A 55,557-nucleotide genomic window follows, 5' to 3' on the forward strand; every position below is an offset into this window, starting at 1 on the left:
CGGCAGCCGGAACTCCGGCTGCGCCGCCCCAGGCCGGCGGTCTCCCGCCCCGGCCCGCGGCACCCGCCGGCGCTGCAGCTCCGACTGTCGTCCCCGGCTCGGCCGCCGCAGCGCCACCGCCGAACAGGCCGCAATACGCGCAGCCGACGGTCGCGCCCGCTTTCCGCGCCGCGCCGACGGTCGCTGCACCCTTGCCGCCTCCGCCCCGTCCGCCGCAGCGTGATCTCACGCCGCTGGCGATCGGCGCGGGCGTGGTGGCCGGCGCCGTGATCGGCGCAACCATCGCCGACATGCACAGGGAGCGGCGCGAGGTCGTCGAAGGCGGCCGCACCGTCTACACCGAGCCGGACCGCATCATCATCCGCGATCCCGGCGGGCAGGCCTATGTCCGCGGCAACGATCTCTATCGTTTCCGTTACGGCGCCCGCGATATCCGCACCGACACTGTCGGCGGCGAAACCCGCACCGTCGTGATCCGTCCCGATGGCAGCGAGGTGATCACCGTGGTCGGTCCGGACGGTTCGCTGCTGCGGCGAATCCGCAGGGATCCCGGCGGGCGCGAGATCGTCATCATCGACAACAGCTACCGCGATCCGCGCTCGGTCGGCGGCTTCTATGTCGACGTGCCGCCGCCGGTCGTGAACATTCCCTACGATCGCTACATCGTCGACGCGCAGGAGGCGTCGCCGGACGTGATCTACGCGACCATGCAGGCACCGCCGGTGCAGCGGATCGATCGGCGTTACTCGCTCGACGAGATCCGCTACAGCCCCAATGTTCGCATGCAGATGCCGAGCATCGACGTCAACACGATCAACTTCGAGACGGGATCGTGGACCATCCCGCCGGACCAGGCGGCCCGGCTGCAGGTGATCGCCGACGGCCTCAACCAGGCGATCCAGCGCAACCCGCGCGAGGTGTTCCTGATCGAGGGCCACACCGACGCGGTCGGCAACGAGGTCGACAATCTGTCGCTCTCGGACCGCCGTGCGCAGTCCGCGGCCGAATTGCTGACGCAGCAGTTCAATGTGCCGGCGGAGAACCTGACGTCGCAGGGCTACGGCGAGCAGTACCTGAAGGAGCAGACGCAGGGACCGAGCCTGATCAACCGGCGCGTCACGGTCCGCCGCATCACGCCGCTGCTCAACGGCGGGCAGGCCTCGCTGCCGCCGCCCCCGCCCGGCACCGCGCCGCCGCGGTAAGGCTTACACAAATGCAAATGGCCGGGAGCGATCCCGGCCATTTTTGTTTCTCTTGTAGGGTGGGTTAGCCGAAGGCGTAACCCACCACTGCTCTTATCCGCGGGGGACAGAAGTGGTGGGTTACGCCGTGCGACTGCGCTTCGCGCAGTCCGCACCGCTAACCCACCCTACGGCACTAGCCCTTGTCGCTTTCGAGCTTGAAGATCTGCGAGCCTTCGCTGCCCGAAAGCAAACCGGTCTTCGAATAGAGACCGAGCTTCGTCCGCGTGTCGGCGATGTCGAGATTGCGCATGGTGAGCTGGCCGATGCGGTCGGCCGGCGTGAAGGCGGCGTCCTCGACCTTCTCCATGCTGAGCCGCTCGGGCGCATAGGTGAGGTTCGGGCTCTCGGTGTTGAGGATCGAGTAGTCGTTGCCGCGGCGCAGCTCCAGCGTGACCTCGCCGGTGACGGCGCGCGCGACCCAGCGCTGCGCGGTCTCGCGCAGCATCAAGGCCTGCGAGTCGAACCAGCGACCCTGATAGAGCAGGCGTCCAAGACGCATGCCGCTGATGCGGTACTGCTCGATGGTGTCCTCGTTGTGGATGCCGGTGACGAGGCGCTCATAGGCGATGTGCAAGAGCGCCATGCCGGGCGCCTCGTAGATGCCGCGGCTCTTGGCCTCGATGATGCGGTTCTCGATCTGGTCGCTCATGCCGAGACCGTGACGGCCGCCGATCGCGTTGGCTTCGAGGAACAGCGCGACGGGATCGGAGAAGGTCTGGCCGTTCAGCGCGACCGGCTGGCCTTCCTCGAAACGCACCACGACCTTCTCGGCCTTGACGGCGCAATCGTCGCGCCAGAACGGCACGCCCATGATCGGGTTGACGATCTTGATGCCGCTGTCGAGGCTTTCGAGATCCTTTGCTTCATGCGTGGCGCCGAGCAAATTGCTGTCGGTCGAGTACGCCTTCTCGGCGCTCATCTTGTAGGCGAAGCCCTGCGCGGTCATGAACGCCGACATCTCGGCGCGACCGCCGAGCTCGTCGATGAACTGCTGGTCGAGCCAGGGCTTGTAGATCTTCAGGCCGGGATTGGTGAGCAGGCCGTAGCGGTAGAAGCGCTCGATGTCGTTGCCCTTGAAGGTCGAGCCGTCGCCCCAGATGTTGACGCCGTCCTCCTTCATGGCCGCGACCAGCATCGTGCCGGTGACGGCGCGCCCGAGCGGCGTGGTGTTGAAATAGGTGATGCCGCCGGTGGAGATGTGGAAGGCGCCGGACTGGATCGCGGCGATGCCTTCATGGACGAGCTGCGTGCGGCAATCGACGAGGCGCGCTTTCTCGGCGCCGAACTCCATCGCCTTGCGCGGGATCTCGTTGTAGTCGGCCTCATCCGGCTGGCCGAGATTGGCGGTGTAGGCGTAGCAGCGCGCGCCCTTCTGCTTCATCCAGAGCAGCGCCGCGCTGGTGTCGAGACCGCCCGAAAACGCGATGCCGACTTTCTCACCCTTGGGCAGGCTTTTCAGGATCGTGGTCATGGCGCTTCCAATCGGGTCTCAAGGGGCTGATGAAGGTGCGAACTTGACCGCGCGAATATCAAATTTCGCAGGGCTCGGCACGCATTTAATGGCTCAAATCGACCGGGGCGGGGCCGGTCTTGCGGCCGAACAGGCGCTGGCGGAGCCGGTAGGCGGGCATGTTCAGCCGGGTCAGGGCAGCATCCACCGCCTCGTCCGAAAACCGGGTCCGCGGCCAGCGGTAGATCATCGCGTAGGCGAACCAGATCACGACGAAGCTGACGAGGCCGGCGATCGAGACATCGGTAAAGAAATGCCCGCCGAAGGCCATGCGCAGCCCTGACGTCACGGCACCGAAGATGACGGCGCCGGCATAAGCAAGCGGCCGCCATGCCGGCGGGGCCAGCGCGGCAGGGGCCAGCGTCCAGAACGCGGTCGCGCCCTCGCCCGAGAAGAACGAGCAATTGCGCGCGCAGCCGCCGCGCGGATCCCACCACGGCACGAATTGCTGGTCGCCGGCAAACTCCGTCACCACCACCGGACGCGGCCGGCCCCAATAGGTCTTGAAGGTGAGATTGGTGAGGATGCCGGCGGACAGGATGATCGTGACCAGCAGGAACACGATGGCGCGCCCCGACACCAGCAGCGGACGGTGCGGCCGGATCATCTTGACCACAAGCGCCACCAGCGAGGGCAGCACGAATGCCCAGGCGATCCACATCGCCGCGTCGCGCGCAAAGCCGGCCCACTCATTCAACTTGAGCGGAAAGGTTTTGGTTTCGGGATCGAAGAACAGCGATGCGAGCTTGAGATCGAGCTCGGGATAGAGGCCGAAAACGACGCCGATCACGAGCCACAGCGCCAGGGCGATGAAGAGTCCAGTCCGGTTCATGGCGCGCGGTTTAGCGGAGTGGGGCGGGGATGGAAACCCCACGAGAGGTAGCCATCCTCCCCTGGAGGGGGAGGATCGATCGCGCGAAGCGCGAGCGAGGTGGGGTGAAGCCGCACAAATGGTCTCTCGATCATCTGCAAACTTGAGCCACTCGACACCGCCGATGCGGATAGTCTGTCACCCCACCCCGGATCGCATCGATGATGCGATCCGACCCTCCCCCTCCAGGGGAGGGTAAGCAAGTCACCGCGCCTCCGGCCGCGAATTCGCCGGCAATGGCGGAGGCGGCTTGCGCGGGGGCGGCGGTTCGCGCCAGGCGCCGGCATTGCGGCCGGCGATCAGCCAGTAGACGACGCCGGCGACGATACCAGCCCCCGTCATGATTTCGAGGTGACGCCGGACGATGCCTTCGAACTGCAGCGTGTCGGAATGGAAAGGGACGAGGCCGAGATAGCAGGCGAGCCCGACGAGGCCGCCGCCGACGGCATAAGCAAGCGCGCTGCGGATGTAGAGCGCTTCGGTGATGGCAACGATCACCGCCGCCGGCACCAGCGCGAAGCCCGAGACGAAGATGAAGCCGAAGCCGAGCAGGATATCGATCGCGCCCTGATCGACGGGGCCGGCGCCGAGATCGGCGAATTCCGGAAACAGCAGCGCGACGACGACAATCATGCCGCCGACGAAGCAGGCGGCGAGGAAGCCGATGAAGATGACGACGAGGCGGCCGATCAGGGACATCTGAGGGACCTGTTAAGTATCGCCGTCATTCCGGAGCGGTGCGCAGCACCGAATCCGGAATCTCGAGATTCCGGGTTCGCGCTTTGCGCGCCCCGGAATGACAGCTCATAAACGCAGATGGCCGGGTCAAGCCCGGCCATGACGAGAGTGCACGAGGCACACATTCATCAATCCGTCATCGCCATGGCGCGGAGCGCCTGGCGTTCGCGCGCCGAGAGCTTTTCGGTCTCCGACTTGAGCTGGCCGCAGGCGGCGAGGATGTCGCGGCCGCGCGGGGTGCGCACCGGGGAGGAATAGCCGGCGTTGAAGATGTATTCGGAGAACTTTTCGATCTGGTCCCAGTCCGAGCATTCATAGGCAGTGCCGGGCCAAGGATTGAACGGGATCAGGTTGATCTTGGCGTGAATGCCCTTGAGCAGCTTCACCAGCAACTTGGCATCGTCGAGCGAATCGTTGACGCCCTTGAGCATCACATATTCGAAGGTGATGCGGCGCGCGTTCGAGGCGCCGGGATAGTCGCGGCAGGCCTGCAAGAGCTCCTTGATCGGATATTTGCGGTTGAGCGGCACCAGCTCGTTGCGCAGCTCGTCGCGCACCGCATGCAGCGAGATCGCGAGCATGACGCCGATCTCCTCGCCGGCGCGCACGATGTTCGGCACCACGCCCGAGGTCGACAGCGTGATACGGCGGCGGGAGATACCGATGCCTTCATTGTCGCCGACAATCAGCAGCGCATCGCGCACCGCGTCGAAATTGTAGAGCGGCTCGCCCATGCCCATCATCACGATGTTGGTGACGCGGCGCGTGCCGTCCTCGCGATCGGCCCAGTCATTGAGGCGATCGCGCGCAACCATGATCTGGCCGACGATCTCGCCGGCGGTGAGGTTGCGCACCAGGCGCTGCGTGCCGGTGTGGCAGAACGAGCAGTTCAGCGTGCAGCCGACCTGCGAGGAGACGCAGAGCGTGCCGCGGTCGGTCTCGGGGATATAGACGCACTCGACTTCATGCGCCTTCTCGACATTGTCGCCGCTCGGCAGCCGCAGCAGCCATTTGCGGGTGCCGTCGTTGGAGATCTGCTCGGCCACGACTTCGGGGCGATCGACGGTGAAATGCTGCGCGAGGTCGGCGCGGATGCCCTTCGAGATCGAGGTCATGTCGTCGAAGCTCTGGGCGCCGCGGAAATAGAGCCAGTGCCACAGTTGTTGCACGCGCATCTTGCGCTGCGCCGGTGCGACGCCGATCTCGCCGAGGCGGTCGGCGAGCTCGGTGCGCGACAGGCCGATCAGCGACGGTCTTGCCGGCGGCACATAGGTTTCGAGTGGGGTCTTCTCCACCAAGATTGCGTTGTGCGGCTCGGTCGTCGGTTGCATCGAATGGACCTAATGGCTTGGTCGTTCCGGGGCAGCTCGAAGAGCTGAACCCGGAACCTCGAGATTCCGGGTCTGGTCCTTCGGACCATCCCGGAATGACGGAAAAACTTGGAACCGCTCCTATATAGCAACCGGAACACCCGATTGCGACCTTATCGCCCTCAGCCTTAACGACTAGGCGTTACCGCCTACAATCCTGGGCGATCTTGTCGAGCGCCTGGGCGAGGCCCTTCAGCGAGAACGTGTCGGTCGTCTCCGTGCCCTTGGCCGAGACGCCCTTGACCACGAGATCGGCGGATTTGCGCATGGCCTCGACCATCCGCTCCTCCTCGGCCGCATTCTTGATCCAGAGGCCGTCGCCCTGCGTATACATCGCAAAGGCGGCGCCGCCGACCTCGACCGTCGATTCCGACCCCGGCTTCAGGGCGTAGCCGATCATGACCGAGACTTCGTTGTTCACCTTTTCCGCCGGCCGGGTCGAGACGAAGGCATAGGCGGGATCGCGCGGCCGATTCGGCGGGTTGGTCTTCGACGACGACGGCTTGGCCAGCGCGAAGCAGACCTTCTTGCCGTTCGGTGTCGCCGAATAGGCGCCCCAGGTGCCGAACTGGCCGATCAGGGTCGGCTCGGCGCCACCGGCAACCGCCGCGGCCGGGCCCACCGGTTTGCTCTCGGGCTTGGCAGCGGTCTTTGCGGCCGTATTGGCCGCCGGCGCAGCCGCTTTCGGTGCAGCCTCTTTGGGTGCAGCCTTGGGCGCCGGTTGCGCCGTCTGCGCGCGCGCGAGATCGGCGATCCCGCACGTCGTCATGCCGACCATCAAAACGAAAGATAGCACCCGCCACATGCTGGAGTGGTTCCCTCAATATTGTGACTGGAAGATGGCCCGGCCGCGCTTTGTCCCCGCAGCAGGGATAGCGGGGAAAGTTCAATTTGGGAAGGCAGTTAGCGGAAGTGGCGACGATCAGGTCCTGGATCGCGCGGCACGCTGGGCGGCCCATTGCGCATCGGTCCAGCCGAGCAGGTCCTCGGCACCGGAACTGCGCAAATGCGCGCCGCCGTCGATCACCACCATCTCGCCATTGATGTAGGCGGCACGGTCGGAGACGAGGAAGCTGGCGAGGTCGGCGAGCTCGCCGTGCTCCCCGGTGCGGCCAAGCGGGTTGGGGGCGGTCCAGCCTTCGTCGCGGCCCTCAGGGCGAAGCTGCCCCGATGCGCCGGCGGTCGGGAACGGCCCCGGCGCGATCGCGACGGTGCGGATGCCCTTCGGGCCCCATTCGACCGCGAGACTTTTGGTCATGGCCAGCACCGCCGATTTCGCCATCGCCGACGGCACGGTGTAGGCGCGCCCCGTGATGGTGGAGGTCGAGAGGATCGAGAGAACGACACCCCCGTGACTGCCCTCGATCCAGCGCCTGCCGGCGGCGAGCGTGCAATACATCGCGCCATGCAGCGTCGGCGCCAGGATCGCGTCCGCGGCGCGGAAGGAGAGATGCTCGCTCTGCGCGATGAAGGTGGCGGCGGCATTGTTGACGAGGATGTCGAGCGGCGCCTCGCGCCAGATCGCATCCATCATGCTGTCGACGGCCGCGCCGTCGCGGATATCGCAGGCAATCGTCGTGACCTTGCCGCCGGTCTCTTCGCGCATCTCGCGCGCCGTTGCGTCCAGCCGGTCGAGCTTGCGGCCACAGATCACGAGCTCGGCGCCGAGCGCGAGGAAGCGACGTCCCATCGCGGCGCCAAGGCCCGAGCCGCCGCCGGTGACGAGGATGCGCTTGTTCCTGAGCAGACCCGTTTCAAACATCGTTTGAATCCTCGCTGTTTCCACACACCGCGTCATTGCGAACGCAGCGAAGCAATCCAGAATCCGTCCTGCGGAAATAGTCTGGATTGCTTCGCTGCGCTCGCAATGACGGGAGGATAGGTCCTGTGCATCGCTTTGGGCAAAGAATCCGGATTGTCGCCCGTGCCTAAATCCGGCAGAAACGACCCAACTATAATTCCACTCGAAACGCCCCAAGGTGCTGCCATGAAAGCCATCCTCTGCTCGCAATATTGCCAGCCCGACGATCTCGTTCTGGCCGAGGTGCCGGATCCGGTGGCGGGTCCCGGCGAAGCCGTGATCGCGATCAAGGCGGCGGCGCTGAACTTCTTCGACATCCTGATGATCCAGGGCAAGTACCAGATCAAGCCGCCGTTCCCGTTCTCGCCCGCCGCGGAAGTCGCCGGCGTAATCGAGAGCATCGGCCCCGGCGTCACGGACCTGAAGGTCGGCGACCGCGTCGTCGCGTCCTGCGGCCACAACGGCGCACGCGAGAAGATCGCACTGCCGGCGGCGTCGATCGTCAAGATCCCCGACAATCTCGACTATGACCGCGCGGCCGGCATCATCATTATCTACGGCACCGCGCTGCATGCGCTGGAAGATCGCGCCAGCCCGAAGCCGGGTGAGACGCTCGCAGTGCTGGGCGCTGCCGGCGGCACCGGTCTTGCCGCCTGCGAGCTCGGCAAGCTGATGGGGTTGAAGGTGATCGCCTGCGCCTCGTCGGACGAGAAGCTCGCGTTCGCAAAAGCGCATGGCGCCGAGCTGACGCTGAACTATGGCAAGGAAGATCTGAAGGAAGGCCTGCGCAAGCTCACGGGCGGCAAGGGCGTCGACATCATCTTCGATCCCGTGGGTGGTGCGTATGCCGAGCAGGCGCTGCGCTCGATCGCCTGGGAAGGCCGCTTCCTCGTGATCGGCTTCGCCGCCGGCGACATTCCGAAGATGCCGCTGAACCTCGCGCTGTTGAAGGGCTGCGATATCCGCGGCGTGTTCTGGGGCGCCTGGACGCGGCTCAACCCGGCGAAGAACCGCGCCAATCTCGAGAAGCTCGTGAAGTGGACCGCGGAAGGAAAGATTTCATCGCATGTCGACCGCACCTTCCCGCTGGCGCAGACCGCCGACGCGCTGAAGGTGCTGGCGGGACGCCAAGCGATGGGCAAGGTGATCCTGCATCCGTGATCGCGATGTCATCGCGACGCTGTTTCAGCACACACAACTGTCATCGCCCGGCTCGACCGGGCGATCCCAGCATTCCAGAGACGCCGGTGATCTAGCCGAGAAGCCGCGGCGTACTGGATGCCCCGCCCCCGTGCGCAATTGCGCACAAGGCGGGGCATGACAGTGGCGGACAGCGTGGACAACCGCGACATCGCAAGGTTGCGCACACCGCCGCGCCCGGAAAAAAATCCCTCAACCATCGCGGGCAAAATTGCGGTGCATGTCGCCGCGCCGCCGCAATCAAACCCAAATATCTCCAGATTCGCGCAAACGGCCGTCGTTTTTTGGGCTGAATCGGACGGCGATTTACCGGTTCCAGTTTGCGGGGCACTTCTGGACAATAACAAGAAGACTGAAACCGGGAGTGCCCCTGCGTTGCGTCAGTAATGGGGAGCATCACACCATGGAGACGACGGCCTACCGTCCGTCGAAGGAGTCGCACGCGCTCGACTCCGATCGACCTGCATCACATTCGTCCACCGCGGACTACATCCGTGCGCGCGCCAGACGCGCCGAACTTCCACAGGACGATCCGATTCCGCTGTTTCTGTCCGATCCGCGCGGAGCACCAGACCCACAGGAATATACGCCGCCGGCGCTGCGGCCCAGAACCAGGGTCGCGCCGCTTGTCGCTGCCGGGCTTGCGATATCCGCCGCGGCGATCGCGGCCGTGCTGTTTCAGTCCGAGCTGCGTAGTCTCCTCGCCGACTATGCCGGCAGCGCAACAGGCGCTGCTCAGGCCAGTCCGCCGGCCATACGCCAGGTCTCGCTCAAGGATCCGACTCGCGTGACCAACTCGATGCTGGCGAGCGCCGACAAGCAGGATCTTCCTGCACCGTCAGTGCCAAGCCGCGAAGCGATTGCGACCGCCTACCAGACTGCGCTGCAAGCCCAAGGCCAGGTCCAAAGCCAGGTCCAAAGCCAAGTCGAAGCACCAGCTCCGGCGCCGGTCGCGGCGCAGCCTGCGCCGCCCGAGCCTGCCAGGACGCTCGACGCCGACACACTGGCGGGACTGATGACGCGCGCGAAGCGCCTGATCGGCGTCGGCGACATCGCCGCCGCACGTCTGCTGCTCGAGCGCGCAGCCAACGCGAAGGACGCAACGGCCGCGCTGCTGCTGGCGCAAACCTACGATCCGGCAGTGCTCGGCACCAGCGATGCGCGAAGCGTCATAGCCGACGCGGCAGCCGCACGCGACTGGTACCAGCGCGCCGCCAGCCTCGGATCGGCGGAAGCGCGCCAGCGCCTCACCCGGCTCTCGAACTAGACCACTCCAGGGGACATCATGCGTAACGTTTTGAAAATGGCGCTTGCCGCCATCACGACCATCTGTGCCTTCGCGGCCCACGCCGAGCAGGGCGAATACGATCCGGCCAAGGTCTCCGACAGCCTCAAGGCCATCTTCCAGTTCGGCTCGAACTCGACCAAGCAGTCGCTGAACGCCAACACGGTCACGCTGATCACGGGCACGATCGGCGGCACCTATGTGCAGTTCGGTGCCGATCTCGCCTCCGTGCTCGACGACGGCAACAAGATCCGCGTGCTGCCGATCGTCGGCCGCGGCTCGGTGCAGAGCGTTGCGGACATTCTGTTCCTGCAAGGCGTCGATCTCGGCGTCGTGCGGGCCGACACGCTCGACTATCTCGAGCGCAAGGGCTTTGCCAAGGACATCAAGAAACAGTTCACTTACGTGACCAAGCTCTACAATGAAGAGATGCAGGTCATCGCGCCGAAGTCGATCGCGACGCTGAAGGACCTCGAGGGCAAGAAGGTCAGCGTCGACCTGCCCAATGGCGGGACCTTCGTCACCGCGCTGACGGTTTTCGAGCGGCTCGGGATCAAGGCGAACTTCGTCTATGTCGAGCAACGCATCGCGCTGGAAAAACTGAAGTCCGGCGAGATCGACGCCGTCATCGTGGTCGGCGGCAAGCCGTACAAATCGGTCTCGACCTTCGGCAATGACGGCCGCTTCCATCTCGCCAAGGTGGACTATGCCAAGCCGCTGCAGAGCGACTATCTGCCGGCGACGCTGACGGCGAAGGACTATCCGAACCTGATCAAGGAGGGCGAGAGCGTCGACACGATCGCGGTGCCGGCGGTGCTCGCGGCCTATAATTGGGCGCCCAACACCGAGCGCTATCGCAAGCTCGCGCTGTTCGTCGACGCGTTCTTCACGAAATTCCCGGCGCTGCAGAACCCGCCCTTCCATCCCAAGTGGAAGGAGGTCTCGCTCGCCGCGCCGCTATCCGGCTGGAACAGATTGCCGGTGGCGCAGCAATGGCTCGACAAGCACGGCATCGAACCGGTGACGCGCCAGCGCTTCGAGGCGTTCCTGAAGCAGAGCCCTACCGCCGCGAACGTGTCCGATGCGGACAGGGAGAAGCTGTTCAAGCAATTCCAGGCATGGGACGCGGAGAAGGCGCGGGCGGAGGCAGGGAAGAAGTAACGAGCGGCGTTGCGGCGACGGTATCGCAAGCGCTGTCTACACACTCACTGTCATCGCCCGGCTTGACCGGGCGATCCAGTCGAGAAGCCGCGGCGTACTGGATTCCCCGCTTTCGCGGGGAATGACAGCAGTGGGTGTGGCAACGGTGCGCTTCCAACAACGGCTACCGCGCGACGTCCTCCTCCACGCCGCGCTTCAGCGCGGCGCGGGCGGCTTCGCGGTGCTCGGTCGTGATGTGGCTGGCGACCATGCGGATGGCGGTGGCGAGCACGGCGGCGTCATCGGCGAAGCCGAGGACCGGCATCACGTCGGCGACGAAGTCGAATGGCAGGATGAAATAGGCGATCGCGCCCAGCAGCGACGCCTGGACATGACGCGGCGTCCGCCCGTCGAACGCGCAGTAATAGGCCGCAAGGAGATCCTCGGCGAACGGTAGTTGCGCGGCGACGCGCTTCAGCTTGCGCCAGAAGCGGCGGCGAACGCTCTCACGATCTTCCGCGAGCCGATCGGCCGGCTCGAAGCCGACGCTGTGCTCGGCAGCCATGCTCCAACTCCCCGTTCAGCGAGGGGCGGCGGATCGCCGCATGCCCTGCTGATCACAAGATGGGGATGCGGCCGGGCGCTGCAAGATGTCAGCCCTGTGTCAGCTAAGCCGTCGGCTTGGCGATGGCGTTCATCGCCTTGGCGAGCTCGATGTCGCGCGCCGTGACGCCGCCGGCATCATGGGTCGACAGCACCACCTCCACGGTCTTGTAGACGTTGCGCCATTCGGGGTGATGGTCCATTTTCTCGGCGACCAGCGCCGCGCGGGTCATGAAGCCGAAGGCCTCGTTGAAATCCTTGAAGACAAAGGTTTTCGCGATCGCGTCGCGACCCCCGACCTCGCTCCAGCCGGGGATACCGCCCAGTGCCTGCTTGCGTGCTTCCGCCGCCAGCCGTTCTGCCATGATCGTCTCCATGCTTCAGGGGAACTTTACCCTAACACGGTGCTTACGGTCCGGGTTCACGGTGGAATTTCCTCCTTCCGCTAACCATGACGGAGTTGTAACCCCGCCGGGCAAGAAATTTGCTACAATTGCGGGCCTAAATCGCCGGCCGAGATGAAGCTGAGCCTGAAACGCCTGTTTGGGAGATCGATGACCGGGGGTCTGGACCTGGCCGAAGCGCCCACTCCGCCTTCGCCGCGATCAGCGGCGCGGAAGACGGCGCTCGTGTCGCTCGCGCTGGTGCTTGCGATCATCGGCGCGCTCGTCGGCGGCTATTATTTTGCGATGCGTCCGGTGACGCTGAAGGTTGCGGTTGGCCCCGCCAACAGCGACGACGTCAAGGTCGTGCAGGCGCTGACGCAGGCTTTCTCGCAGAACAAGAGTTACGTGCGGCTGCGCCCGATCCAGACCGACGGCGCCACTGCCAGCGCCGAGGCGCTCGCGGAAGGCAAGGTCGATCTTGCCATCGTGCGCGGCGACGTCGACGTGCCGAAGAACGCGCAGGCGGTCGCGACCCTGCGCAAGAACGTCGTGGTGCTGTGGTCGGTCCAGGGCAAGGGCAAGAAGAAGGGCGCCAAGATCACCAAGATCGCGCAGCTCGCCGGCCATCGCGTCGGCGTGGTCGGCCGCACCCAGGCCAACGTCAATCTGCTCAAGGTGATCCTGCAGCAATACGGCGTCGATCCCGCCAAGGTCGAGATCATCCAGTTCCCGGCCAACGAAGCCGCCGAGGCGATCAAGTCCCAGAAGGCCGATGCCTATCTCGCCGCCGGCCCCGTCAACAGCAAGATCACGGCGGACGCCATCGCCGCCTCCACCAAGGATTTCGGCACACCGACCTTCCTCGCGATCGATTCCGCCGACGCGATCGCGCAGAATCATCCGGTCTATGAAGCCTCCGAGATTCCCGCCGGCACCTATGGCGGCTCGCCCGATCGTCCCGACGACGAGGTCAAGACCATCAGCTTCTCGCACCATATCGTGGCGCGCAAAGCCGTATCCGAAACCACCATCGCGGCGTTCACGCGCCAGCTGTTCGCCGTGCGGCAGCAGCTGGTGACGGAATTCCCGCTGGCGGCCAAGATCGAGACGCCCGACACCGACAAGGACGCGGTGATCCCCGTGCATCCGGGCGCCGCCGCCTTCGTCGACGGCGAGGAGAAGAGCTTCCTCGACAAATACAGCGACTACATCTGGTGGAGCCTGATGGCGCTCTCCGCCATGGGCTCGATCGGTGCGTGGTTTGCGGGCTACCTCAAGAAAGACGAGCGCGACAACAACAGCCATCTGCGCGAACGCCTGCTCGACATGATCGCCGCGGCCCGCAAGAGCGAGACGACGGAAGAGCTCGACCAGATGCAGACCGAGGCCGACGAGATCCTGCGCGACACGCTGCGCTGCTTCGATCACGGCGCCATCGAGGAAGGCGGGCTCACGGCCTTCAACATCGCGCTCGACCAGTTCCACGCCGCCATCGCCGACCGCAAGGCGGTGCTGATGAGCCTGCCGCAAAACCTGCAACGCGCGGGCGCGCAGTTCAGGGCCGCCGGCAACGCGTAAAAGCTTGCCCGCGTTATTGCTGCGTCACATTGTCTCAATATAGCGTCTGACTTGACCGGTGGCCGCCTCGCGGCCGTCGCACGCGATATCCGGGCTGTCCCATGAACATCAAATTCTCCCGCCGCCGCTTCCTCACCACCGGCGCCGGCGCGCTCGGCGCCGTCGCGATGCCCTATCTGTCGCGCGCGGCCGACCGACCGGCAGTCACCCACGGTGTGCAGTCGGGTGACGTCACCGTCGACGGCGGCGTGGTGTGGGCGCGTGCCGACCGTCCAGCGCAGATGCTGGTCGAGGTGGCGACGACCGAATCTTTCAAGGACGCCCGCGCGCTGCCGCCGATCGCGGCGCTGCCCGAGAGCGACTTCACCGCAAAGATGCTGATCGAGAACCTGCCGGGCGGACAGGACATCTTCTACCGCGTCCGCTTCCGCGATCTCTCCCATGCCGCGATCGAGGGCGAGCCGGTGACCGGTCGCTTCCGCACCGCGCCGGCCGACCGCCGCGACGTCAGCTTCGTCTGGGGCGGCGATGTCGCAGGCCAGGGCTGGGGCATCAATCCTGACGACGGCGGCATGTTCACCTTCTCCGCGATGCGCAAGCACCGTCCGGATTTCTTCCTGCATTCCGGCGACACGATCTACGCCGACGGGCCCATTGCATCCGAAGTAAAACTCGCCGACGGCAAGATCTGGAAGAACGTCACGATTCCCGAAAAGGCCAAGGTCGCCGAGACGCTGGACGAGTACCGCGCCGCGCACAAATACAATCTCACCGACGACAATCTCCGCGCCTTCAATGCCGAGGTGCCGATCTTCGTGCAGTGGGACGACCATGAGGTGACCAACAACTGGTCGCTGTCGAAAGAGCTGCCGGCTGCCTACAAGGTGCGCGACATCGAGCTGCTCGCGGCCCGCGCGGGCCGTGCCTTCCATGAGATGTACCCGATGCGGGAAAGCATCACCGAGCCCGGCCGCGTCTATCGCCAGATCTCCTACGGCCCGCATCTCGACGTGTTCGTGCTCGACGAGCGCAGCTATCGCGGCCCGAACGGCGCCAATCTCGAGACCGCCTACGGCCCGGCGAGTTACTTCCTCGGCCCGGATCAGATCGCCTGGCTCAAGCGCGGCCTTTTGAATTCGCGCGCGACATGGAAGGTGATCGCATCGGACATGCCGATCAGCCTGATCGTCTCGGACACGCCGAAGGGCGGCTCGGAAGCCATTGCGCAGGGCGACGGCCCGGTGCGTGGCCGCGAGTTCGAGATCGCCGACATCCTCCGTTTCATCAAGATGGCGCCGATCAGCAACACGGTGTGGCTGACGGCGGACGTGCACTACGCCGCCGCGCATTATTACGATCCGAACAAGGCGCAATTCCAGGAGTTCGAGCCGTTCTGGGAATTCGTCTCGGGCCCGCTGCACGCCGGCACTTTCGGGCCCAACGCGCTCGACAACACGTTTGGACCCGAGGTGCGCTTCGTCAAGGCGCCGGGCAAGGACAATCAGAACCTGCCGCCGTCGGCGGGCATGCAGTTCTTCGGTCACGTCAAGATCGACGGCGCCTCGGGCCAGATGACGGTGACCTTGCGCGACCGCGCCGACGTCGCACTGTGGTCGACTACGCTCGATCCCAGGCAGGCCTGATCGCTATTCCACGGCACCTACCTGAAGCGCTGCTTCCAGCGCGTCGCTCGAGCACGGCTTCTGCAAGCGCGGCTGGCCAGCCAACTCGGGCGGTATCCGCGCGTCGGCACCGTAGCCGGTGACGAAGACGAAGGGGATCTTGAGCGCAGCCAGCCGCTCGGCGATCGCAAAGCTCGTCTCGCGGATCAGCTCGACATCGAGCAGCGCAAAGTCGGGAGCACGCTTTGCGATTGCCTCAAGCGCCTGCGTCACCGAGCCGACGGTCCGCACGCTGGTCACACCGAATCCGACGAGACGATCCTCGAAATCGATCGCAATGATCGGATCGTCCTCGACGATCAGAACGTCAGTGGGCCGGCCTGAGCCATTGGAGAATGCGGGTGCCATGATCACAGCTTCTGCGTGAGGTTTTTTCGGATCAGGACTGCCGCGACACGATGCCTGCGCCCAGCGCATCGGAGGGTTCCCGGAACGAAACCCACCACATCGCAGTTCTCCCGTCTGTCCACTTGTGCACACAGGGAATGGACGGAACTCGCTAATGTGGGAGGAGGACAGGGGATTCACGATGGATGCGCGAATCGACAAGACCAGCGAGGTCGAGAGCCGGCCGGCCAACAATCTGCTGCGGCGCTTGAGCCAGGCGGACTATGCGCTGCTCGCGCCATACGTGACCGTCGAAGATACCGCCGCGAACCAGTTGCTCTACAATCCCGGCGACGACGTGCAGGTCGTCCACTTCCCCTGCGGACCGGCGCTTGCGACCTTTCTGGTGCCCAATGAGGACGGCCGCGACGTCGAGACCATTCTGGTCGGCCGCGAGGGCGCGGTGGGCGGCATCGTCAGTGAAGGATTCCTGCCGGCCTATACCCGCATCTGCGTGAAATTCGCCGGTCCGTTTGCGCGCATTCATGTCGCCAAGCTCGAGGCAGCCAAGCTGCGCTCGGCGTCGCTGCGCAACATTTTCGTCCGCTACGCCGACTGCATGCTGGCGCAGATCTTTCAGTCCACCGCCTGCAACGCCATCCACTCCATCGAGCAGCGCACGGCGAAATGGATATTGGCGGCGATGGAGCGAACCGGCGACGCGAGCAGCGTGCCGCTGACGCATGAGCAGCTCGCGACGCTGCTCGGGGTCGGGCGCAGCTATGCGAGCCGCGTGCTGCAGTCGTTCAAGGCCGAAGGCGTGCTGGATACGCGGCGCGGATCGATCCTGGTCCGCAACCGCGACGGCCTGAAGCTGCGCGCCTGCCTGTGCAATGACGCCGTGAAGATGCATTTCGAGGAGGTGCTGCGCGGAGTGTATCCGACGGAGGAGCGGGAGGCGGAGTAGCGACACTGCTCCCCCCTCGCGGTGTGCTATTGGCTCCGCTTCGACCTGCGCTAGTATACCCGCATGAGCGGGGCACTCCTTCACACGATCTTCGACATTGCGGCATGGCTGGCGGCGGCGGCCGCGCTCTCCTGGCTGTCGCGACGGGGCCTGCAGTTTCCGGCGCAATCCTTCGAGCTGCCCTATATCGCCGCGCTGGTGTTCGGCGCCGGCGTTGGCGCCTATCTGTTCGGGTCCGCCAATCTGTGGCTGTCGGGGCAGAGCGGCGTTGCGCGCTCGGTCGAGGGCGCGCTGGCCGGCGGCATCGTGGCGATCGAGCTCTACAAATGGTCCGCGGGGATCAGGTTACGAACCGGCGCGCGCTTTGCGCTGCCGCTGGCCCTCGGCATCGCGATCGGCCGGCTCGGCTGCTACTTCGCGGGCCTCGACGATTTCACCTATGGCACGCCGACGGCGCTGCCCTTCGGCCATGATTTCGGCGACGGCGTTCTCCGCCACCCCGTGCAGCTCTACGAGAGCGCGGCGATGGGCTTGTTTGCGCTTGGCTATGTGCTGGCCGTGTTGAACCGGAATGCGTTCGCGATCACCAATGGATTCTACCTGGTTCTCGCCTGTTATGGAGCACAACGCTTCCTGTGGGAATTCCTCAAGCCCTATGGCACTCTGATCGGACCTTTCACGCTGTTTCACCTGCTGTCGCTGTCCATCCTGCTCTACGCCGCATTCATGCTGGCGACGGCGCCCAAAGCGAGATCCGTGCATGAACGCGCCGTTGCGTAAGTCGCGTCCCTACATCTTCTGGGGCCAGACCCAATCCCTCTGCGAGACCTGCCTGAAGCTGGTGCCGACCAAGATCCAGATCCAGGGCAACGAGGTCTGGTACGAAAAGCGGTGCAAGGAGCATGGCGTTCAGTCGACGCTGGTGTCGACGGATGCCGCCTATTGGCGCCTGTGCAAGGATTTCATCAAGCCGGGCGACCGGCCGCTGCAATTCCAGCATCGCACCGAATTCGGCTGTCCCTATGATTGCGGCCTCTGCGCCGACCACGAGCAGCACTCCTGCCTGGCGCTGATCGAGATCACCGAGCATTGCAATCTCACCTGCCCGGTCTGCTTCGCCGAATCTTCACCCGCACGAACGAAACTCACGCCGCTCGCGACGGTGGAGAGGATGCTCGACGCGCTGGTCGCGAGCGAAGGCGAGCCCGATCTCGTGCAGATTTCCGGCGGCGAGCCGACGCTGCATCCGGATTTCTTCGAGATCCTGGACGCCGTGCGCGCCCGCCCGATCCGCCACGTCATGATCAACACCAACGGCCTGCGCATCGCCCGCGAAAAGGATTTCGTGGCGCGGCTCGCCGAGAACAGGCGGGGGCTGGAGGTCTATCTCCAGTTCGATTCGCTTCAGCGCGATGCGCTGATCAATCTGCGCGGCGCGGACCTTCGAAAGATTCGCCAGCAGGCATTGGAAAATCTCGAGCATTTTGGCATCTCGACCACGCTGGTCGCGACCATCAAGCGCGGCGTCAACGATGCCGAGATCGGCGACATCGTGCGCCATGCATTGACCTGGAAGTGCGTTCGCGGCGTCACCTTGCAGCCGGTGCAGGACGCCGGCCGCAACGAGAACTTCGACAAGAATACCGACCGCATCATGCTGTCGGAGATTCGCAAGCACGTCGTCGAGACCGGCGTGTTCGGCGACAAGGACATGGTCCCGCTGCCCTGCAACCCCGAAAGCATCTCAATCGGCTATGGCCTGCGCAACGGCGAGAAGGTGCTGCCGCTGACCTCGCTGATCCCGCAGGAGCAGCTGGTTGCGGTGATGCCCAACACCATTAGCCCGGAAAAATATCCGATGCTGCGGGAAAAATTCGTCGATCTGTTCTCGCTGTCGTCAGGGCCATTGAACACAAGCGAGCGGGTCTGCGAATTGCTGTGCTGCCTGCCGAGCTTCCAGGTGCCGGAAGGGCTCTCCTACGAGAACGTCTTCCGCGTCACCATCGTGCAATTCCTCGACCGCTTCAATTTCTGCGTCGGCAACGTCAAGCGAAGCTGCATCCATTTCGTGACCGAGCAGGGCGCGATCATTCCGTTCGACACCTACAATCTGTTCTACCGGAACGGAAAGATCGACGGCATCCGCGCTGATCTGGCTGGTCAGACCTATCGCGAGGCACGCCAAGGCGAGGAGGTGCCGAGATGAGCGACACCGGCGCGCCTCCGCCGACGCCGGAGCCGCCGCCTCAGGAGGACGCGTCTGCGATGGCTCCGCCACGACGCAGCGGTTGCCTGACCGCTTTCATGGTGATCGCCGGCGTGGCGCTGCTTTTCCCCGGCCTGTGCTTCCTGGCATTCGCCGGCCAAGCCGACGCATTTGTCCCGATTGGATTGGTCCTGATCGGAATTGCGATCTTCCTCTTCATCCGCGTGGCGACCCCGCCTAAACCCCGGCAGTAGCGTCGCATCCTCATGAGCAACATCGAGCCCCCACCCCCGCCCCCGGCCGCTCCGACGCAGCGCAGCGGCTGCCTCACCGCGCTCATGGTGATTTCGGGGGTGATCCTGCTGCTGCCGGGCCTCTGTGCGCTGCTGTTCGGCGGGGCCTCGGTGATCGACGGCGGCAAGATCGATTCCGACATCGCACCGCTGGTCTTCCTGGGGCTGACCGTCGGCATCGGGGGCGTCGTCCTGATCTGGGCGGCGATCAAGGGGCGGAAGGCCCCCACCCATCCCGGAACCCAGCCCTAAGCCCCGGGAATTCCCGGACAAAATTCAGTCAACCAACTGGCAAAGAACGCATTGTTTTTTGGCGGTTTTTGCATATATTGCGCCGCAAACGCGTAGGGTGCCCGGTCTGATATGGCCGGGTTTCCTTTTTGGGCGAAGCAGGCCCCGTTTTCCACGTTTCCAGCGTTGTCCGTGAAGAGGTCCCGGTCCGACCGGCGAGATCGCGCTTAACCCATTGTCCGACCGCAAAGAAGCTCACCCATGAACCTTCGCAACATCGCCATCATCGCCCACGTCGACCACGGCAAGACCACATTGGTCGACAAGCTGCTGCAGCAGTCCGGTACCTATCGCGACAACCAGAAAGTCGCCGAGCGGGCCATGGACTCCAACGATCTGGAGCGCGAGCGCGGCATCACCATTCTCGCCAAGTGCACCTCGGTGACTTGGGAAGACACCCAGATCAACATCGTCGACACCCCCGGCCACGCCGATTTCGGCGGCGAGGTCGAGCGCATCCTGTCGATGGTCGACGGTGTGATCGTGCTGGTCGACGCCGCCGAAGGCCCAATGCCGCAGACCAAATTCGTGGTCGGCAAGGCGCTCAAGCTCGGCCTCAAGCCGATCGTCGCCATCAACAAGGTCGACCGTCCCGACGCGCGCATCTCCGAGGTCGTCAACGAGGTGTTCGACCTGTTCGCGGCGCTCGACGCCACCGACGAGCAGCTCGACTTCCCGATCCTCTACGGCTCGGGCAAGAACGGCTGGATGGCGAACTCGCCCGACGCATCCCACGATGTCGGCATGAAGCCGCTGTTCGAGCTGGTGATCAAGCACGTCGCGCCGCCGGTGGTCGAGGAAGGCCCGTTCCGCCTGCTCGGCACCATCATCGAGGCCAACCCCTATCTCGGTCGCATCATCACCGGCCGCATCGCGTCGGGTTCGGTGAAGCCGAACCAGGCCGTAAAGGTGCTGTCGCGTGAAGGCAAGCTGATCGAGAACGGCCGCATCACCAAGATCCTGGCCTTTCGCGGCCTCGAGCGCCAGCCGGTCGAGTTCGCCGAAGCCGGCGACATCGTCGCCATCGCGGGCCTGACCAAGGGCACCGTGGCCGACACGTTCTGCGATCCCGCCGTCGAGAGCCCGCTGCAGGCGCAGCCGATCGATCCGCCGACCGTTTCGATGACCTTCATCGTCAACAACTCGCCGCTCGCCGGCACCGAAGGCGATAAGGTCACCAGCCGCCTGATCCGCGACCGCCTGCTGCGCGAGGCCGAGGGCAATGTCGCGCTGCGCGTCGTCGAATCCCAGGACAAGGACGCGATGGAAGTGTCCGGCCGCGGCGAATTGCAGCTGGCGATCCTGATCGAGACCATGCGCCGCGAGGGCTTTGAGCTCTCGGTGTCGCGTCCGCGCGTCGTGTTCCAGAAGGACGAAGCCACCGGCGGCGCCATGGAGCCGATCGAGGAAGTCGTGGTCGACGTCGACGAGGAGCATTCCGGCGTCGTCGTGCAGAAGATGAGCGAACGCAAGTCCGAGCTGATCGAGATGCGGCCCTCCGGCGGCAACCGCCTGCGCCTGGTGTTCTACGCGCCGACCCGCGGCCTGATCGGCTATCAGGGCGAGCTGATGACCGACACCAAGGGCACGGCGATCATGAACCGCCTGTTCCACGACTACCTGCCGTATAAGGGCCCGATCCAGGGTCGCCGCAACGGCGTGCTGATCTCCAACGACCAGGGCGAGGCGGTGGCCTATGCCATGTTCAAGCTGGAAGACCGCGGCCCGATGATGATCGAGCCAGGCTGGAAGGTCTACAAGGGCATGATCGTCGGCGAGCACACCCGCGACAACGATCTCGAGATCAACGTGCTCAAGGGCAAGCAGCTCACCAACATCCGCACGACCTCGAAGGACGAAGCGGTGCGCCTGACCCCGCCGATCCGCATGACCCTCGAAAAGGCGCTGGCCTATATCGAGGACGATGAGCTCGTCGAGATCACCCCGAAGTCGATCCGCCTGCGCAAGAAGCACCTCGACCCGAACGAGCGCAAGCGCGCGGAAAAGGCCAAGGAAGCGGTGGCGTAGGCCGCCGCGTCTCGGTGCCGTAGGGTGGGCAAAGCGCAAGCGTGCCCACCACGCGACAATGGTGGGCACGGCGCAAGAGCGCCTTTGCCCACCCTACAGAACCGTTCCTGGAATATTTGACCACCTGCTCCGAAGCGCTATCGCGCGCAAGGGCGGGTGATGACGGCTATGCGCGCGGTGGCTTCTGGCTCTCCGGCGAACGTGCTAGAGCCCGCTCATGACCTCCCTGCCCTCCTCCGTGGACGTCGCGATCATCGGCGCCGGTGCCGCCGGCCTTGGCGCTGCGCACGCGCTGGCGGGCTCCGGCCTCTCCGTAATCGTGCTGGAGGCGCGTAACAGGCTCGGCGGCCGGGCCTGGACCGTGCAGGCCTCGCCCGAGGTGACGTTCGACGTCGGCTGCGGCTGGCTGCATTCGGCCGACAAGAATTCCTTCGCTACAATCGCAAAGCAGCTCGGTTTCGAGCTCAACAAGGACCTGCCGCCCTGGCGCGAGCGCGCCTACGGCAACGCCTTTCCGCAAAGCGAGCGCGACGATTTCATGCGCGCGATGGACGCGTTCTATGAACGCCTCTGGCAGGTCGCGCAGACAGGCAAGGACGAGCCCGCGAGCCTGAGCCTGGAGTTGGGCAATCGCTGGAATCCGATGATCGATGCGATCTCGACCTATATCAACGGCTGCGAATTGAAGGACATGTCCACGCTGGACTGGGACGCCTATGAGGACACGGGCCTCAACTGGCGCGTCCGTCGCGGCTATGGCGCGCTTGTTGCGGCCTATGGCGCGCCCTGCCCGGTGGCGCTGAACTGCAACGTGACGCTGATCGATCATGCGGGCAAACGCATCTGCATCGAGACGTCGCGGGGCACGCTGGATGCCGGCAAGGTGATCGTCACCGTGCCGACCAATTTGATCGCGGACGAAGCCATCCGCTTCTCGCCGCCACTCCCGGCCAAGGTCGATGCCGCCGCCGGCCTGCCGCTCGGCGTCGACGACAAGGTGACGCTGGCGCTCGGCGACGCCGAGGCCTTCCCCAAGGAGGGCAATTTGCGCGGCGCCACCATGCGCACGGAGATGGGCACCTACCACATCCGCCCATTCGGCCAGCCCTGTATCGAAGGTTTTTTCGGCGGCAGCTTCGCCCGCACGCTGGAAGACGCCGGCGAAGGCGCCATCGCCGCGCACAGCATCGACGAGATCGCGGGTTTTCTCGGCAACGATATCAGGCGCAAGCTGAAGCCGCTGTACGAATCGCGCTGGGCCCGCGATCCCTTCGCGCGAGGATCCTATTCGCATGCGCTGCCCGGCCATGCTGGGGATCGCGCGGTGCTGGCGGCGCCAGTGGACGAACGGTTGTTCTTCGCCGGAGAAGCGACGTCGCCGGAGTTTTTTACGACCGCACATGGAGCGCGGGACAGCGGGGAGCGGGCGGCGAAGGAAGTGTTGGCGGCAACATCCGGCGGATCATGAACCCTGGGACTGGACGCCCAATATCATTTGGTTCATTTTCTTGCGTATGGCCGGCGGCGGACAACCAGATTGGACTGATGAAGAGCTCGATCGCATCGTCGCCGACTATTTTAGCATGCTCGGCGAAGAAATATCCGGCATTCCCTATAACAAAGCCGCACACAATCGGGCTTTAAGAAACGATCTCGATCGAAGCAAAAGCTCTGTCGAATTCAAGCATCGGAACATTTCAGCGGTGCTGGTCAAACTGGGCCTACCCAGCATCAGGGGCTACTTCCCGGCGGAAAACTATCAAGCCGCGATTATTGCGGCGATTGACCGATACCTTTCTCAAAATCCGACAGCGTTGCATCCGGAGAAGGTCGTGGACGGATGGGCCGAGCGGCAAGGCCTGTTTGTGGGAGCGCCTCCGCCGCTCCTGCCGGTTTCGCCGCGCAATTCAAACATAGAACGGCTGATCCGTAAGTTTAATCCGGTCGAGCGCGACTTCCGCAACCGCAAACTAGGGCGCGACGGAGAAGAACTAGTCTTCCATCACGAACGTCAGAGACTAACTCAGCTTGAGCGACCCGATCTTGCCAGGAGAATTCGATGGATTTCTGAGGAGCTTGGTGACGGCGCAGGCTACGACATACTCTCTTTCGACGCACAGGGCAGAGAACGCTTGCTCGAAGTGAAGACAACGGTCGGCGCAGACGTCACGCCGTTTTACATCACGAGAAACGAGCTCTCTTTGGCTTCAGAACGCCCAGAAGCGTTTCGGCTTTGCCGCGTTTTTGATTTCTCGGCGCACCCTCGAATGTTCGAGTTAACTCCGCCGCTGGAGAACCTTGTTCATCTTTCGCCGCTCAACTACGAGGCCTCGTTCTCATAACGGGCCGCTACTCAATCACCCGCGCCCGCAAATCCGCATCCGGCACGAAGCACGCATCGTACTTCCCAAAAATGCGATAGCGGTTGCGCGCGATGAGGCTATAGATCGGGTCCCGCAGCGGCTTCGGCACGACGAACAATGCGCGCACCCAGCCCCAGCCGGGGAGCTGTGACAGCACCGTCAGTGCGGCGTCCGACTTCATGAACACTTCGCCGCCATGGACCACGGCGTTGGTGTCGGGATCGCCGGGGTCGATGCCGAACGTGCGCGCCAACCGCGCCCCGTAATCCGATTGAACCGGCGTGAAACGAAACCTCTTCTGCGTATCGCGCCTGGCGACGAAGCGCACCCAGCGCGAGCAGAAGATGCAGACGCCGTCGAACAGGATGACGTCATCGTCGGGCCATTTTGGCATCAGCTTCTCTCTTTGACGCGTTTTCTTCACGCGAACCGGGATCCACTTCGCTCGAAAACGCTATCGGTGATCCAGCATCAGGAGTGCGACCAGCATCAGCACGATCGCCGGCCCGGTCTTCACCAGCGCACCGAGCGGCTCGATCCAGAGGTCGGGCGTCAGGATCGCCGCGCCGACCATATAACCGAGCGACGCCACAATGCCCGCCGCCAGGCCGACGGCCGCGGTGCGGCGGAAGGCGATCAGCACGCCGATGCTCATGTCCATCAGGCTGGTGCCGATGGTGATGGGATCGACCAGCGCGGGCGGAAAATTGTGTGCGGTCAAGATGCCGGCGGCGGCGCGGTAGGACACGAACAGCGCGATGAAGCCGGAGACGAGCCAGAACGCGACCAGGCTCGCGACGATCAACGCCTTGACCAGGAACAGCCGCGCGAACCATTTGTCCTGGATGGTGGCGGGGTGGCGCCCGATCGTCTCTGCCAGCGTCTTCGGCGCGATGCTTGTCGCGGCGATCCAGACTGACGGATCGCCCGTCACGCCGCGACGGAGCTCAGCGATCGCGGTGGAACGCATCGGCGGCATCCAGCCGAGATAATTGGCGAAATCGCCGATCTTTGCCCCGAGATCCAGCATGAAGGTCGGCATTGGGAGGCGCGGCCAGCCGGCCGTGCCGAACGCATGGCGAAACTGCTTGATGACGCCGGCCATGCTGACGGGCTCTGCCTGCATCAGATCCCAAGTCAGGGCTTTGACGGAGGCATCGTCGATATCGCGCGCGGCGAGCCAGGCGATGGTGGCCGAGATATCCTCGACCGCAACGGGCTGAAATGGCGTCGCCATTTCCTTTTCCGGCAGGTCCAGCGGAAAGGCAGCGAGTGCGCGCAGCATCGCACTCCCACCGTAGGCGGACGGAGCGACCACGAAGCCGGGGCGCAAGATGGCGTAGGGAATGCCGGATGCCGCGATCAGCCGTTCGGCCTCACGCTTAGTCGTCGCAAAGGCTGTCCGATCGGTATCAGCGGTGCCGGGAATCGAGATGTGCACCAGCCGGACCGCGCGGCCGCTGTCGGCGACAGCCTGAAGCAGGCGCGCGACGAAATCGCGATGCACGGCGCCCGTATCGCTGCCGGGTCCGTCCTGGAGCACGCCGAGGCAGTTCACGACGAGGTCGACGGAGTGCTCGCTGAGAAGGTGCGTCAGCGCTGCCACGTCGAGCGAGAGGATCGGCAGCTCGATGTCCAGCCCGCTCATCGTCTGCGCCGGCGACAAGCTGCGGGCCACACCGATCACGCGAAAACTCCGTGCGCGCAAATCGTCGGTGACGAAGCGGCCGATCAGGCCGGAGGCGCCGAGCACTAAAATGGTTTTCATCATCGCGTCGCTCAAAACGGCTTTGCAATCATCAGCCAGAGGATCAGCATCGTCGCTCCGAAGCCGGGGAAGCCGAACGCGAACCAGCGGCGGAACAGCACGAAATAGCGTTCCGGCAGCGCCGCGCGCTGATCGGCAGCCTTGCGCGCGAGATCGCGCATCTCGATCTGCATGAAGACGACCGGCACCCAGAACAAGCCGGCAATGGCATAGAGCGCGAGCGAGACCAGCAGCCAGCGCTCCGTGATCGGCGTCGCGGAGAGCAGCATCAGCAGGCCGCCGCTGACCGGCTGGAGGATCACCGCCGACAGCGTGAAGATCGCATCCGCGATCACCACGACCGAAGCGGTGCGCGCGATGAACTCCGCATCCTGCGAGCGATGCGCCATCAGCATGAAGAAGGCGATGCCGGTCCCGGTGCCGAGGATGACGATGGCGCCGAGCACATGGAAAAATTTGACCAGGAAATACAGCGTCATGGCTTCTTGGTCGCCATTGGTTTCGACTGGTTCAGCGCACGTTCGAGGTCGATGCCCGCGGCTTTCACGCCGGCGTCAGTCTCGATCATCCCATGCCCCTCGTCGCCCACGGCGGGCAATGTGCGGAAATCGACCTTCCCGCCGGCGCTGCGAAAGGCATCTGCCAACGACTTCGAGAATGCCGGCGCAAAATAACTGTCATTGCTTGCGACGAACCATGTGACGGGAATACGCGCCGTCTTGCCGAATTCGGCTGCCGCCGCCAGCAGCGCATGTGACGCACAGATCCGGTTTGGCTCGTCATTGGCGTGGCCGCCGCGCCCCGGCGCAAACACCGTGATCGCGGAGATCGCCTTTGGATCGGCATTCGCGAGCGCCAGCGCGCCCCATCCACCGGCGGAATGGCCGATCACGATCGCGGCATCCTTGCGGATAAAGTCCTGCTTTCGCAAATAGTCCAGCGCGAGCGCGATTTCTTCGGCCGTCGCGCGGCCGGAGCGCGCATAGTCAGGCTCGTCGCAATCTCCCTGGTCCTCGACATAGCGGCCGCCGGTCGCACCATGGCCGAGCCGCTCCGGCACCAGCACGGCAAATCCGCGCGCGACGAGGAACGCTGCGAGCGGGCGGTATTCCGGTTGCGGCATTTGCGCACGACGCAACGCATTCTGTGTCGAAGCGTGCGCGATGACCGCAAGCCGGAATGGACCGGCGCCAGCGGGACGAAACAGCAGCGCATGCGCGGCGATGCCGGCATCCGGCGAGGGCACACGCCATTCCTGCCGGCGAAACGGCTCGCCCTCCGCGCCCGCTGCACCGAACGTGACCTGGGCGCACAGAGGCGACGCGGTCAGCAGGGTCAGCAGAGACAGGAGCGCAAGGATGTTGAAGAGCCGCATGAATGGCCAAAGGCGAGCACGGACAGCACCAGACTAGTAGGAACGAATCATTCTGGGCGGACTTTCTGCGTTGCCATTGCCGTTCATTGGTTGCCGCAACGCAGTTTTGCACCGACGCGTGGCAGGGGGTTGCCGTTCAAAGCAGCGGCTTGTCCTCTTTCGGTACAACATGGCCACAATACTGATGCAGAAAGTCCACAGGTTAACCGATAATTAACGATAGGTCTTGCCGCCGGCGCGGCGACTTGATTTGATCGCGTCCATGAGCACAACCCTGATCGAGGTCCGGCCGGCCAAAGCTGCAGATGCATCTGCGGTGGCATCGACGCATGACGAAGCCTGGCGTTCGGCCTATCAGGGCATCATTCCCGGCGCCGAGCTGGAGAAGCTGATCAACCGCCGCGGTCCGCAGTGGTGGGACAGCGCTATCCGCAAGGGCAGCCGCGTCAGCGTTCTGGTGTTCGGCGACAAGATCGCGGGTTATGCGAATTACGGCCGCAACCGCGCGCGCAGCCTGCACTTCGACGGCGAGATCTACGAGCTGTATCTGCGCCCCGAGTTTCAGGGCCTCGGCTTCGGCCGCAGGCTGTTCGCCGCAGCTCGCCGCGACCTGATGCAGAGCGGCCTGAAGAGCATGGTGGTGTGGGCGCTCTCGGACAACGATCCCGCGACCGAGTTCTACCGTGCCCTGGGTGGCCGCATGGTGGCGCGCTCCTCGGAGCGTTTCGGGCCGAAGTCGCTCGACAAGGTTGCCTTCGCTTGGACCAATTGAGCTGCTGAAGTCCGGCCGGCAGCGCTTTCCTTCCTTCGATACCGCCCGCCCAATGCGCCGGTGATCGCTGGATTCATTATTTCACAAAAACACGATGGATTGGCGGGCCAAGCCCGCGTATGACAGCGCCAAAATCGCTGCCGGGCGCGATTTAACCTCGGCAACAACGGAGCCTTGAATGCGTATCGATGCTATCTCGATCGGAAAAAACGTCCCCCAAGATGTCAACGTCGTCATCGAAGTCCCCGTGGGCGGCGAACCGATCAAGTACGAGATGGACAAGGAGGCCGGCACGCTGGTGGTCGACCGCTTCCTGTACACGCCGATGCGCTACCCCGGTAACTACGGCTTCATCCCGCACACGCTGTCGGACGACGGCGACCCCTGCGACGTGCTGATCATCAACACCCGCGCCATCATTCCCGGCGCCGTCATGAGCGTGCGCCCGGTCGGCGTGCTGTTCATGGAGGACGAAGCCGGCGGCGACGAGAAGATCCTGGCGGTGCCGTCGTCGAAGCTGACGCAGCGCTACGACAAGGTGAAGTCGTATTCCGACCTGCCCGACATCACGCTGCAGCAGATCCAGCACTTCTTCGAGCACTACAAGGATCTCGAGAAGGGCAAGTGGGTGAAGATCCTGCGCTGGGGCGGCCCGGAGGAAGCGCACAAGCTGATCCTCGAGGGCATCGAGCGCGAGAAGAAGAAGAAGGCGTAGTCGTCGTTTCGGGGCGCCTCGAAGAGGCGAACCCGGAACCTCGAGATTCTAAGGTGCGCAATTGCGCACCAGGGTTCGGCTCTGCGAGCCGCCCCGGAATGACGAACAGCTACACCGCCGGCTTCGGCAGGCCGGCGATTGCGCAGGCCGCGCGCAGCGTATTCACCAAGAGACACGCCACCGTCATCTGACCGACGCCGCCCGGCACCGGCGTGATGGCACCGGCCACGCCAAGCGCTTCCTGATAGGCGACGTCGCCGACGAGGCGCGTCTTGCCGTCCTCCTTCGGGATGCGGTTGATGCCGACATCGATCACGGTTGCACCCGGCTTCAACCAGTCGGCGCGCACCATCTCCGGCTTGCCGACGGCGGCGTAGACGAGGTCGGCGCGCTTCACGAGGCCGGGCAGATCGCGCGAGCGCGAATGCGCAATGGTCACCGTGGCGTTCTCGTTCAGCAGCAATTGCACCAGCGGGCGGCCGACCAGGTTGGAGCGGCCGATGACGATGGCGTTCATGCCTTCGAGCGAGGCATGCACGCTTTTGGTCAGGATGATGCAGCCGAGCGGCGTGCAGGGCGACAGTGCCTCGAAGCCGCCGGCGAGACGGCCGGCATTGTTCGGATGCAGGCCGTCGACATCCTTGGCGGGATCGATGGCGTTGATGACGGCCTCGGTGTTCAGCCCCTTCGGCAGCGGCAATTGCACCAAAATGCCGTGCACGGCCGGATCGCGGTTGAGCTTTGCGACGACGGCCAGCAAGTCCGCTTGCGAGACGTCGGCCGGCAGCTTGTGCTCGAACGAGGCCATGCCGGCGGCCTGGGTCTGGGTGTGCTTGGAGCGGACATAGACCTCGCTGGCGGGGTCGCTGCCGACCAGCACCACCGCGAGGCCCGGCACCAGATTGTGCTCGCGCTTGACCCGCGCGACCTCGTCGGCAACGCGGGCGCGGAGTTCCGCGGCGATGACTTTTCCATCGATGATCTTGGCGGTCATGTCAGTTCCTCAGTCTGTCGATTTGGCGTCTGCCGCTTTGGCCTGGACGAGCTGGCGCAAGGCCTCACCCAGCCGCGCCGGATCGCCGTCGACCGCGATCTGCTTCAACCGCGAGGTGGCTCCGGATAGCAGTTTCACGCTGGCTTTGGGCACCCCGAGCGATTTTGCCAACAGGACCAGAACGGCCTTGTTGGCCTCGCCACCATCGGCAATGGCCCGCACCCGTACCTTGAGCACGCTGCGGCCATCGGCCAATTGCTCGATTCCGTCGATGTCGTCGCGGCCGCCGCGCGGCGTCACCCGCAGCGCGATGCTGATTCCAGCGGCGGAATAACGCCAGGGTTCCTTGCGAGCCTCGTTCGCGACCAAGGCGCTCCAGCCTGCTCAGATCACGTTCGGGTAGATGTAGTACAGGATCACCCGCTCGATGAACATGATGATCAGGATCAGGATGATCGGCGAGATGTCGAGACCGCCGAGGCTGGGCAGGAAATTGCGAATCGGCGCCAGCAGCGGCTCGGTGATCCGGTACAGGAACTCCGCCACCGCCGACACGAACTGGTTACGCGTGTTCACGACGTTGAAGGCAATCAGCCAGGACAGGATCGCGGAGGCGATCAACAGCCAGACGTAGAGGTCGAGCACGATGATGACGATGTCGAGAACGGCACGCATGGCTTTTGAGGCCTCTGGCTATTGAAAACTCTGGCTTCGGTCGGGATTGACGCCTTTTGCTAGATATCGGTTCCCCCCCGCCCAAACAAGGGAAGTTCGGACGCCGGAATGGCTAAAACCGGGTTACACCCGTCCTTGACTTGACCTTGGCAGGGACTTAAATGGCGCCCGGTTGTCGGCCGCGTTCACCAGAGCGGCCAGCAAAGGGGCCATAGCTCAGCTGGGAGAGCGCGTCGTTCGCAATGACGAGGTCGGCGGTTCGATCCCGCCTGGCTCCACCAGCCTTCGCTCGCTTCGCGAGCTTCGGCTAGGCAAGCCTGGGGAAGTCCATCGTAGCGAAGTGAGCGAAGGCTGCCCCGCCATAGCCCGGAGGGCGACGGCGGGCTCTATCTACTGATCGGAATTCGCGAGCTACGGCTAGGCAAGCCCGGAAAGTCTCTCGTAGCGAAGTGAGCGAAGGCTGCCCCGCCATAGCCCGAAGGGCGACGGCGGGCTCTATCCGCAAATCTCCCCCTACCTCCCCGTAAACCTTGGCGGCCGCTTCTCCATGAAGCTCGCGACCCCCTCGCGGAAATCACTGCCTGCCAGCGCCACCATCATTTCCCTGTTGGCCTCGATCGTCGCCTCCGCGAGCGTCTGGAACGGGACATCGTAGAGCTGGCGCTTGATCACGGCCATCGCGCTCGGCGAGACGAAATCGGCGAGGTCGCGCGCATAGGCATAGGTTTCCTCGCGCAGCCGCTCGGGCGGGCAGAGCCGGTTGACCAGTCCGATCCGCAGCGCTTCCTCGCTCGAAACACGGCGCGCCGAAAGCAGCAGATCCATCGCATTGGCGTGGCCGACGATGCGCGGCAACATCCAGCTGATGCCGTGCTCGGCGATCAGCCCGCGCCGCGCGAAGGCCGTCGTGAACACGGTGTTGTCGGCTGCAAAACGCAGGTCGCAATAAAGCGCATGGACGAGACCGATGCCGGCGGTCGCGCCGTTGAGCATGGCGATGACGGGCTTCTTGATCGACGGATAGAAGCCGTAGCGCGTCTGCCAGTCGGGCCGGCGGTTCATGTCGAACGGCGGCAGGTTCGTTGCGCGCCTGACGTCATCGGGATCGAGGCCCTTCAGTGCATCCATGTCGGCGCCGGCACAGAAGGCGCGGCCGGCGCCTGTCAGCACGATGACACGGACATTGTCGTCGGCGTTTGAGGCTTCCATCGCATGACGCACGTCGCGCTCCATCACCGGCGTCCAGGCATTCATGCGATCGGGGCGATTGAGCGTGATGGTCGCGATCTTGTCGCTCACCTCATAGAGAATGTGTTCGTAGCCCATGACGCTCTCCCTTTGCTGCCGGCACGCGTTCGCGCGCGCTCGTTACGAACGAGCCTAGCATATCCAGGGATGGGAGAAGGACTTGCGCCAAGGCCTTATGCGAAGAACCTGCGCGAAGGCGCGGGTTACTCGGCGGCTTGCGCCAGCACCGGCCGGCGCGCCAGCCAGCCGTCGATGAAATGGTCGAGCCAGGCGCGCTCCGCCGCGTCATACACGGCCCGGTCCGCAAAGTGATGATGTCGCTCGCGCGCGCCGGGTGCGTTCAGGCCATCATAGCCGCGCGTGGTCCAGCAATGCATCATCGCGTAGGTCACATCGGGATGAAACTGCACGCCGAAGGCATTGCCGGCGCGATAGGCCTGGATCGGAAAATCATCGCCTTCCGCAAGCAGTTCGGCACCGACGGGCAACGTGAATCCCTCGCGGTGCCAGTGATAGACTTGCGCCGGCCAGTCCGGGCAGAGCGCGTGTCCCGCCGCCGTCGGACGAATCGGGTAATAGCCGATCTGGGTCAGCGCCTCCGCATGCGGCTCGACGCGAGCCCCGAGCTGCATCGCCAGCATCTGCGCGCCCAGGCAGATGCCGAGGAACGGTCGCTGTTCGCGAAGCGGAATTTCGATCCAGTCGATCTCGCGGCGGATGTAGTCGTCGGGATCGTTGGCGCTCATCGGGCCGCCGAAGAACACGGCGCCGGCATGCCGGTCGAGGGTTTCGGGCAGGGGATCGCCGAAGCGGGGACGACGGATGTCGAGGCGATGGCCGAGCGCGCGCAGCGCATTGCCGACGCGGCCGGGTGTCGAGGATTCCTGGTGCAGAACGATCAGAACCGGCAACCGGCTTTCGGAGGCGGCGGCGCTCGGCGCCTTCTTTCGGAAGGGCACCACTCCTGCGCCACCAAACCTGTCCGTCCGGAACGACATGGCCTCTGCGAGTGCTATCGGTTCAGACCGCCAGCATAGCTAAGCGATGGTTAACATCGTGTGAGTTTGCGCACACATGCCGCACTACTGAAGCAAGCTCCGGGCCACTACGGTCGCGAAGGGCTGTCTTCAAAGCGTTTTCGAGCGAAGTGGATACCGGTTCGCGTGAAGAAAACGCGTCAAAACAAGAAATCTAGTGCCTCTGCCGCTGGAACCGGCTGGTGGCGGACAGGATGAAGCCGCGCGGAAAGAATCGCAGCGCGAACGGCACAATCTTGATGCCGAGACCCGGCAGCACTGCCCGTTTGTTCGCCATCAGGCCGTGATAGGCCTGCCTGGCAACATCGGGCGCCGAAACGTTGAGAAGCGCCGTATTGTGTCCGGACCCGACACCAGCGCGGGCCTGGAATTCGGTCGGCACCGGACCCGGGCAAAGCACGGTGACGCGAACGCCCCGCGGCGCGAGCTCTGCCCGCAGCGCCTCGGTGAGTGAAATCACATAGGCCTTGGAGGCGTAGTAGACGGCCATGCCGGGGCCGGGCAGAAAGCCGGCAACCGATCCGACATTCAGAAGTCCGCCCTTGTTCCTGATGAGCTGATCGGCAAAGCGCAGCGACAGATCCGTCAGCGCCCGCACGTTGACATCGACAATACCGACCTGCTCGGCGCGGTCGCACTCGATGGCATCGCCGAACACACCAAAGCCGGCATTGTTGACGAGATGATCGAGCTCGACGTCTTCGGCTTTGAGGGCTGCGGCGATCTTCTCGCCGGCGTCCGCGTCCTGAAGATCGCAGGCGATCACGATCGGCTTCTTGCCGCCCTTGCCGGCGAGCTCATTGGCGAGCGCCTCCAGCCGGTCGGCCCGTCGCGCCGTCAGTGCGAGGCGGTGTCCGTTGGCGGCGAACACGCGCGCCAGCTCCGTGCCTATGCCCGCCGAGGCACCGGTGATCAACGTTACCCGCTCAGTCACGATCGATGTCTCTTGAATTGAAGTTTTTGGTCCCGCAATGGCGGAACGAGAGCATAGGCCGTGCGCGACAGGCAAGCGGCACCCGCCGCATGGCCGCTTGAGCGGACATCAGGGTAAGCAGAAAATCCGGGAATTTACGGGCAAATCCGGGAGGAGATCGCCCACATTAAAGTTTCGTCATGTGATCAACACAACCGGCCGTCGGCCGGTTTGCGCGGATCAACCGCTCACGGCGCTGTCCTGCACCTGCCCGCCGGCACGCTCCGCAACCGCGTGCTTGAGCTCGATCCGGTCGCGCTGGGAGATCCCGAGCAGGTCGGAGGCGCGCCAGACGACGTTGTCCTCGAACTCAGAGACCTGGCCGTCGGCATAGACCAGCTCCCACATCATCTGCACGATGCGCTTGCGGCCCGCTTCGTCGAGCGAGCGCATGATGACGCTGGTGAAATGGTAGAGATCGACGGCGTCGCCCTCGACCTGGGTCGCATCGGTGATCAGACGATCCGCCGCGCCGCGATCGAGCCCGAAATGGCTTTCGATCAGGCTGTGCAGCTTGCGCTGCTCGGCCGCGCTCGGCTGGCCGTCCAGCGAGACCACGTGGACCAGCAATGCAGTGGCCGCGAGCCGATAATCGCTGTCGCCGAATGCGCGGTCCTGAGCCTGGGGGGCAACAATGTCGGCGATGAATTGGCGCAGGCCGTCGAGCATAAGGTCCTACCAAAATCGATGCCGCCGCGGGATGCGGCGGCTACCAGCATTATATGAGTGGGAAACTCAACCGGCGCAACGTGCGTCAGTTTCGCGCGTGCATTACGTTTCGGCAATCTGGGCGAGGAGCGAGCCAAGCCTTCCAATGTCGTCCCGGCGAAGGCTACCCATACATCTTGCCCGTTTCAGAAATCACGCGGTATGGGTCCCGGCCCCCGTGCGCAATTGCGCACTCGGCCGGGACGACGTATGGAGTCACGGTATCTCGTACACCAGCATCTTGTCGGCGATGCCGCGCAGCGCGGCCTGTTTCTGGATCGGCTTGATCTCGCGCTGCTGGAGGAGTTCGGCGACCGCCGGCGCATCCGCCACCGGCCCAGTGATATGGATCTCCTGCGCGGTCGACAGGCTCTGCACGCGCGCGGCGATGTTGACGGTCTGGCCGAAATAATCCTGCCGCTCGTTGAGCATCACCGCGAGGCACGGGCCCTCATGGATGCCGATCTTGACGATGAGGTCGGTGGTGCCGCGCTGCTTGTTGAGCTCGTCCATCGCCGCGCGCATCCGCAGACCCGCGACGATCGCATGTTCGGGACGGACGAAGGTCGCCATCACGGCATCGCCGATGGTCTTCACCACCGCGCCTTTCTCTGAGGAGATGATCTCGAGCAGCGCATGGAAATGCGCGCGCACCAGATCGAACGCGGCGAGGTCACCGACGCGCTCGTACAGCGCGGTCGAGCCCTTCAGATCGGTGAACAGGAACGTCAGCGAGGTGATCTGGAGCCGCTGATCGAGGCTGAGATTGTCCGCCTTGAACACGTCGCGGAACGTCTGGTTCGACAGCATCCGCTTGGCCGTGAGAAACGGCTTGCGCTTGCCGATGAGATGATGAAGCGCCTCGGCCGCGATGAACACCGACGGCAGCACGCGCACGCCGGCCTGGTTCTCCAGCGACAGCCGCAACGGGCCGGGCCGCATCACCGTGGTCCCCGTCGGCGCCTGCACCTTGTTGTACATGATGGCGAGCTGCTGGCGGTCCTTGGTCGGCTCGCCCTGGACGTCGATGAAATGGGCGGCGTGCGTCACCGGCTCGAAGATGATGACGAAATCGCCCGGCAGCTGCAGCGACATGGTCGCCTTCTCGCCGGCCGGCAGCTCCATCGTGTCCAGCGTGACCTCGTTGGCGAGCGTCGCAAACGATTCCTTGTTGAAGTCGACGCCGGAGCTCCAGAACACCTGCTTGAAATATTCCCACACCGGAAGCGTATCGGGATCGTGTGCCGCGATGCGCCGGACGCGCGGGTTCACCGTGAAGGACACCTCGACCTGGTCGTCGACGGAGGCCTTGTAGCCGCAGGCGCAGAGCGCGCAGTGGTAATCATCGGGCTTGAGCGCCTTCAGGGTCGAGTGCGCCCCGAGCACGCCGCCGCAGCCCGGACAGAGCACATTCCAGCCGAGATCGAACAACCCGAGCCGCGCCGAATGCAGGAAGGCCGAGATCACGTGCTCCTCGTCGAGACCGTGCTGCGTGGAGAAATCGAGCACGTTGACGCGGTTGAGCTCGTGATCCTCGCCATGCTCGATGAGATCCGCAATCGCATCGACCACCTTCGCATCGGCGGTCTGCTTCAGAACGGAAAACTGGGCCTGGATGTCGCTCATGGCGGGGCTCTATCTCGGTTGAATCACGCCATCGGTCAGACGAGCACCTGTCATCGACGCGTGATGCGGAACAAGGGTGAGTGGTCCGGCTGGGTCGTGACGACGCCATGCGGAATCACGGGAGTCTCGTCGGCCAACTCGACACGGAAGGCGCCGATCAGCCGGGCCAGCGCCAGCACGGATTCGGCCTGCGCAAACGGCGCGCCGATGCAGACGCGCGGACCGGCGCCGAACGGCAGATAGGCGAAGCGGTCGGGCGCCTCCCTCGACATGAAGCGCTTTGGGATGAACGCGTTCGGCTGATCCCACAGCTTCTCGTGCCGGTGCAGCAGCCACGGCGCGATCATGATGATGTCACCCTTGCCGATCTCGATGCCGGCCGCGTTGTCCTTCTCGCGCGCGGCCCGCGCGACCAGGAACGCGGGCGGATAGAGCCGCATCGTCTCCTCGATCACGGCGCGGGTGAATTTCTGGCGATCGATATCGGCCATGCTGTCGAGATGTTCGTCCCGTGTCTCGGAGGCGACTTCCTCCTGCGTCTCCGGATCGAGTGCGAGCAGATAGAGCGCCCAGAACAGCGCCGCCGCCGTGGTCTCGTGACCGGCGAGAATCATGGTCGCGACCTCGTCGATGAGCTGCGCGTCGGAAAAGCCCTTGCCCGTTTCGGGATCGCGCGCCTCGTCCATGAGATCGAACAGGTCGCGCGGCGGCGCGCCGTCCTTCTTGCCCATTTGGCGCCGCTCGGCGATCAGCATCGAAACGAACTCGGTCCAGCGCTTGCGGAAGCGGGCGCGAGCCCGATCCATCGGGGTCGGCCAGGACACCGGCAGCAGCATGTCGAGGAAGTAGGGACGCCCGAGCCGCTCGCCATATTCCATGACGAAGTTGCGCAAGGTGGCGCCATGCTGATCCATGCCGAACGAGAACATCGTGCGTCCGGCGATCTCGAGCGTCATGCGCTGCATGACCTCGCGCAGGTCGACCGGCTCGCTTGTGCGCGCGTCGAGCTTGGCGATGGTCTCGTCGAGCACCGCCGTCATGTGCGGAACGAGGTTTGCGGTCGCGCGCGGCGTGAAGGCCGGCGCGAGCGTGCGGCGCTGAAACGTCCAGGAATGACCCTCTGCGATCAGAAGGCCCTCACCGAGCACCGGACGCAGCATGCGGATGCCGGCCGGCGTGCGCGTGTAGTTTTCGTAATTGGTGAGCAGGACATGCCGGATCGCATCCGGCTGGTTCAGGATGAAGCTGTTGCGGAAGACGAAGCGGCCCGGGATGACCTCTTCCTCGTAGGCACGCTGCCCCCAGGTGGCGATCATGTTGCGTCGGATCACCGCGAGCTTAGCAAGGAACGACATGTTGTCGGGCGCACGCGGCGGGGCCGGAGGGACGATGGGCCGACGCACACTGGCGATATTCATGGCTCTCTCCCGCAGATCTGGCGCAAATGAATAGCTAGTAAGTCATCTCGGCAATCGCAATCCTGTTCTCGGCGGCCGGCCAGAGGCGTGCCACAATCCGTTCTTCGCCGAACTGGGCCACGATGTTACGCCCGATCTCGGCGGCCGGAAGCCGCAATGTTGCTGCCGCATCGGTGGGCACACCCGGCTTGACGTCGGCGGGCTCCTTGCCGTCGAACAGCACCACGTCCCGTGGCAGGCCGAAATAGCCGCGCGGACGCGACATGATCACGATCGCGCCGGCGTCCTTGTCCGCCTGCCCGAGCGGGCGCGCGGGCCGGAGGTGCACGACGTCGGACGAGCGCGGGAAGGGTGAACGATAGAAGTGCGTGGTCGGCGCATCCGGCGCTGCCAGGACGAATTCGAGCGACCAGGCGGGATCGACCTGCGCCGGGCCCCAACGGCCGTCGGCGCCGGTCTTCGCGCTGTGCACGGCACCGCCCTTGCGCTCACCGGTATCGGGGTCGACGCGAAAGATCTCGACGGTTGCACCCGCCACCGGGCGGTTGGTCGATACGCCGCCGGGCGTGCCAGTGACGAGACCGCTCAGGCGGACACTCTGCTCCGGCACGACCGCAATTCGCTGGGGCTCGCGTCCGGCAATGAACTTGTAGATCTCGCGGAAAGCGCGCGGATGGAACGCCACCTCGCGATGATCGAGCGCGCCGAGCACGAGATTGGTCGCACCCTTCAGCTCCGGCCCCTCATTGGTGACGCCGGTCGGCGTGCCGGGTTTGCCGATGAAGCGGCCGTCGGCTTGCGCGTATTTGTCCATGCCGTCGCTGCGCAAGGTGAGGAAGGCGACCCCTGGCGTCACCTCGCTCTCCCCCTCGTTCAAACCGCGCAGGAACGGCCCGCGGCCGTTGAACTCGTTTCCAAGCTGGTCGTCGGTCGCGAACACACCGTGATTGGGCGTGCCAGACAGCACGGCGTGGCTGACATCACCGGCACCGCCGCTTCTGATGACGTTGCGGATCGCGTTGCCGCCGCGCGAACTGCCGACCAAGGCCACGCGCGGAACTCCAGTCCGGCGCTTCAGCTCAGCGATGGCGGCGGCGAGCTCGCGGCGCTGGTCCTCCGTCGAGGAGCGGTTCGCCTGCTCGACCTTGTCGTCGCTGCGCGCCAGCGGATCGGTGAAATTGATCGCCATCATGCGATCGCGCCCGATGCCGTTGGATTCCATCCGCCACAAGGTCGTCATCCAGAGCGCGTCGTAGTCGCCGTTGCCGTGGACGAACAGGATCGGCGGCACTTCCGCGTTTTGCACGGCGGGCGCCGTCTGGGCCAGCGCGCCCATCCGCAGGCTCGCAGCCGCGAAGGGCAAGCTGCCCGCCCCCAGCAGGATCGTCCGTCGCGACAGCCTCATCTATTCCTCCCCGGCAAAACCATCTTTGCACCGCTTATACCGGCCTAACCACTGGACAGCGAAGGACTTTCGCGGGCATCACTGACTTTGCCGGAATCACCCGAAGACCACTTCTGCCAGCCCAAATGGAAGGGGATATGACCGAGCAGCCGAACCGTCAGAAATTCGCCGGCGAGGGCATCGCCGCCCCCCTGCGGTTCACCGTATTCCGGCGCATCTGGCTCGCCAGCCTGCTCTCCAATCTCGGCCTCCTGATCCAGGGCGTGGGCGCAGCCTGGGCGATGACGCAGATGGCGGCCTCGGCGGACAAGGTGGCGCTGGTGCAGACTGCCCTGATGCTGCCGATCATGCTGATCTCGATGCCGGCCGGCGCCATCGCCGACATGTATGACCGCCGCATCGTGACGCTGATCTCGCTGGCGATCGCGCTCACCGGCGCGACCGCGCTGACGGCACTGGCCTGGCTCAAGCTGATCACCCCGGAATTGCTGCTCGTCTTCTGCTTCGTCGTCGGCAGCGGCAATGCGTTGTTTGGGCCGGCGTGGCAATCCTCGGTCAGCGAGCAGGTGCCACAGGAAGCCCTGCCGTCGGCCGTCGCGCTGAACGGCATCAGCTACAACATCGCGCGCAGCTTCGGTCCCGCGGTCGGCGGCGTCATCGTCGCCTCGCTCGGCGCGGTGGCGGCGTTTGCCTGCAATGCGGTCCTCTATCTGCCGCTGCTGGCGGTGCTGCTGCTCTGGCGCCGCTCGGTCGAGCCCTCGCGCCTGCCGCGGGAGAAGCTCAACCGCGCCATGGTGTCGGGCTTCCGCTACATCACCAATTCGCCGCCGATCAAGATCGTGCTGCTGCGCACGCTGGTGATGGGCCTGATCGGCGGCGCCATCATGGCGCTGATGCCGCTCATCGCGCGCGACCTCTTGCATGGCGGCGCGCAGACCTACGGCATCATGCTCGGCGCTTTCGGCATGGGCGCGGTGGTCGGCGCGCTCAACATCCACGAATTGCGCAAGCGCATGAGCGGCGAGGCCGCGATCCGCGCCTGCACCATCTCGATGGCGTTCGCGATGGCCGCCCTCGCCGTGAGCACCGAGCCGGTGCTGACGGCCACCGCGCTGGTGCTCGCCGGCGCGGTGTGGATGGCGGCGGTCGCGCTGTTCAATATCGGCGTACAGCTCTCTGCGCCGCGCTGGGTCGCCGGCCGGTCGCTCGCGGCATTCCAGGCCTCGATCTCCGGCGGCATCGCGATCGGCGCCTGGGGCTGGGGCCATCTCACCGACTATGCCGGCGTCGAGGTCGCGCTGCTCGTTGCCGCCGGTCTGATGCTGCTCTCGCCGCTGCTCGGAATCTGGCTCACGATGCCGCGCGTCGGCGCCCGCAACGAGGATGCCGAGGTGCTGGCCGATCCCGAGGTGCGGCTGTCGCTCACCGGCCGCAGCGGACCGCTGGTGGTCGAGATCGAGTATCGCGTCGCCCAGGAGAACGCGCGCGCCTTCCACAATGTGATGCAGGATGTGCAGCTCTCACGGCAGCGCAACGGCGCCTATGGCTGGTCGATCGCGCGCGACATTGCCGATCCCGAATTGTGGACCGAGCGCTATCACTGTCCGACCTGGTTCGACTACTTGCGCCAGCGCAACCGCTCGACCCTGTCCGAGCGCGCGCTGCATCAGCAGGCGATCGATTTCCACATCGGCCCCGAGCCGGTGCGCGTACGCCGCATGCTGGAGCGTCCGTTCGGCTCGGTGCGCTGGAAGGACGAGACACCGGACCGCGCCGGCGGCGAAGTGCTGCCCGTGGTCGCAACCGCGGCGGGGAGCAGCACGTAGGTATTGTGAATTCGTAGCCCGGATGGAGCGTAGCGCAATCCGGGGCAGTCTCGCCGCAGGAGAGAATCCCGGATTTCGCTGCGCTCCATCCGGGCTACGGGAATCCTTACTGCCCGTGGTCCGTCAGCACCTTGTCGCAGGCCTTGCTGAGGCGGGTGCGATTCTGCTTCAGGCACGCCAGCACGGCACCATCGCCATTGTTCATCACGGCACGGCAGAAGCGGCTGACATCGCGCGCGCAGGCGTCGTGTCCGGGCTGCTGTTGCGCGGACGCGGCGGATGCGCACAAGAGCAGGGAAATAACGAAAAGAAATCTGGTCATCGCATAATGCCTCTTACCCGGAACAATGTGCGGGCGAAGCTAGTGCGACGATCCCTCAGCCGCAACGGCTTTATTGGCAGGCTGCATGACACCGCCGCGTGGCCCCGGCCTGACGCCGGGGCGCATCGCGAGGGGAGCTAACCGACGCAACGATCGCAGTGCCGCTCTTACTGCTTGTCCTGCGCGTCAGCGACCTTGCGTGAGGCGCCCTTGGCGAGGTCCTTGTCCATCACCGCGCGGCAGCCGGCGCTCAGATCGGAGCGATGCTTGATCATGCACGCGGTGATCTTCGGGATGTTGGGGATCTCCGACGAGCACAGGCGGAAGGCATCGCCAGTGCACATCTGCTGCGCTTCGGCCGTGAAGGCGAAGCTCGAGGTCGTCGAGACGATCGAAACGAGGGCGGCAACGCCCAGCGCCAGGCCGGTGTCGCGGATCTTGCTACTCAGGGATTTGGTCGTGCAGGACGTCGTCATTTGAAGCTCCCATTGGCGCCGCCATAGCGGGCCCGTTGTTAATGGGAACTACGATGCTCCGGCAAAACCGTTTCCACTGTGATGACGGTCACGAGCGGCCCGCCTTCTGTGACGTCGGTCACTTTGTGCACCCCGCTGAAATTCCTCCGCATCCGCTGTCGTGTTGGTGTCACGTTAACTGTTCCTTCGCATTAATGGCTCGTCGCGCGGGAAATTCCGCCGGTTTGGTTGCGTAATTGGAAAGAGTAGCGATGCGTAATGCGTTGGGCCTGATGCTGGCCAGTGTAGTTGCGGCGGTCGTGATCGCCGCCGGCGGTTGGTTTTATTATTCCGCGAGCGCCGATCAGGGCGCTCCCAAGACAGTTGCCGCCCGTGCCGCCGATCCATTGCCGGCACAGGCGAAAATCGCCGCCCGGGACGACGTCGCGACCACCGCGACGATCGCGGCGAAGCCGACGGCCGTTGCCCAGGCACCAGCGCCTGCGCCCGCCCCGGTCGCGCTAGTTCAGCCGAAGCAGGCCTGCGCCAATCCGAACGCGCTGGGTGTGTCCCGCGTGGTCGAGATCGACACGACAGGCGGTCCGGGCTTCGGCTTCGAGCATTTCAAGCAGTTCGACTTCCTGACCGACAAGGAGGTCGTGCTGACCTTCGACGACGGTCCATGGCCGGTCAACACGCCCGCGGTGCTGAAGGCGCTCGCGGATGAATGCACCAAGGGCCTGTTCTTCTCGGTCGGCAAGCACGCGACCTACCATCCGGAAATCCTGCGCCAGGTGCTGGCCCAGGGCCACACGGTCGGCACGCACACCTGGTCGCATGTCAACCTGAACAGCAAGAAGATGACGGAGCAGCAGGTCAAGGACGAGGTCGAGAAGGGTTTTAGCGCGGTGCGGTTCGCGCTCGGCACCAACCCGGCACCGTTCTTCCGCTTCCCGCAGCTTCAGCACAATCCGGCGATGGTGACCTATTTCGGCAGCCGCAACGTCGCGATGTTCTCGACCGACATCGACTCCTTCGACTTCAGGAAGGGTGCGACGCCGGAGAAGATCGTCGAGACCGTGATGACCAGGCTCGACAAGCTCGGCAAGGGCATCATCCTGATGCACGACTTCCAGAAGCACACCGGTGAAGCGATGCCCGCATTGCTCGCGCGGCTCAAGGCCGGCGGCTACAAAGTCGTGCAGATGAAGGCCAAGACGACCTTCCAGACGCTGCCGGAATATGACGAGGCTCTGATGAAGGACATGAAGGTGCCGACTGCCAGCACGAACACGCGCCCGATCTCGAGCGTGGTGCAGACGGTCTCGCAGTAAGCTCGATCGAAACGCCTCCTCAAGACATCATGGCCGGGCTGTTGCCCGGCCATTTGCTTTTCTGGGGCGAGCAACCGCTTACCAGTAGATGCCGTGGTGATGCAGCTCGCTGATGATGCGGCGTTCGGTCGAGCTGCGCGTGTGCTTCGGCTTGTCCGCCTTCGCCGTGGTCTTGGCGGCGGGCTGTGGTCGGCAAATGCGCTGATAGCGATGTGATGGATCAAGGCGCTGGTGCCGCAAGAGGGATTCGAACCCCCGACCCCGTCATTACGAATGACGTGCTCTACCGACTGAGCTATTGCGGCGAACCCTGCCGGGACCGGAGCGATGCCGGTCCCGATACGCGCGCCCCTGATATCGGGCATGGCCCGAATTGGCAAGGACAAGCGGCGCCCGAAATGCGCCTCACGCGCCCCAGCGGGACCAGAATCCGCGCCAGCCGCCGGCCTGGGCCTTTGCATGGGCCTTAGGCGTGCCGATTTGTTCCGTAAATTCATCGCTCGGCCCCTCGTCATCGATCCCGGGATCATCGGGCGCACGGACGATCGGGATGACGGCGGGGATCGGGGCGGGGGCGGGCTTGCCGAGGTCGGCGCGGGTCCGGAACACCGGGGTTGCCGCCGGCGGCGATGATTCGGCGGGCTCGGGGGCCGGATTGACCGGCTCGGCAGGGGCCACCGCCGGCTCGTCCTTGACGGCTTCCTTGACGGCCTCCTTGGCCGTTTCCTTGGTCTCAGGGGGCGAATTGTCCTGGGCGGCCGGCATCGGGGCTGGTGCAGTCACGACCGGTTCCACCGGGCTCTGGCTCGGGCTTGCCGTCACCCGCTTCGGCGGCGGGGCGGCCAGCATGGCCTCCTCGAAGGCCGAGGATTCGATCGTGGTTCCCTTGTCCGAGGGCAGGCTCGCGACCGGTGTCTGCCACTGGAAGGCATCGAGCCGGCCGGTGACCGGGGAGACCGGGCGCCAGCGATCGCTGACATAGCCGTCCGCGGTCCAGGCCGGATCGTGGCGGGCGCGCACCGCGCGCAGGGTCCAGGCGCGGGCACGGCCGCTATCACCATGCTCGGCGCGCTCGATCTCGGCCATCAGCAGCGCCACGCGCTGGGTCGGATCGTTGAGATAGGGCGCCAGCACCTCGCGTCCGCGGGCGAACTCCGTGGCATCGATCGCCGCGCGCGCGATCGCGAGCTGGCCCTCGACATGGCCGGGCTTGTCGGAGGGCGTCTTGGCCGCGAGCGTCTCGACCCGCTGCAGGCGCTGCCGCGCGGAATCGCCGAGCTTCACATGGGCATAGGCCTCGGCGAGATCGGGATGCGGATTGGCGAGCCAGGCCGTTTCGACCAGCTTCATGGCGCGGCGCACCTGATGCGCCTCGCTCTCGAATTTTGCGGCGAGCACCGCGGCCGGCACCAGCGTCGGCGCGAGCTTGATCGCCTCCATCACGCTCTCGCGTGCAACGTCGCGGTCCATCTTTTCCAGTTCCAGCGCGCGCGCCGTGAGCAGCACGCCGCGCTGGCGGCGATAGGCCGGCTTGTCGATCAGGCCCGCGGACAGATTCGAATCGAGGATCGCGAGCGCACCGCTCCAGTCGCCGCGGGCGCATCGGAAGCCGAGTACCGCATGCGAGGCCCAGGTCGAGGACGGCGACAGCTTGATCGCTTCTTCCGCGATCATCACGGCACCGACCGCATCGTCGGCGCGCTGCGCTTCGATGAACAGGCCGCGCAGGCCGAGCAGGCGCGTATCCTCGCGCTCGGCCATGGCGCGGAAGACGCGCTGGGCCTCGTCGCGATTGCCGTCGAGCTGGGCCGATTGCGCATGCAGCAGCAGCGCGAGCGGATCGTTCGGCGCGTGCCGCCGCGCCGCGTCGGCGTGCCGGCGCGCGAGCGCGGTGTCACCATGGCCGATCGCGAGCAGGCCGTGGGTGATGGCGTGGCGACCGCGCGCATGGCGCTTCTCGTGACGGCGACGGCGCATGCGGCCCGGCATACGCCAGAGCATCGTCAGGATGCTCCAGAGGAGCACGATTGCGACCGCAAAAAGCCCAAGCAAGAGCACGAACACCGGAATGCTCGGTGAGGCCCGAAAACCGCCCCAGGTCATCACGACATCGCCGGGCTGGTCGGCAACCCAGGCCGCCCCGGCGCCGGCGAGTGCAATCAGGACAAGGAAAAGGACGATGCGAAGCATGGCGATCCCTATTACGCGCCGATTGTTGCGCGAATCTTATTGAGCAGATTTGGCGAGATCCGCCATGGCATCGTCGGCGAATTTACGGGAGGCGGCGAGCGCGGCGTCGCGGGCGTCGGTCTTGTCGAGCCAGGCCTGCGCCGGCGCCCGATCGGCCTCGGGCAGCGTCTTCAGCTCCCGCCGCGCCTCGACGAAATCGTTGCGCAGCGCCGCAGCCGTCACCCGCGCGACGATGGCGCCGCGATCGTTGCCGACGCCGTCGGTACGCTCGATGCGCACGAGTTTCGATGCGCCCGCCTGAAGACGCTCGACGATGCCGGCATTCGCGGCCGGGGCTTCCGCCGGCGGCGACAATTTCGGCACGATGTTGAGCAGCTCGCGGCTCAGCGCGACCGGCGTCGGGATGCCCGACGATGCAAACGCATCGAGCGGCTTCAGCATGTCGGGCTTGGCGGCGAGCGAACGCGCCGTGGACAGCTGCGACTGATAGGGATCGCCATGGCGCACCGCGACGTCGAGCAGGGCCGCCGCCACCACAAAGCGCAGCGGCTTGTCATCGATCGCTTTTGCATCGGCGATCTTCTCGCCCTGCTGCGCGAGCTCGGCGCGTTCGGTCTTGCTGGCGCGCTCGAGCTGCGCGATGCGGTCGGTGAGCGCGGCAATATCGGGCGCGGCGGGGCGCGGCGCGGATTTGCTATCGTTCAGCGCGCTCGCGGTCTTGTCGGACTGCGCGCGCAAATTGGCGATGTCGCTGCGCAGGGCGCTCGCCGACTTCTCCAGCGCGTCGATCCGTGCGGCCACGGCCGGATCGGCGACGGGCTTGCCGGCCTTGGCCTCGACAGCGGCGACGCGACCGCTGAGTGTATCCACCGTCGCGCTTGTCACTTGCGGCGCGGCCGGCGGCGCCTGCACCGCGGGCCAGCCCAGCATCCAGCCGACCCCGATCACGACCGCTGCGGCCACTGCACCGGAGAACGGCGCGATGACCCAGGGGGAAATCGGCCGCGAGGCGGAAGCGGGCGCAACGGAAGGCTGCTCCTCGGCTGACTCTGGGTGGGGCTCGGGCTTGGCCTCCTCGACCTTGACCTCTTCAGGCGCGGCCTGCTCGGCCGCCGGCTGAGCCTCGGGCTCGCCCGCCACCTCCTGCGGCTGGGTCGAGACTTCGGTGGCCTCCAGATCGATGGTGGGCGGGGTGCGCTTGGCACGACCGGTGTCGGGAGCCAATCCTGCGTCTTCAGGCTTGTCGTCGGCCATCGTGACGGTTCCTCACACTTCCATACCTTGCACAGATCCTGACATAGATCCTTGGCAAACATCCTTGGCAAATAGCCTTAGGCGGCCCCGATTGCGTCGGATTCGGCCCGACCTCTTACGCCAAACGGGTACGCAAAGCACGCTCCAAGGTATCAAATAAGGCATTTTCGTCCGGCGTCGCGGCCACCAGAACCTGCGACGCGCCGGCATCGCGCAACACGCCGGCGACCGTCTCGGACAGGCAGCATTGCGGGATCGCCAGCGCCGAAATTTCGACGCCTTCATCCCGCGCCGCATCCAGGAACGCCCGTGCGCTGCGCCGGGAGTAGTGCAGCACCGCCTCGACCCCGTGGGCGGCAAAGCCCTCGCAGACCTCGCGTGGCAGATGCTTGACCGGGGCCATGCGATACGTGGTCTGCGTCACCACGTTGAATCCTTCCGCACCGAGCTCACCGCCGAGATCGCGCGACAGATCCGCGCCGGCAAGATAAAGCAGCGTGCTTTTCTTCTTCAGCACCTTGTCGCGCGCGCTTCGCACGACCTTGTCGCGCAAGGCCGCGGCATCGCCGCCGGCGACGATGACCTCGCCAAAGCCGGCGTCGCGCGCGGCAGAGGCGGTGTGCTCACCGACCGCGAACAGCGGCAGCTCCAGAAGGCCAAGGTCCCGCAATTGCACCGCGACGGCGCGGATCGCATTGGCAGACGTCACGATGACCGCGCCATAGCCCGCTTCACTCTCGTCGTGGAAGGCGACGGGCTCGAACTTGAGCACCGGCGCCAACAGCACCACATGCCCCCGTGCGCGCAGATTTTCCGCCGTCGCCTCATTGTCGGGATGCGGCCGTGTGACAAGAATGGACATCGCTGGTGTTCCCGAAGCGCGTGACGGTGACGCATTCGCCGGGATGGCTGCGCGTGACGATTGCGCAAGCCGACCCCGGAATGCTACCGGACTTACCAGAACTCTGCTTTATGGATCAGTGCAAGGGCGCAAATTGGATAACGATTCGCCAATGCTGGTATTGGGTATCGAAACCACCTGCGACGAGACCGCCGCGGCGGTGATCGAGCGCGCGCCTGACGGCAGTGGCAAGATCCTGTCCAACATCGTGCGGTCGCAGGTCGAGGAGCATGCCCGCTTCGGCGGCGTGGTGCCGGAGATCGCCGCGCGCGCGCATGTCGACGTGCTCGACGGGATCATCGACCGTGCCATGCACGAGGCCGGCATCGACTATGCCCAGCTCGACGGCGTCGCCGCGGCCGCGGGGCCTGGGCTGATCGGCGGCGTCATCGTCGGGCTCACCACCGCGAAGGCGATCGCGATGGTGCATGACACGCCGCTGGTCGCGGTGAACCATCTCGAAGCGCATGCGCTGACGCCGCGCCTCACCGACGGAATCGATTTTCCCTACTGCCTCTTCCTCGCCTCGGGCGGCCATACCCAGATCGTGGCGGTCACCGGCGTCGGCGAGTATGTGCGGCTCGGCACCACCGTTGACGACGCCATCGGCGAAGCCTTCGACAAGGTCGCGAAGATGCTGGGCCTGCCTTATCCAGGCGGCCCGCAGGTCGAGCGCGCGGCCGCAAGCGGCCATGCCACGCGCTTTGCTTTCCCGCGGCCGATGCAGGGGCGGCCCGACGCCAATTTCTCGCTGTCCGGATTGAAGACGGCCGTCCGCACCGAAGCGAGCCGGCTCGCCGAGATCACGACGCAGGACATCAGCGATCTCTGCGCGAGCTTCCAGGCCGCGGTGCTGGATTCAACCGCCGACCGGCTCAGCGTCGGCCTCAAGCTTTTCCGCGAGCAGTTCGGCGCGCCGCGCGCGCTCGTGGCCGCCGGCGGCGTCGCCGCCAATCAGGCGATCCGCGGCGCGCTGCACGACGTCGCGCGGCAGGCGGGGACGCAATTGATCATGCCGCCGCCGGCGCTCTGCACCGACAATGGCGCGATGATCGCATGGGCCGGCGCCGAGCGCCTCGCGCTGGGCATGACCGACACGATGGAGGCGCAGCCGCGCGCGCGCTGGCTGCTCGACGCCAATGCCACGGCGCCCGCCGGCTACGGCAAGACGCGGGCGGGATACTGACGATGACCGCGTTCCAATCCGTTGCGGTGATCGGAGCGGGTGCCTGGGGAACGGCGCTGGCGACGGTGGCGGCGCGGGCAGGGCGGAGCGTCACGCTGTGGGCGCGCAACGCGGAGCATGCAACGCGGATCGCCTCGACACGCGACAATCCGCGATTGCCCGGCGTGCGGATCGCGCCGGAGATCGTGGTGACGAGCGATCTGGCGGTCGCCGCGCACGCGGAGATGCTGCTGATCGCAACGCCGGCGCAGCATCTGCGCGGCGCGGTCAACATGCTGGCCTCGCACATCACGACGCCGGTACCGATCATCGCCTGCGCCAAGGGCATCGAGCACGGCACCCATAAATTCATGACCGACGTGATCGCGGAGGCCGCGCCGCACGCGCAACCGGCGATTCTGTCGGGTCCGAGCTTTGCCGACGACGTCGCACGCGGCCTGCCGACGGCGGTGACATTGGCGGCGAAGGACGAGGTGTTGGCGAGCGGCCTGGTGCATGCGCTGGGCTCACCGACATTCCGCCCCTATCACTCCACCGACATCCGCGGCGTCGAGATCGGCGGCGCGGCCAAGAACGTGCTGGCGATCGCGGTCGGCATTGCGGTCGGGCGCAAGCTCGGCGCCTCGGCCCAGGCGGCGCTGACGACCCGCGGCTTTGCCGAGCTGACGCGCCTAGGCCGCGCGCTCGGCGCGCGCAGCGAGACACTCGCCGGCCTGTCCGGCCTCGGTGATCTGATCCTGACCTGCGCGAGCCCGCAATCGCGCAACTTTGCGCTCGGCCTCGCCCTCGGCCGTGGCGAGCAACCGTCCGCCGGCAAGCTCGCCGAAGGCGAGTTCACCGCGCCGGTGCTGATCGAACTCGCGGCTTCGCAAAACATCGAGATGCCGGTATCAGAAGCGGTCGCGTCGATCCTGAGCGGCCGCAGCACGATCGACGCCGCGATCTCGGGGCTGTTGACGCGCCCCTTCAAGGCAGAGGAATGAGCATGGCGTACTGGCTGGTGAAATCCGAACCGTCGGTGTGGTCCTGGGACCAGCAGGTGGCGAAGGGCGCCAAGGGCGAGGCCTGGACCGGCGTGCGCAATTACACCGCGCGCCAGAACCTCGTGAACATGAAGAAGGGCGACAAGGCGTTCTTCTATCATTCCAACGAGGGCAAGGAGATCGTCGGCATCGTCGAGATCATCAAGGAGGCCTACCTTGATCCGACCGACAAGACCGAAAAATTCGTCTGCGTCGACATCAAGGCCGACAAGCCCCTGAAGACGCCGGTGACGATGGCTGCGGTCAAGGCCGAGACGAAGCTCAAAGACATGGCGCTGGTGAAATATTCGCGCCTCTCGGTGCAGCCGGTGACGGCCGAGGAGTGGAAGCTCGTCTGCAAGATGGGTGGGATGTAGGCAGTGCCGTAGCCCGGATGGAGCGCAGCGAAATCCGGGAAAGTTTTCGTATTGCACGATCCCGGATTACGCTTCGCTCCATCCGGGCTACGATAGCCGAGCTTGTGTCTCCGGCAGCGCAAACACCTCGCAAGGCGCGACGATGCCGCGCAGCGAATGTGATCCGAGCGCGATCAGCGGCATCTCCGTCTCGGCGGCAAGTGTGCCCGACACCAGCACCGTCCGGCCGAGCGGCTTGCACAAGCCCTCGAGCCGGCTGGCGAGGTTGACGGCGGGACCGATCGCCGTGAAGTCGAGCCGGTTGGCGGCACCGATATTGCCCCACAGCATCTCGCCGAGATGGAGCGCGGCACCGAACGCGAGCGGCTGCAAGCCCTGCGCGCGGCGCTCGGCGTTGAGATAGGCCATCCCGGCTTCGGCAGCGCTTGCCGCACGAAGAGCGGCATCGCAGGCGCGGCGCGGCGATGCCTCGACCACCGGAAAGATCGCGAGCACACCGTCGCCGATGAACTTCAGCACCTCGCCGCCGAAGGCATGAACGGCGCCGGCGATGCGGTCGAACCAGGCGTCGAGCGCCGCGATGACCAGGGCCGGCGGTGCCGTTTCCGACAAGCTCGTGAAATTGCGCAAATCCGCATAGAGCAGCGCGGCCTGGATGGTCTCGCCGAGATCGCGCCGCAAGGGCGCCGCCAGCACCCGTTCCGCGCTGCGCTTGCCGAGATAAGCATCCAGCGTCGCCCGCAACGTGGCGCGCGCTGCGAGCACGGCAAGCGGCGTCGCGGCGAAGCGCGCGGCCTGGCGCAATTGCTCGATTTCGTCCGCGCTGAACGGACGCGGCCCGATCCAGCCGAGCAACGGCCCATCGGCCCGTCCGACGGCATCTTCGTGCACCTCGCCGCACGCGACCTCGCGCAGCCAGCGGCGGCCGCCATCGTTGGGCGGGTCGGGCGCAAGACCGCCCGGCGCGAAGCCGAGCGCTTCGATGACGCTGCCGCTCTCTGCGCGCCATAGCCAGGTCCGCTTCGCGATCAGCGGATGGGGCACCTCCAGCGTCAGGGCGCCCGCCGCAAGCGGCACGCCGTCGGCAATCAGATGCGTGCCGAGTTCCGCGAGCAGACGGTCGGCCCCGGGACAATCCGAGGCGGCATCGACGAGCCAGGCGAGGGTCGGGGCGAGGTTCATGGCCCGATGATGACGAGACAGGGCCGTCTTTGTCACGGGCAATCCTTGACGGAGCCGTGCAGCGCCGCCATGTCCCATCGTCACCTTCAGGGATGATCGCCGATGACCGAGCCGTTCATAGTGCGACGTGAGACCCAGATCGCGGCCCCCCGCGCCACCGTCTTCGCCTATCTCACCGACCCCGAGAAGATCCTGAGCTGGATGGGCTCCGACGCGACCACGGAACCGCATCCCGGCGGCCTCTATCTGCTGAAGGGTATCGGCCCGCGCGGCGGTGTTGCCCGCGGCGCCTTTCGCGAGGTCGTGCCGGTGCATCGTCTTGCCTATACGTTCGGCTGGGAGGGTGGTCAGGAAGTGCCGCCCGGCTCGAGCCTGATCGAGATCGACCTGATCGAACGCGACGGCGGGACGCTGCTGCGCATGACCCATAGCGGACTGCCGAACGCGGAACAGGCGGCGGCGCATGCGAAGGGGTGGGCCCACTATCTGGAACGGCTTACAAGCGCAGCGGCCGGCAGTGATCCCGGTCCGGACAGGGGCGTCTCGGACAAGACGTAGCTCTCGTAGGGTGGGCAAAGCGAAGCGTGCCCACCATTCACGACGAAGATTTGGATTGGATGGTGGGCACGGCGCTTCGCGCCTTTGCCCACCCTACGACAGCGCGACGTGTCGTTACACCGCCGCGGTCGCCACCACCTGCGCCAGCAGCTGCTCGCGCCGCGCCTGCGAGCGCTGGCCCTTCATCGTCGCAGCAAAACGCTCGAGGATGCCCTCTTCAAAGGCGGTGACGATGGTGTCGTGGACGTAGCTCTTGCGGCAGATCGCCGGCGTGTTCGAGAGCTTGTCGGCCGCGGCGCGGATCGCATCGAGCACCTGCTTCTTGCGGCCGCGCTGGCTGGTCGCCGGCGTGATCCGCGACAGCGATTCCACCACGACGGCGGACGCCATCAGCGTGCGAAAATCCTTCAGCGAGATCTTGATGCCCGCGATCTCGCGCAGGAACGCATTCACCTGCGTGGTGTTGACCGCACGCACGATGCCGTAGGCATCGCGGTACTGGAACATGCGTTTGCCGGGGACGCCGCGCAGAATGCCGATGGCGCGCACCAGCTTGGCCGCGTCGCACTCCTTGCGTACCGCCTTGCCGCCCTTGGCCTTGAAGGTCAGCACGAAGCTGTCCTCTTCGAGCGTGACATTGGCCTTCAGCAGCGTGGTGGCGCCGCGAGTGCCGTTGAGACGGGCATAGGATTCATTGCCGGGGCGGATCGCGGTGCGCGCGATCAACTCGATCACGGCCGAGAGCGCGAACTCGCGCGTCGGCTCGTCGCCGGACAGGAACGCCGAAACCTTGCGCCGGATTTTTGGCAGCGCGCCGACGAGCTTCTCCAGGCGATGCGCCTTGCGGTGCTCGCGGACCTTCTCCCAGTCGGCGTGATAGCGGTATTGCAGCCGGCCCGCGGCATCGCGGCCCACGGCCTGGAGATGCGAGCTCGGATCGGCGGAGTAGCGCACCTCGCGGTAGGCCGGCGGCACCGCCATGGCGTGCAGCCGGCGGATGGTGCGGGCGTCGCGGATATGGGCGCCGTTGGGGCGGACGAAGGAATAGCCCTTGCCGCGCCTGATGCGGCGGATGGTCAGCTCGTTCTGGTCGCCGAGCCGCAGGCCCAGTTCCCTGGCAAGCGCCTCGACCGTCGCCGCGGGCGCCGAATCGAAGACCTTTTTCGGGCTGGGACGGCTGGATGAGGCCGGTTTTGGCCATTGTCCGAGAGCCTTGGCCAGCGCAATAGCGGCAGGATCGGCTGAAGCGGGCCGCAACGTCCCGAGATTCTGCTGATCCATCATAGTCTTACGCCTTAGCCCTGCCTGTTATCGGTCAATGCCGCTGTTCTGATTTTTGTTCCACGGGGTCTCTTCGGACCCGGGTTGGCCATTTAGGGTGTTCCGAACCGTATTGCGAGTCCCGAATCAGTGAGAGACGGTTCCTAGATACCTCCGGCGGGCGCATGGGGGCTCTGCGCCGTCTGTTCTGACGATTTGGGTAAAGAGCCGAAAGGCGCCTGGCGGCCTGTTTCAGATTTGCGACAGCCGGCCCGCGCGGCTTGATTCTCCGCATGGCCCGCGGCTCGCCGAAGGTCCAGCTTGTGCTCCTTGTCGGGTCCGGTTAGCCCGACGCATAATCAGTCAATGATGATGTCGGCATTGCCTGAGCTTGCCGCATGTGGAGGAAAATATGTCCGAGAAGATCTACGACGTGCCGGCGGAATGGGCGAAACGCGCCTGGGTCGACCAGGCCAAGTACAAGGACATGTACGCGCGCTCGATCTCGGACCCGAACGGCTTCTGGGCCGAACAGGCCAAGCGCATCGACTGGATGAAGGCGCCGACCAAGATCGAGAACGTCTCCTTCGCGCCGGGCAACATCTCGATCAAATGGTTCGAGGACGGCATCCTCAACGTCGCACACAATTGCATCGACCGGCATCTGGCCAAGCGCGCCAACCAGACCGCGATCATCTGGGAAGGCGACGATCCCTCGCAATCCCGCCACATCACCTACAAGGAGCTGCACGACGAGGTCTGCCGGATGGCCAACATCCTGCGCACCCGCAACGTCAAGAAGGGCGACCGCGTCACCATCTACCTGCCGATGATCCCGGAGGCCGCCTATGCGATGCTGGCCTGCGCGCGGATCGGTGCGATCCACTCCGTGGTGTTCGCGGGCTTCTCGCCCGACAGCCTCGCCCAGCGCATCAACGACTGCCAATCCAAGGTGATCATCACCGCAGATGAAGGCCTGCGCGGCGGCAAGAAGGTGCCGCTGAAGGCCAATGTCGACGCGGCGCTCACCAAGACCGACGGTGTCGACTGGGTCGTCGTGGTCAAGCGCACCGGCGGCACGGTTGAGATGAATCCCTCGCGCGATCTCTGGTACCACGACGCCGCCAAGATGGTGACGACCGAATGCCCGGCCGAGCACATGCACGCCGAAGACCCGCTGTTCATCCTCTACACCTCGGGCTCGACCGGCCAGCCCAAGGGCGTGCTGCACACCACGGGCGGCTACCTCGTGTTCGCCTCGATGACGCATCAATACGTCTTCGACTATCACGACGGCGACATCTACTGGTGCACCGCCGACGTCGGCTGGGTCACCGGCCACAGCTACATCCTCTACGGGCCGCTCGCCAACGGCGCGACCACGCTGATGTTCGAGGGCGTGCCGAATTACCCGGATAATTCGCGCTTCTGGAACGTCATCGACAAGCACAAGGTCAACATCTTCTACACCGCCCCGACTGCGATCCGCGCGCTGATGCAGAGCGGCGACGAGCCGGTGAAGAAGACATCGCGCGCGAGCCTGCGTCTGCTCGGCTCGGTCGGCGAGCCCATCAATCCCGAAGCATGGGAATGGTATCACCGCGTCGTCGGCGACGACCGCTGTCCGATCGTCGACACCTGGTGGCAGACCGAAACCGGCGGAATCCTGATCACGCCGCTGCCGGGCGCGACCAAGCTGAAGCCGGGCTCGGCGACGCAGCCGTTCTTCGGCGTGGTGCCCGAGATCGTCGACGCCGACGGCAAGGTGCTGGAAGGCGAGACCACCGGTAATCTCTGTCTCACGCGGTCATGGCCGGGCCAGATGCGCACGGTCTATGGCGATCACGCCCGTTTCGAGCAGACCTATTTCTCGACCTACAAGGGCAAGTATTTTACGGGCGACGGCTGCCGGCGCGATGCCGACGGCTATTACTGGATCACCGGCCGCGTCGACGACGTCATCAACGTCAGCGGTCACCGCATGGGCACCGCGGAAGTCGAGAGTGCGCTGGTCGCGCACGAGAAGGTGTCGGAGGCTGCCGTCGTCGGCTTCCCGCACGACATCAAGGGCCAGGGCATCTACGCCTATGTCACCCTGATGGCCGGCGTGCAGCCGACCGACGATCTGCGCAAGGAGCTCGTGACCTGGGTGCGCAAGGAGATCGGCCCGATCGCCTCGCCCGACCAGATCCAGTTCGCGCCGGGCCTGCCCAAGACCCGCTCCGGCAAGATCATGCGCCGCATCCTGCGCAAGATCGCCGAGGACGAGCCGGGCAGCCTGGGCGACACTTCCACGCTGGCCGATCCCGCCGTGGTCGATGATCTCGTGAAGAACCGCCAGAACAAGAAGTCGGCGTAAGGCCTCGTGCCCCGGACGCAGCGCAGCGCTCCTTCAGCGGTGCGCTGCTGAGCCGGGGCCCATCTATCCGCGTAGAGAAAGAGCTGGGTCCCGGCTCTGCGCAGCAGCGCCATAGCGCGTCGAAGACGCGCGTAAACGCGCTTATGGCGCTGCAGCGCGTCCGGGACACGGCGCTGCCTTTCGCACCAAAACCCCCTCGAAACAACGGCCGTTCACATCCTCACGCCCTTGTCAGGGCGCGCGGCGGCGTGGCCGCTTCTTTCCCATCGAGTGTTGTTTTCAGGTCATTTACTTTATTTCGAACATTTTCTTTGTTCCCGCTGCTGGCTGGCCCTCAGCGGCCGTGCGTGGAAACCATCCGGTTAACGGGCGCGGTTAATACTGTGTGGGCGAGCGGGCCATTGCCGGGTTTGCGTAGATTTGGACGACCCGTTCGGGGCAACGGAAGGGAAGCATTGATGTCGATGAGGATTGCAGTGGCGCTGGCCGCCACCATCGGGGCAGGGGTCTTGATGTCGAGCGCGGCCGAGGCCCGGCCGGAAATGGTGGGGGCCCGCCTCGCCGACTATTCGCCGGGCACCATCGTGGTCAAAACCAGCGAGCGCAAACTCTACCTCATCCTCGATAGCGGCCACGCCGTGCGCTATCCCGTCGGCGTCGGCAAGTCCGGCAAGCAATGGGCCGGCACCACCCGCATCGACGGCAAGTATCGCAACCCGGCCTGGTCGCCGCCC

At 65.2% G+C, this 55,557-nt stretch carries 56 protein-coding genes and 2 tRNA genes (1 of these 58 only partly in view); 26 read left to right on the forward strand and 32 right to left on the reverse strand.

Going from position 1 to position 55,557, the window contains the following annotated elements; genetic code table 11:
* Nucleotides 1-1,202 (forward strand): OmpA family protein (locus XH79_RS15120; RefSeq protein ID WP_271582137.1); only part of this gene is annotated, 1,202 nt, incomplete at its 5' end.
* Between the two features lie 175 nt (nt 1,203-1,377).
* Here XH79_RS15120 and argG read toward each other — a convergent pair.
* The 6 genes from argG to XH79_RS15150 all read right to left on the reverse strand — a co-directional run bounded on the left by argG (nt 1,378) and on the right by XH79_RS15150 (nt 7,495).
* Entirely contained in the window at nt 1,378-2,715 is a 1,338-nt protein-coding gene (argG, locus tag XH79_RS15125) for an argininosuccinate synthase (protein WP_212346312.1), read from the reverse strand.
* An 85-nt stretch (nt 2,716-2,800) separates the two neighbouring features.
* A complete protein-coding gene (locus tag XH79_RS15130; RefSeq protein ID WP_271582138.1) occupies nt 2,801-3,586 on the reverse strand; it encodes a phosphatase PAP2 family protein in 786 nt (261 codons plus the stop codon).
* A 243-nt stretch (nt 3,587-3,829) separates the two neighbouring features.
* Nucleotides 3,830-4,324, reverse strand: coding sequence for a hypothetical protein (locus tag XH79_RS15135; protein ID WP_212346305.1), 495 nt, complete (start codon nt 4,322-4,324; stop codon nt 3,830-3,832).
* A 167-nt stretch (nt 4,325-4,491) separates the two neighbouring features.
* Complete coding sequence (rlmN, locus tag XH79_RS15140; protein ID WP_271582139.1) at nt 4,492-5,694, reverse strand: 23S rRNA (adenine(2503)-C(2))-methyltransferase RlmN; 1,203 nt, start codon at nt 5,692-5,694, stop codon at nt 4,492-4,494.
* Between the two features lie 181 nt (nt 5,695-5,875).
* On the reverse strand, nt 5,876-6,538 hold the full coding sequence (locus XH79_RS15145; RefSeq protein ID WP_212346298.1) for an invasion associated locus B family protein: 663 nt from the start codon (nt 6,536-6,538) through the stop codon (nt 5,876-5,878).
* A 117-nt stretch (nt 6,539-6,655) separates the two neighbouring features.
* Nucleotides 6,656-7,495 carry an SDR family oxidoreductase gene (locus XH79_RS15150; RefSeq protein ID WP_271582140.1) on the reverse strand — a complete coding sequence of 280 codons (840 nt, stop codon included), beginning with the start codon at nt 7,493-7,495 and terminating at the stop codon, nt 6,656-6,658.
* 225 nt (nt 7,496-7,720) lie between these two features.
* Between XH79_RS15150 and XH79_RS15155 the strand changes: the two genes are divergently transcribed.
* The 4 genes from XH79_RS15155 (at nt 7,721) to XH79_RS15170 (ending at nt 11,180) form a co-directional block, all read left to right on the forward strand.
* The gene (locus XH79_RS15155) at nt 7,721-8,695 is read left to right on the forward strand and encodes an NADPH:quinone oxidoreductase family protein (protein ID WP_212346294.1); all 975 of its coding nucleotides are present in this window, start codon (nt 7,721-7,723) and stop codon (nt 8,693-8,695) included.
* Between the two features lie 156 nt (nt 8,696-8,851).
* Nucleotides 8,852-9,121, forward strand: coding sequence for a hypothetical protein (locus XH79_RS15160; RefSeq protein ID WP_271582141.1), 270 nt, complete (start codon nt 8,852-8,854; stop codon nt 9,119-9,121).
* Nucleotides 9,122-9,137: 16 nt separating this feature from the next.
* Entirely contained in the window at nt 9,138-10,001 is an 864-nt protein-coding gene (locus tag XH79_RS15165) for a hypothetical protein (RefSeq protein WP_271582142.1), read from the forward strand.
* Nucleotides 10,002-10,019: 18 nt separating this feature from the next.
* Nucleotides 10,020-11,180 carry a TAXI family TRAP transporter solute-binding subunit gene (locus XH79_RS15170; RefSeq protein ID WP_212346292.1) on the forward strand — a complete coding sequence of 387 codons (1,161 nt, stop codon included), beginning with the start codon at nt 10,020-10,022 and terminating at the stop codon, nt 11,178-11,180.
* A gap of 163 nt (nt 11,181-11,343) precedes the next feature.
* Here XH79_RS15170 and XH79_RS15175 read toward each other — a convergent pair whose 3' ends face one another.
* Together XH79_RS15175 and XH79_RS15180 are read right to left on the reverse strand one after the other, a co-directional pair.
* Nucleotides 11,344-11,724 (reverse strand): YkvA family protein, encoded by a 381-nt coding sequence (locus tag XH79_RS15175; RefSeq protein WP_212346290.1) that lies wholly within the window; start codon nt 11,722-11,724, stop codon nt 11,344-11,346.
* A 103-nt stretch (nt 11,725-11,827) separates the two neighbouring features.
* Nucleotides 11,828-12,127, reverse strand: coding sequence for a 4a-hydroxytetrahydrobiopterin dehydratase (locus XH79_RS15180; RefSeq protein ID WP_212346287.1), 300 nt, complete (start codon nt 12,125-12,127; stop codon nt 11,828-11,830).
* Between the two features lie 153 nt (nt 12,128-12,280).
* On the opposite strand from XH79_RS15180, the gene XH79_RS15185 reads away from it, so the two are divergent.
* Together XH79_RS15185 and XH79_RS15190 are read left to right on the forward strand one after the other, a co-directional pair.
* Entirely contained in the window at nt 12,281-13,726 is a 1,446-nt protein-coding gene (locus XH79_RS15185; protein ID WP_212346284.1) for a TAXI family TRAP transporter solute-binding subunit, read from the forward strand.
* 101 nt (nt 13,727-13,827) lie between these two features.
* Nucleotides 13,828-15,369: an alkaline phosphatase D family protein gene (locus XH79_RS15190; protein WP_271582143.1), complete on the forward strand. Its 1,542-nt coding sequence runs from the start codon at nt 13,828-13,830 to the stop codon at nt 15,367-15,369.
* A 3-nt stretch (nt 15,370-15,372) separates the two neighbouring features.
* On the opposite strand, the gene XH79_RS15195 is transcribed toward XH79_RS15190, so the two are convergent.
* Nucleotides 15,373-15,756 (reverse strand): response regulator, encoded by a 384-nt coding sequence (locus XH79_RS15195; RefSeq protein ID WP_212346279.1) that lies wholly within the window; start codon nt 15,754-15,756, stop codon nt 15,373-15,375.
* Between the two features lie 181 nt (nt 15,757-15,937).
* Between XH79_RS15195 and XH79_RS15200 the strand changes: the two genes are divergently transcribed.
* The 8 genes from XH79_RS15200 (at nt 15,938) to XH79_RS15235 (ending at nt 23,862) form a co-directional block, all read left to right on the forward strand.
* A complete protein-coding gene (locus XH79_RS15200; RefSeq protein WP_212346276.1) occupies nt 15,938-16,702 on the forward strand; it encodes a Crp/Fnr family transcriptional regulator in 765 nt (254 codons plus the stop codon).
* A 63-nt stretch (nt 16,703-16,765) separates the two neighbouring features.
* Nucleotides 16,766-17,482, forward strand: coding sequence for a prolipoprotein diacylglyceryl transferase family protein (locus XH79_RS15205; RefSeq protein WP_271582144.1), 717 nt, complete (start codon nt 16,766-16,768; stop codon nt 17,480-17,482).
* Nucleotides 17,463-18,908, forward strand: coding sequence for a radical SAM protein (locus XH79_RS15210; RefSeq protein ID WP_212346270.1), 1,446 nt, complete (start codon nt 17,463-17,465; stop codon nt 18,906-18,908). Before XH79_RS15205 ends, XH79_RS15210 begins: the two co-directional genes overlap by 20 nt.
* Nucleotides 18,905-19,162: a hypothetical protein gene (locus tag XH79_RS15215; RefSeq protein ID WP_245004016.1), complete on the forward strand. Its 258-nt coding sequence runs from the start codon at nt 18,905-18,907 to the stop codon at nt 19,160-19,162. Before XH79_RS15210 ends, XH79_RS15215 begins: the two co-directional genes overlap by 4 nt.
* Nucleotides 19,163-19,174: 12 nt before the next feature.
* Complete coding sequence (locus tag XH79_RS15220; protein WP_271582145.1) at nt 19,175-19,453, forward strand: hypothetical protein; 279 nt, start codon at nt 19,175-19,177, stop codon at nt 19,451-19,453.
* A 240-nt stretch (nt 19,454-19,693) separates the two neighbouring features.
* Nucleotides 19,694-21,520 (forward strand): translational GTPase TypA, encoded by a 1,827-nt coding sequence (gene typA / locus XH79_RS15225; protein WP_212346264.1) that lies wholly within the window; start codon nt 19,694-19,696, stop codon nt 21,518-21,520.
* Between the two features lie 217 nt (nt 21,521-21,737).
* Nucleotides 21,738-22,988: a flavin monoamine oxidase family protein gene (locus tag XH79_RS15230; RefSeq protein ID WP_271582146.1), complete on the forward strand. Its 1,251-nt coding sequence runs from the start codon at nt 21,738-21,740 to the stop codon at nt 22,986-22,988.
* 46 nt (nt 22,989-23,034) lie between these two features.
* A complete protein-coding gene (locus tag XH79_RS15235; protein WP_271582236.1) occupies nt 23,035-23,862 on the forward strand; it encodes a DUF3883 domain-containing protein in 828 nt (275 codons plus the stop codon).
* A 7-nt stretch (nt 23,863-23,869) separates the two neighbouring features.
* On the opposite strand, the gene XH79_RS15240 is transcribed toward XH79_RS15235, so the two are convergent.
* The 4 genes from XH79_RS15240 to XH79_RS15255 are packed head-to-tail and all read right to left on the reverse strand — an operon-like array spanning nt 23,870 to nt 27,026.
* A complete protein-coding gene (locus XH79_RS15240; RefSeq protein ID WP_271582147.1) occupies nt 23,870-24,277 on the reverse strand; it encodes a thiol-disulfide oxidoreductase DCC family protein in 408 nt (135 codons plus the stop codon).
* Nucleotides 24,278-24,337: 60 nt separating this feature from the next.
* The gene (locus tag XH79_RS15245) at nt 24,338-25,654 is read right to left on the reverse strand and encodes an SDR family oxidoreductase (RefSeq protein ID WP_271582148.1); all 1,317 of its coding nucleotides are present in this window, start codon (nt 25,652-25,654) and stop codon (nt 24,338-24,340) included.
* Nucleotides 25,655-25,662: 8 nt separating this feature from the next.
* Entirely contained in the window at nt 25,663-26,130 is a 468-nt protein-coding gene (locus XH79_RS15250; RefSeq protein ID WP_271582149.1) for a DUF2269 family protein, read from the reverse strand.
* Nucleotides 26,127-27,026 (reverse strand): alpha/beta hydrolase family protein, encoded by a 900-nt coding sequence (locus XH79_RS15255; protein WP_271582150.1) that lies wholly within the window; start codon nt 27,024-27,026, stop codon nt 26,127-26,129. Before XH79_RS15255 ends, XH79_RS15250 begins: the two co-directional genes overlap by 4 nt.
* 262 nt (nt 27,027-27,288) lie before the next feature.
* Here XH79_RS15255 and XH79_RS15260 point away from each other — a divergent pair, with 262 nt between their 5' ends.
* A complete protein-coding gene (locus XH79_RS15260) occupies nt 27,289-27,798 on the forward strand; it encodes a GNAT family N-acetyltransferase (RefSeq protein WP_212346250.1) in 510 nt (169 codons plus the stop codon).
* A gap of 178 nt (nt 27,799-27,976) precedes the next feature.
* On the forward strand, nt 27,977-28,513 hold the full coding sequence (ppa, locus tag XH79_RS15265) for an inorganic diphosphatase (protein ID WP_271582151.1): 537 nt from the start codon (nt 27,977-27,979) through the stop codon (nt 28,511-28,513).
* 109 nt (nt 28,514-28,622) lie between these two features.
* On the opposite strand, the gene folD is transcribed toward ppa, so the two are convergent.
* From folD to XH79_RS15280, 3 genes are read right to left on the reverse strand one after another with little or no spacing between them, the layout of a single operon-like run.
* Nucleotides 28,623-29,507, reverse strand: a complete 885-nt coding sequence (gene folD, locus XH79_RS15270) for a bifunctional methylenetetrahydrofolate dehydrogenase/methenyltetrahydrofolate cyclohydrolase FolD (protein ID WP_212346247.1) — start codon at nt 29,505-29,507, stop codon at nt 28,623-28,625.
* Between the two features lie 9 nt (nt 29,508-29,516).
* Complete coding sequence (locus tag XH79_RS15275; protein WP_271582152.1) at nt 29,517-29,876, reverse strand: DUF167 domain-containing protein; 360 nt, start codon at nt 29,874-29,876, stop codon at nt 29,517-29,519.
* A gap of 15 nt (nt 29,877-29,891) precedes the next feature.
* Complete coding sequence (locus XH79_RS15280) at nt 29,892-30,182, reverse strand: YggT family protein (RefSeq protein WP_018645113.1); 291 nt, start codon at nt 30,180-30,182, stop codon at nt 29,892-29,894.
* A 205-nt stretch (nt 30,183-30,387) separates the two neighbouring features.
* Between XH79_RS15280 and XH79_RS15285 the strand changes: the two genes are divergently transcribed.
* Nucleotides 30,388-30,463, forward strand: a tRNA-Ala gene (locus tag XH79_RS15285).
* A gap of 232 nt (nt 30,464-30,695) precedes the next feature.
* Here XH79_RS15285 and XH79_RS15290 read toward each other — a convergent pair.
* From XH79_RS15290 to XH79_RS15320, 7 genes are all read right to left on the reverse strand, one after another.
* Nucleotides 30,696-31,508, reverse strand: coding sequence for an enoyl-CoA hydratase (locus XH79_RS15290; protein ID WP_271582153.1), 813 nt, complete (start codon nt 31,506-31,508; stop codon nt 30,696-30,698).
* A gap of 125 nt (nt 31,509-31,633) precedes the next feature.
* Complete coding sequence (locus tag XH79_RS15295; protein ID WP_271582154.1) at nt 31,634-32,428, reverse strand: glutamine amidotransferase; 795 nt, start codon at nt 32,426-32,428, stop codon at nt 31,634-31,636.
* A 193-nt stretch (nt 32,429-32,621) separates the two neighbouring features.
* Nucleotides 32,622-33,401: an SDR family NAD(P)-dependent oxidoreductase gene (locus XH79_RS15300; protein ID WP_271582155.1), complete on the reverse strand. Its 780-nt coding sequence runs from the start codon at nt 33,399-33,401 to the stop codon at nt 32,622-32,624.
* A gap of 219 nt (nt 33,402-33,620) precedes the next feature.
* Nucleotides 33,621-34,109: a tellurite resistance TerB family protein gene (locus tag XH79_RS15305; protein ID WP_271582156.1), complete on the reverse strand. Its 489-nt coding sequence runs from the start codon at nt 34,107-34,109 to the stop codon at nt 33,621-33,623.
* A 255-nt stretch (nt 34,110-34,364) separates the two neighbouring features.
* Complete coding sequence (locus XH79_RS15310) at nt 34,365-35,774, reverse strand: adenylate/guanylate cyclase domain-containing protein (protein ID WP_271582157.1); 1,410 nt, start codon at nt 35,772-35,774, stop codon at nt 34,365-34,367.
* 50 nt (nt 35,775-35,824) lie between these two features.
* The gene (locus tag XH79_RS15315; protein ID WP_271582158.1) at nt 35,825-37,192 is read right to left on the reverse strand and encodes a cytochrome P450; all 1,368 of its coding nucleotides are present in this window, start codon (nt 37,190-37,192) and stop codon (nt 35,825-35,827) included.
* A 34-nt stretch (nt 37,193-37,226) separates the two neighbouring features.
* Nucleotides 37,227-38,597, reverse strand: coding sequence for a hydrolase (locus XH79_RS15320; RefSeq protein WP_271582159.1), 1,371 nt, complete (start codon nt 38,595-38,597; stop codon nt 37,227-37,229).
* A 137-nt stretch (nt 38,598-38,734) separates the two neighbouring features.
* Between XH79_RS15320 and XH79_RS15325 the strand changes: the two genes are divergently transcribed.
* Nucleotides 38,735-40,423: an MFS transporter gene (locus XH79_RS15325; protein WP_212346220.1), complete on the forward strand. Its 1,689-nt coding sequence runs from the start codon at nt 38,735-38,737 to the stop codon at nt 40,421-40,423.
* Nucleotides 40,424-40,529: 106 nt separating this feature from the next.
* Here XH79_RS15325 and XH79_RS15330 read toward each other — a convergent pair whose 3' ends face one another.
* Both XH79_RS15330 and XH79_RS15335 read right to left on the reverse strand, forming a co-directional pair.
* A complete protein-coding gene (locus tag XH79_RS15330) occupies nt 40,530-40,745 on the reverse strand; it encodes a cysteine rich repeat-containing protein (protein ID WP_212346218.1) in 216 nt (71 codons plus the stop codon).
* A gap of 167 nt (nt 40,746-40,912) precedes the next feature.
* Entirely contained in the window at nt 40,913-41,221 is a 309-nt protein-coding gene (locus XH79_RS15335; RefSeq protein ID WP_212346215.1) for a hypothetical protein, read from the reverse strand.
* Between the two features lie 251 nt (nt 41,222-41,472).
* On the opposite strand from XH79_RS15335, the gene XH79_RS15340 reads away from it, so the two are divergent.
* A complete protein-coding gene (locus XH79_RS15340; RefSeq protein ID WP_271582160.1) occupies nt 41,473-42,534 on the forward strand; it encodes a polysaccharide deacetylase family protein in 1,062 nt (353 codons plus the stop codon).
* Nucleotides 42,535-42,612: 78 nt separating this feature from the next.
* Here XH79_RS15340 and XH79_RS15345 read toward each other — a convergent pair whose 3' ends face one another.
* The 5 genes from XH79_RS15345 to XH79_RS15365 all read right to left on the reverse strand — a co-directional run bounded on the left by XH79_RS15345 (nt 42,613) and on the right by XH79_RS15365 (nt 46,840).
* Nucleotides 42,613-42,774, reverse strand: coding sequence for a hypothetical protein (locus tag XH79_RS15345; protein WP_212346656.1), 162 nt, complete (start codon nt 42,772-42,774; stop codon nt 42,613-42,615).
* Nucleotides 42,764-42,839, reverse strand: a tRNA-Thr gene (locus tag XH79_RS15350). Before XH79_RS15350 ends, XH79_RS15345 begins: the two co-directional genes overlap by 11 nt.
* A gap of 100 nt (nt 42,840-42,939) precedes the next feature.
* On the reverse strand, nt 42,940-44,724 hold the full coding sequence (locus XH79_RS15355; protein ID WP_271582161.1) for a heme biosynthesis protein HemY: 1,785 nt from the start codon (nt 44,722-44,724) through the stop codon (nt 42,940-42,942).
* 36 nt (nt 44,725-44,760) lie between these two features.
* Nucleotides 44,761-45,978 carry a COG4223 family protein gene (locus XH79_RS15360; protein ID WP_271582162.1) on the reverse strand — a complete coding sequence of 406 codons (1,218 nt, stop codon included), beginning with the start codon at nt 45,976-45,978 and terminating at the stop codon, nt 44,761-44,763.
* A 115-nt stretch (nt 45,979-46,093) separates the two neighbouring features.
* Nucleotides 46,094-46,840, reverse strand: coding sequence for a uroporphyrinogen-III synthase (locus XH79_RS15365; protein WP_212346207.1), 747 nt, complete (start codon nt 46,838-46,840; stop codon nt 46,094-46,096).
* A 151-nt stretch (nt 46,841-46,991) separates the two neighbouring features.
* On the opposite strand from XH79_RS15365, the gene tsaD reads away from it, so the two are divergent.
* The 3 genes from tsaD to XH79_RS15380 are packed head-to-tail and all read left to right on the forward strand — an operon-like array spanning nt 46,992 to nt 49,464.
* A complete protein-coding gene (tsaD, locus tag XH79_RS15370) occupies nt 46,992-48,065 on the forward strand; it encodes a tRNA (adenosine(37)-N6)-threonylcarbamoyltransferase complex transferase subunit TsaD (RefSeq protein WP_271582163.1) in 1,074 nt (357 codons plus the stop codon).
* 2 nt (nt 48,066-48,067) lie between these two features.
* Nucleotides 48,068-49,048 (forward strand): NAD(P)H-dependent glycerol-3-phosphate dehydrogenase, encoded by a 981-nt coding sequence (locus XH79_RS15375; protein WP_271582164.1) that lies wholly within the window; start codon nt 48,068-48,070, stop codon nt 49,046-49,048.
* A 2-nt stretch (nt 49,049-49,050) separates the two neighbouring features.
* The gene (locus XH79_RS15380) at nt 49,051-49,464 is read left to right on the forward strand and encodes an EVE domain-containing protein (RefSeq protein WP_271582165.1); all 414 of its coding nucleotides are present in this window, start codon (nt 49,051-49,053) and stop codon (nt 49,462-49,464) included.
* Between the two features lie 87 nt (nt 49,465-49,551).
* Here XH79_RS15380 and XH79_RS15385 read toward each other — a convergent pair whose 3' ends face one another.
* Entirely contained in the window at nt 49,552-50,646 is a 1,095-nt protein-coding gene (locus tag XH79_RS15385) for an adenylate/guanylate cyclase domain-containing protein (RefSeq protein WP_212346624.1), read from the reverse strand.
* Between the two features lie 102 nt (nt 50,647-50,748).
* On the opposite strand from XH79_RS15385, the gene XH79_RS15390 reads away from it, so the two are divergent.
* Nucleotides 50,749-51,204 (forward strand): SRPBCC family protein, encoded by a 456-nt coding sequence (locus XH79_RS15390; RefSeq protein ID WP_212346201.1) that lies wholly within the window; start codon nt 50,749-50,751, stop codon nt 51,202-51,204.
* 114 nt (nt 51,205-51,318) lie between these two features.
* On the opposite strand, the gene XH79_RS15395 is transcribed toward XH79_RS15390, so the two are convergent.
* Nucleotides 51,319-52,488, reverse strand: a complete 1,170-nt coding sequence (locus XH79_RS15395; RefSeq protein ID WP_212346197.1) for a DNA topoisomerase IB — start codon at nt 52,486-52,488, stop codon at nt 51,319-51,321.
* Nucleotides 52,489-52,876: 388 nt separating this feature from the next.
* On the opposite strand from XH79_RS15395, the gene acs reads away from it, so the two are divergent.
* Entirely contained in the window at nt 52,877-54,823 is a 1,947-nt protein-coding gene (gene acs, locus XH79_RS15400) for an acetate--CoA ligase (RefSeq protein WP_271582166.1), read from the forward strand.
* A 458-nt stretch (nt 54,824-55,281) separates the two neighbouring features.
* Nucleotides 55,282-55,557, forward strand: partial view of a L,D-transpeptidase gene (locus tag XH79_RS15405; RefSeq protein ID WP_212346190.1) — the 5' portion only. It continues 240 nt past the right edge of the window; 276 of the gene's 516 nt are visible here — the first part of the coding sequence; its start codon is at nt 55,282-55,284; its stop codon lies beyond the right edge, outside the window.

The sequence above is a fragment of the Bradyrhizobium sp. CCBAU 45389 genome, assembly GCF_028128625.1.
GTDB classification, from domain to species: domain Bacteria; phylum Pseudomonadota; class Alphaproteobacteria; order Rhizobiales; family Xanthobacteraceae; genus Bradyrhizobium; species Bradyrhizobium liaoningense_B.

Bases quoted from the DNA above. Each gene is read 5' to 3' on its own strand.
- tsaD (WP_271582163.1), top strand. From the start codon at position 46,992: ATGCTGGTATTGGGTATCGAAACCACCTGCGACGAGACCGCCGCGGCG.
- XH79_RS15395 (WP_212346197.1), bottom strand. From the start codon at position 52,488: ATGATGGATCAGCAGAATCTCGGGACGTTGCGGCCCGCTTCAGCCGAT.
- XH79_RS15250 (WP_271582149.1), bottom strand. From the start codon at position 26,130: ATGACGCTGTATTTCCTGGTCAAATTTTTCCATGTGCTCGGCGCCATC.
- XH79_RS15335 (WP_212346215.1), bottom strand. From the start codon at position 41,221: ATGACGACGTCCTGCACGACCAAATCCCTGAGTAGCAAGATCCGCGAC.
- ppa (WP_271582151.1), top strand. From the start codon at position 27,977: ATGCGTATCGATGCTATCTCGATCGGAAAAAACGTCCCCCAAGATGTC.
- XH79_RS15170 (WP_212346292.1), top strand. From the start codon at position 10,020: ATGCGTAACGTTTTGAAAATGGCGCTTGCCGCCATCACGACCATCTGT.
- XH79_RS15365 (WP_212346207.1), bottom strand. From the start codon at position 46,840: ATGTCCATTCTTGTCACACGGCCGCATCCCGACAATGAGGCGACGGCG.
- XH79_RS15305 (WP_271582156.1), bottom strand. From the start codon at position 34,109: ATGCTCGACGGCCTGCGCCAATTCATCGCCGACATTGTTGCCCCCCAG.
- XH79_RS15375 (WP_271582164.1), top strand. From the start codon at position 48,068: ATGACCGCGTTCCAATCCGTTGCGGTGATCGGAGCGGGTGCCTGGGGA.
- XH79_RS15135 (WP_212346305.1), bottom strand. From the start codon at position 4,324: ATGTCCCTGATCGGCCGCCTCGTCGTCATCTTCATCGGCTTCCTCGCC.
- XH79_RS15280 (WP_018645113.1), bottom strand. From the start codon at position 30,182: ATGCGTGCCGTTCTCGACATCGTCATCATCGTGCTCGACCTCTACGTC.
- XH79_RS15130 (WP_271582138.1), bottom strand. From the start codon at position 3,586: ATGAACCGGACTGGACTCTTCATCGCCCTGGCGCTGTGGCTCGTGATC.
- XH79_RS15245 (WP_271582148.1), bottom strand. From the start codon at position 25,654: ATGATGAAAACCATTTTAGTGCTCGGCGCCTCCGGCCTGATCGGCCGC.
- XH79_RS15205 (WP_271582144.1), top strand. From the start codon at position 16,766: ATGAGCGGGGCACTCCTTCACACGATCTTCGACATTGCGGCATGGCTG.
- XH79_RS15290 (WP_271582153.1), bottom strand. From the start codon at position 31,508: ATGGGCTACGAACACATTCTCTATGAGGTGAGCGACAAGATCGCGACC.
- XH79_RS15315 (WP_271582158.1), bottom strand. From the start codon at position 37,192: ATGAATATCGCCAGTGTGCGTCGGCCCATCGTCCCTCCGGCCCCGCCG.
- XH79_RS15320 (WP_271582159.1), bottom strand. From the start codon at position 38,597: ATGAGGCTGTCGCGACGGACGATCCTGCTGGGGGCGGGCAGCTTGCCC.
- XH79_RS15220 (WP_271582145.1), top strand. From the start codon at position 19,175: ATGAGCAACATCGAGCCCCCACCCCCGCCCCCGGCCGCTCCGACGCAG.
- XH79_RS15155 (WP_212346294.1), top strand. From the start codon at position 7,721: ATGAAAGCCATCCTCTGCTCGCAATATTGCCAGCCCGACGATCTCGTT.
- XH79_RS15200 (WP_212346276.1), top strand. From the start codon at position 15,938: ATGGATGCGCGAATCGACAAGACCAGCGAGGTCGAGAGCCGGCCGGCC.
- acs (WP_271582166.1), top strand. From the start codon at position 52,877: ATGTCCGAGAAGATCTACGACGTGCCGGCGGAATGGGCGAAACGCGCC.
- XH79_RS15165 (WP_271582142.1), top strand. From the start codon at position 9,138: ATGGAGACGACGGCCTACCGTCCGTCGAAGGAGTCGCACGCGCTCGAC.
- XH79_RS15215 (WP_245004016.1), top strand. From the start codon at position 18,905: ATGAGCGACACCGGCGCGCCTCCGCCGACGCCGGAGCCGCCGCCTCAG.
- XH79_RS15210 (WP_212346270.1), top strand. From the start codon at position 17,463: ATGAACGCGCCGTTGCGTAAGTCGCGTCCCTACATCTTCTGGGGCCAG.
- XH79_RS15325 (WP_212346220.1), top strand. From the start codon at position 38,735: ATGACCGAGCAGCCGAACCGTCAGAAATTCGCCGGCGAGGGCATCGCC.
- XH79_RS15390 (WP_212346201.1), top strand. From the start codon at position 50,749: ATGACCGAGCCGTTCATAGTGCGACGTGAGACCCAGATCGCGGCCCCC.
- XH79_RS15185 (WP_212346284.1), top strand. From the start codon at position 12,281: ATGAAGCTGAGCCTGAAACGCCTGTTTGGGAGATCGATGACCGGGGGT.
- XH79_RS15380 (WP_271582165.1), top strand. From the start codon at position 49,051: ATGGCGTACTGGCTGGTGAAATCCGAACCGTCGGTGTGGTCCTGGGAC.
- XH79_RS15330 (WP_212346218.1), bottom strand. From the start codon at position 40,745: ATGACCAGATTTCTTTTCGTTATTTCCCTGCTCTTGTGCGCATCCGCC.
- XH79_RS15240 (WP_271582147.1), bottom strand. From the start codon at position 24,277: ATGCCAAAATGGCCCGACGATGACGTCATCCTGTTCGACGGCGTCTGC.
- typA (WP_212346264.1), top strand. From the start codon at position 19,694: ATGAACCTTCGCAACATCGCCATCATCGCCCACGTCGACCACGGCAAG.
- XH79_RS15310 (WP_271582157.1), bottom strand. From the start codon at position 35,774: ATGAGCGACATCCAGGCCCAGTTTTCCGTTCTGAAGCAGACCGCCGAT.
- XH79_RS15295 (WP_271582154.1), bottom strand. From the start codon at position 32,428: ATGTCGTTCCGGACGGACAGGTTTGGTGGCGCAGGAGTGGTGCCCTTC.
- XH79_RS15195 (WP_212346279.1), bottom strand. From the start codon at position 15,756: ATGGCACCCGCATTCTCCAATGGCTCAGGCCGGCCCACTGACGTTCTG.
- rlmN (WP_271582139.1), bottom strand. From the start codon at position 5,694: ATGCAACCGACGACCGAGCCGCACAACGCAATCTTGGTGGAGAAGACC.
- folD (WP_212346247.1), bottom strand. From the start codon at position 29,507: ATGACCGCCAAGATCATCGATGGAAAAGTCATCGCCGCGGAACTCCGC.
- XH79_RS15255 (WP_271582150.1), bottom strand. From the start codon at position 27,026: ATGCGGCTCTTCAACATCCTTGCGCTCCTGTCTCTGCTGACCCTGCTG.
- XH79_RS15385 (WP_212346624.1), bottom strand. From the start codon at position 50,646: ATGAACCTCGCCCCGACCCTCGCCTGGCTCGTCGATGCCGCCTCGGAT.
- XH79_RS15190 (WP_271582143.1), top strand. From the start codon at position 13,828: ATGAACATCAAATTCTCCCGCCGCCGCTTCCTCACCACCGGCGCCGGC.
- XH79_RS15150 (WP_271582140.1), bottom strand. From the start codon at position 7,495: ATGTTTGAAACGGGTCTGCTCAGGAACAAGCGCATCCTCGTCACCGGC.
- XH79_RS15180 (WP_212346287.1), bottom strand. From the start codon at position 12,127: ATGGCAGAACGGCTGGCGGCGGAAGCACGCAAGCAGGCACTGGGCGGT.
- XH79_RS15360 (WP_271582162.1), bottom strand. From the start codon at position 45,978: ATGGCCGACGACAAGCCTGAAGACGCAGGATTGGCTCCCGACACCGGT.
- XH79_RS15230 (WP_271582146.1), top strand. From the start codon at position 21,738: ATGACCTCCCTGCCCTCCTCCGTGGACGTCGCGATCATCGGCGCCGGT.
- XH79_RS15355 (WP_271582161.1), bottom strand. From the start codon at position 44,724: ATGCTTCGCATCGTCCTTTTCCTTGTCCTGATTGCACTCGCCGGCGCC.
- XH79_RS15235 (WP_271582236.1), top strand. From the start codon at position 23,035: ATGGCCGGCGGCGGACAACCAGATTGGACTGATGAAGAGCTCGATCGC.
- XH79_RS15175 (WP_212346290.1), bottom strand. From the start codon at position 11,724: ATGGCTGCCGAGCACAGCGTCGGCTTCGAGCCGGCCGATCGGCTCGCG.
- XH79_RS15260 (WP_212346250.1), top strand. From the start codon at position 27,289: ATGAGCACAACCCTGATCGAGGTCCGGCCGGCCAAAGCTGCAGATGCA.
- argG (WP_212346312.1), bottom strand. From the start codon at position 2,715: ATGACCACGATCCTGAAAAGCCTGCCCAAGGGTGAGAAAGTCGGCATC.
- XH79_RS15160 (WP_271582141.1), top strand. From the start codon at position 8,852: ATGACAGTGGCGGACAGCGTGGACAACCGCGACATCGCAAGGTTGCGC.
- XH79_RS15340 (WP_271582160.1), top strand. From the start codon at position 41,473: ATGCGTAATGCGTTGGGCCTGATGCTGGCCAGTGTAGTTGCGGCGGTC.
- XH79_RS15145 (WP_212346298.1), bottom strand. From the start codon at position 6,538: ATGTGGCGGGTGCTATCTTTCGTTTTGATGGTCGGCATGACGACGTGC.